Source organism: Streptomyces sp. MZ04, assembly GCF_004684775.1.
Taxonomy (GTDB): Bacteria; Actinomycetota; Actinomycetes; order Streptomycetales; family Streptomycetaceae; genus Streptomyces.
Map to the genome: position 1 here is coordinate 1 of NZ_SRIC01000025.1, position 51,872 is coordinate 51,872.

Below are 51,872 nucleotides of genomic sequence, written 5' to 3' on the forward strand. Positions count from 1 at the left end.
GGGCACCCCAGGTGCGTTCCGCCCCGCGCCGGGTCCTTGCCGCCCTCGGCCCCAAGATGCTGGGGCTCGCGGCGGAACGCACCTGGGGTGCCCACCCGTACTTCGTGACCGTCGAGCACACCGCGCTCGCCCGCAAGATCATGGGGCCGGACGCGTTCCTCGGCGTCGAGCAGGCCGTCGTCCTGGACACGGACATCGAGCGGGCCCGTGAAGTGGCCGCCCGGCATGTCGCGAGCTACCTCGACAACGCTCCCCACCAGGCCGTGAACGTACGGCGGATGGGCTTCGGCGACGAGGACACGGTGGGCGGGCCGAGCCGCCGTCTGGTCGACGCGATCGTCGCCTACGGAGACGTCGACGCCCTCCACGCACGCGTGGAGGAGCATTTCGCGGCGGGCGCGGACCACGTCTGCGTACAGGTGCTCACCGGTGAACCGGGCGCGCTGCCGCTGCAGCAGTGGCGCGAGCTGGCCCCCGCGCTCACTGGATGACGCGTACTACCGGATGACGCGTACTACCGGATGACGCGCCCTACTCGTCCTCGTCCTCGTCGTCGAGACGGGCCAGCCACGTCGCGAGGCGCTCGACCGGGACCTCGAAATCCGGGTTGAGGTCCACGAAGGTGCGGAGCTGCTCGGCCAGCCACTCGAAGGTGACCTCCTCCTCGCCGCGCCGCTTCTCCAGTTCCTCGATGCCACGGTCGGTGAAGTACAAGGGGGGGCTCCGCTGGGCTCGAAAACGCTCTGTCTCAGCCAGGATAGGCGTCATTCCCTCGCCCTTGCCCCATGCATGGAGTTAGCCTTCTCCTCCTTGTCATGGGGGAACGGGGGACTTTGTGACGGATGGGATAGCGCAGATTCGGCTCGACGACGGCACCGCCGTCTGGGCGCGCATCACCGAGGCACAGGAAATCGACGGCGGCAGCGGCTACCGGGACACCGGGGTCGGCGACCGCGTCATCGACATGGCCAGCGGACTCAGTGACGTCGTGAGCGGGGTGGTGCGCTCCCTGCGCGCCGGGCTCGCGCCCACCGGCCCCGTCGAGGTCGCGGTGAACTTCGGCATCGAGCTGTCCGCCCAGTCCGGCAAGGTCGTCAGCGTTCTCGCCGACGGCGGCGGCAAGGCGTCCGTGTCCGTGTCGCTGACCTGGACGGAACCCCCGGCCACGGCGACGGGCGCGGAATGAGCGCCTTCCAGCGGATAGTGCGCCCCTCGCTCGCGCGCATCGTGGAGCCCGGCGAGGGGTATGACCAGCACGGTGACCACTACTGGGGTTCGGGGTTCTTTATCGCTCCGGAGTGGCTGCTGACCTGCGCACATGTCGTCGGGAAGGGGGGAGCCGCAGTGTGGCGGAGCGAGCAGGCCGTCGGCGTCGTCTGGCAGGGCGGCACCGCCACGGGCAAGGTCGTCCTTGCCAAGCCCCGCCCTTCGGTCCCCGATGAGAACCGCTCGCGCTGGGAGCTCCCCGACATCGCCCTGGTCCACGTCCCGGACGCGCGCGAGGCACCCTGCGTCTGGCTGAGCGAACGGCCCCCGTCCATCCCCGCCGAGATCAGCCTGCACGGCTGGTCGCGGGAGACCGGTGACCTCGGAGTGCGCGACGGGCTCGGCCAGGCCCAGGCGCACGACACCAGGACACTGCTCCTCACCGGCGTCCTGCCCGTGGCGGGAGTGTCCGGCGGCCCCGTCGTCGACCGGGAGTCCGGAGCCGTCATCGCCGTGGTCAAGGGCGTCGGCCGCAGAGAGGGCGTCGCCGTCCCGGTCACCGCACTGCGCGAGCTGTACGACCTGCCGGGCGGCGACGTACTCCACACGGTCCTGCGGGAACACGACCGCCACCACTTACGGCGCTACCGCGACGGCGGGTCCGACGACTGGACGCGCACCCAGCTCGAGCTGCGCACCCGAGGCATGCCCGGCCTCACCCCGGACCTGCGGGTGCACCTCTACGGCCTGCTCGCCGAACTCCCGCCGCCCAGCGGCCCCGGCGAGGTCCTCGACCTCGTCGACAAGGTCAAGTCCCGTGTGCTGGCGGATGATTACCGCTCGCCCATCGAGCCCGACCCGCGCACCTGGCGCGAGGGGGCCGGTCTGCTGCACGACCTTCCCGACATCCAGGGGAAGGCGAAACCGCGCGAACTCGACCTCGACGCCGTGCTGTTGTACGCCGCGAAGGTCGCCCGGCACACCGCGCTCACCCGCCGCGACACGGCCGCGCCGGACGCGCTGCGTGACCTCGCCGACTGGGTGACGTACCGGTCCGAAATGGCCCGCGCCCCGATCGCCGAGGAGATCGGCCGAGCCCTCGCCCCGATCCTGACCGGCACCGACCTGACCGGCACCGACCTGACCGGCACCGGACTGAACGGCACCGGCCTGACCGGCACCGGCCTGACCGGCACCGACGTCCAGTCCCCGCCGGCCATCACCGTGCGGGAAAGCCGCGGCCAGGCCCGCGCCGACGTACTCGTCGAGGTCGGCGACCCCGACTACGGCGGCCGCTATCCATGGAGCGTCAAGCTGCTGTTCGACGGCCGCGACGTGAGCCCGTTCGACGGCGACGACAGCGGCGTGCCGCGCTCCCTGCTCCGCAAGACCCTGCGCGCACCCCTCGCCGACGCGCTGCGCCATGGCGACAGCGGGGAGAACCTCGCCGCCGTCGAGGCCCTGCTGCCTCGGCAGTTGTTCGACGAACCGCTCGACGCCTGGCGCCTGATACCCGATGGGGCCGACGAGGACGACTACGACGAGTGGGACCCGCCCTACATGCCGCTCGGCCGACGCCGGGTCGTCGTCATACGGGACCGCAGGCGCAACGGAAGAGACGCCATCCCCGAGTGGCGGCGGCTGTGGAACGCCGCTGCCGACGGTCCGCTGGCCGCCGTGCCGCTGCGCGACGAGGCCGCGGTGTCGGGGCACGGCCCGTCCGTGCGCCGCGAGAGCAAGCCCGCGGCGTTCGGCAGACTCATGGGAGCCGAGCGCGGATCGGTGCCGGTCTACTGCGGGCATGTCGAGCACGGCGACGGCTTCGCCGCCATGTCCACGGCGCTCGCCGCCGGACACCCGCTCGCCCTGTGGCGCCGCAACGGCCAGAACCACGACGACTGCCAGGAGTTCCACCACCGGGCCGGGCGGTTTCTGGCCAAAGTGGGCAGCGCCGCCGGACTCCGCGACCGCATCCAGGAACTGCGCGTCCACGCCAGCACCCCGGAACTGGCCGCCGACTCCGGATGGGCCGCCGGGGTTGCCTTTCTGTTCGACCCGCCAGACAGGCCGCCCTACGGCACCGAAGCCATCTCGCCCCCACCCATGGAGTCTTGATGGGCCGTCAAATAATCTTGATGGAGCGTCAAACTCCGGAAGTGGACCGGAATCGGGGTCGGCAGGCCGGGCCCGTCGACGGTAGTGTCATCGTCGCCTGTACCCGCTGCGCGGCCTCACCAGAGCCGGGAGGAGCCCAAGGTGAATGACTGGCGGATCTACCGCGGCGTCGGTGAGCCGCACGACGGTGTGCAGCGGTTACCCGCCCCGCCCCCCTGGCGCGACTTCGCGGCCTCGGGACGGGACGCGGCGCCGGGCACCGACCCGAGCACCGCCCGCAGGCTCGGCTTCCAGCGCACCCTCGTCGAGAACTACGCACCCAGGCCCGCCGAGACGGACGCCGTCAACGCCGCGCTGTATCTGCGCCGCCCGCTCCTGGCGACCGGCAACCCCGGCACCGGAAAGTCGACCCTCGCCTACGCAGTCGCCCACGAGCTGGGCCTCGGCCGGGTGCTTCGCTGGCCCATCGTGAGCCGCTCCACCCTCCGGGACGGGCTCTACCGCTACGACGCCATCGGCCGCCTCCAGGACGTCCAACTGGAGCGCGCCCAGGGCGAGTCGGGGAGTCGGGCGGCCGCCCCCGGCATCGGCTCGTACATCCGGCTCGGACCGCTCGGCACCGCGCTGCTCCCCTCCGACGTACCGCGCGTCCTGCTCATCGACGAGCTCGACAAGAGCGACCTCGACCTCCCCAACGACCTCCTGAACGCCCTGGAGGAGGGCGAGTTCGCGATACCGGAACTCGAGCGCATCGCGGACCGCGAACCGGCCGTCCAGGTGCTCACCGACGACGGCCGCAAGGTGACCGTCACCGGAGGCCGGATCTCCTGCACCACGTTCCCGTTCATCGTGCTCACCTCCAACGGCGAACGGGACTTCCCGGCCCCGCTGCTCAGGCGCTGCGTCCAGCTCGAGCTGGAGCCGCCGGGCGAGGAGCAGCTCAAGTCGATGGTCGAGGCCCATCTCGGCGGCGCGGGCGCCACCGAGGGCCGGGATCTGATCGACCGGTTCCTGGAGCGCGAGCCCGGCGAGATCATCGCCGCCGACCAACTCCTCAACGCCCTCTATCTCACCCAGCACGCCCCGCACACCGAGCGCCTCACCCGGGAGCGGATCGCCACCTTGCTCATGCGGCCACTCGACCGTTCGAGGTGATGACCCGGTGCACCGGATGCATCTGGGAGAGCTCATCGGCAGGCTCCGGGACGGCGGCCTCGACCCCACCGCCGAGGAGGTCGCCGACGCCGTCTGGCTCGCCCAGTGGCTCCCGCACGCCTCCCCGCCCGGCGAGCGGGGCGCCCCGTCGGCCACCGCCCCGCCGCGGCCCGACGACACCCGGGAGCCGGTAGGGGAGAGCGCCGCAGGGGCCGCCGCCGAAGCTCCCGAACCGCCGCCGCGGGCGGCCGCGTCCGCGGACGTGCCCCTGCATCTGCCCGGCGGCACGGCCGACTCCGGCGACGCGGGACCCGGGCTGCCCGTGCGCGCCCCGGCGGCGGCCGCACTGCCGGGACTGCTCGGCCTGCAACAGGCCCTGCGCCCGCTGCGCCGCTACGCCCCGTACCCCGTCCGCCCCGTCGACGGCAGCCTCGACGAGGACGCCACCGCCGAACGCTCCGCCGCGACCGGCCTCCTCATCCCCGTCCTGCGCGCCGCCCGCCGCCGGAGCGTCGACGTCCAGCTGCTCATGGACACCGGGCCCGCGATGGCCGTGTGGGAGCGGATGGTCGAGGAACTGCGCCAGGCCTGCGAGCAGTCGGGCGTCTTCCGCGACGTCCAGGTCCACCAGCTGTACGACAACGGGGACGGCATCCCGCTCGTCGGCACCACCACAGGACCGCACAGCCGCACCCGGCTGCGCACGGCCGACCAGCTCCACGACCCGGCGGGCCGCCGCCTCACCCTGGTCGTCAGCGACTGCGTGGGCCCGTTGTGGCAGAGCGGCGCGGCGCAGCGGCTGCTGCGCTCCTGGCCGGGCGGCTCGCCGATCGCCGTGGTCCAGCCGCTGCCCTCCCGGCTGTGGGCGCGTACGGCACTGCCCGCCGAGCCGGGACTCCTCACGCGTACGCCGCAACCGGGCGGCCGCACAGTCTTCGACCCCGACGACGAGCCGTGGGAGCCGCGGCCCCCGGGCGCCAAGGCGGTCCCCGTACTGCAGCCGACCCCCGAGGCGTTCGCGGCCTGGGCGCGGCTGCTCGCCGGTCAGGGCGGACCGGTGCGCGGCTGGGCGGCCTGGGTGAGCCGGGCGTCCGACGGCTCCGGGGCCCCGCTCGCCCCCGTGCCGCCGGCCGGGCGCAGCGACGACGAACTGCTTCGGGCCTTCAGGGCCACCGCGTCGCCGGGCGCCCTGCGGCTCGCCGTCTGCCTCGCAGCGGCCCCGCTCTCGCTGCCCGTCATGCAGCTGGTCCAGCGCACCATGCTGCCCGACACCGGGCCGATGGAGCTGGCCGAAGTGCTGCTCGGCGGGCTGCTCCGGCAGCTCCCCGGCACCGAGGCCCGCCCCTGCTTCGTCTACCCCGCACGCGTCCAGGAGCTGCTCCTCAGCTCCCTCGACCGGGCCGCCGCCGGACTCGTCCTCAAGCACTGTTCCGCCTATGTGGAACGCCACTTCGACCGCGGCACCCGCAACTTCGCCGCCCTCGCCGCGGCCAGGATCGCCGGGCACGACGAGGAGAACGAGCAGGTCAGGGCCCCGGACGCCGCGTCCGGAGCCGACGAGGACACCCCGGACACGACGACCGCCGGAGTCGAGTCCGAGCTGTTCGCCACGGTCCCCGCGCGCGTCCTGCGCTTCTACCAACCGGACCTCGTGGCCGCCGAGCCCCTCCTGGAGGCCGAGCGGCTCCTCGCCCGCTGGCACGACCAGGCGGACCCTTCCGTGCTGCTCCGGGCGCGTACGCAGGCCGAGGCGGCATTACGCGGCGGCGGGATCACTCAGGACGCCGACAGTGGCGTACGAGCCCGCCTCGTCCTCGGCCGGGTGCTGCGCGCCGAGTCCGGCACGGCCCGCGTGCGCGGGACCGAGCGCCGCCTCACCCTGCTGCACGAGGCCGCGGCCGTACTCGACGAAGCCCTGCGCACGGCCACCGAAGGCAGCGCGGCCCACGCCGACGCCGCGCTCGAACTCGCCGCCGTGCACGACGAGTTGTGGCGAGCCACACAGGACACCCACTTCCTGCAGCGGGCGCTCGCCGCACTGCCCGGCAGCGCCGCTCAGTGGCCCGCGGACCGCCGCCGCGCCCTGCTCCTTCGCCGCGGCCGGCTCCTGTTCGCCGACGGGAACCCGGCCGCCGCCGCCCGCGAACTGCGCCTCGCCTGTGACCTGTTGGACGCCGAGGGCGCCCCCGACAGCGTCCGCTGCCCGGCCCTGCTCGACCTGGCCGAGGCCCTGCGGGTCGTCGACACCCCCGAGGCGACCGCCGCCGTGTTCGCCAGGGCGGAAGAGGCCGCCGGCACGGACCCGGCGCTGCGCCTGCGCTGCCTCTCCGCGCAGGCCGCCTTCCACGAGGCGACCGGCGACCACCAGAACGCCGACCGGGCCTACGAAGCGGCCGCCCGCCTCGCGCCGCCCGACAGTGCCCGCCGCAGCGGACTGCTCACCGTCTGGGGCGAGTCGCTGCTGCGCCGCGCCGCAGCGGACACGGGCGCGGCGATCGTCGACCGCGCCGAGAACGTACTGCGCGAGGCGCTCACCGCGCTGCCGGCGCGCGCCCCCGACCGCGGCAGGCTGCTCGGCCTGGTGGGCAGCGCGCTCGCCCAGCGCTTCCGCCATCTCGGCTTCCTGCCCGACCTGTTCGAGAGCCGCCATCTCCTCGGTCAGGCGATCCGGGGTGCGCGCGACGCGCGGGTCCGGGCCGAGGGGCGGCTCCAACTGGGCCGCGTCATCGTCGAGTTGCGACGCCGCACCGGAACTCCTGTGCTGGCTGAGGCGTTGCAGGCGTACGAGCACGCCGAACAGGAGGCCCGCATCGCGTACGGCCGCGCGCCGGGATCGGTGACGGCGGCGCGTGCGCTGCACGGGCAGGGCGGCGTACTGGAACTGATGGGCCGGTCCGCGGCGGCACGCACCGCGTACCGGTCGGCTGCCGACGAGTGGCGGCAGCTGACCGGTGTGTTGCGTGAAGTGGACTGGCAGGAAGTTGAGTTGACGCGAGCGAGAGCGGCGGCCGTGGACGCGGACGAGCTCGCTCTGCCCGGTGTCGACCGGCTGTCCGCCGAGGACTGGGACCGGGCGTCACCGCCGTGGTGCACCTGGGGAGGGGTGCGGGCAGTGGTCACCGCGTAGCAAGCGGGCGTCTGGCCGGAGTTAAGTCGAACAGGTTTCTGTTTCATCCGCCTCGGGAAGAACCGTCCAGCCGCGACGGCGGTAAGGGACGGGTGCCGTGAGAGAGGAGCTGATGGTGTCGGAGCAGGTGAAATGGGTGACCGGCCCCGAAGGGGGCCCCGGGCGAACTCCGCTCCTGCTCGACCTGGCCCACGTGGACCTGCGGACCTTGCGTGCCATGGACGATCCACGGCTGGCCGAGGCGGTCGAGCGCGTACTCGGTCACTCACGGGATCTCGACGAGTCCTGGTACGGCCCCACCGACCCCGATCCTGTCCACAGAGGCCCCGCCGACCACCAGTTTCCGGCCGGAAGCGGTCGATTGTCGTCCGGTGAGGAAAGGGCGGGGTGACGCTGGCGCCGTTATCCTCCGCGGTCTTCGCAGAGCTGGCCAGGACCAGACCCCTCCCGGCGGGTGCGACGGCACTGAGTGCCGGGCTGCACACCCGCCGCATGGTGCTCTTCAAGGCCCTGCTCGCCCGGGTCGAGCGGATGGATCCCGTCGTACGCCGACGGTTCGACCGGGACTGGAATGTGCTGGAGCAGGCCGAGCGGGCCCGCCCCGCCGCCGTCCGGGGCGTCCTGGACTACCCCATGACCGGCGCCTGGCTCGCCGCGAACCTCGCCGCGCCCGACGGGCCCGCGTTCGAACGGCATCTCACGCACTTCGGCGCCGTCGCCGCCACCGCCGCCGTGCGCGCGGGCCGCCAGGTCACCATGGCCGTCGAGGTTCCCTCGGGCCTGCTCGCGCTGCCGGGGCTCGGGGTGCTGCGCTGCCCGGCGGGCCGGGCACGACTGGAGATCCGGGCCGGCCTGCTGCGGGTGGAGGGCGGCGGAAACCTCGGTGGCACCCTCCTGCACGTTCCGCCGGGGGGCCGGCGGCCGCGCGGCGGTGGCCGTGGCTGGTCCGGGCTGCGCGACCTGCCTGACGACGCCGTTGTCCTCGACGACTTGGACCCCTACCGCGTACCGACCTCCGGCATCGGTCCCGCCGCGCTCCCCGCCGCCGAGCGACGCCACGCGCCGCACCGGTCCTGGGCGGAGCGCTGGCGCGGCGCCCGGCGACTCCTGCTCGCCACCGACCCCGGCCGGGTCGCCGAGATCAGCGCCGTGCTGCGAGCCGTGGTCCCGCTCGGACCCGGTGTCCGCCACGGTGCGCGGCAACCGATGAGCGCCACCATGCGGGCCGCCCCCGGCGCGGTCCTGACCGAACTGCCCGTCAGCGCGGAGGAGATGGCGGAAGTCCTCGTCCACGAGGCACACCACACCAAACTGGCCGCCTTGCAAGAACTCGTACCCCTGTCCGAGCAGGGTCGGGGTGCCGTGCACCGGGTGGGCTGGCGTCCGGACCCCCGCCCTATTGCGGGCGTCCTCCAGGGCGCCTACGCCCATCTGGCGCTCACCGACCTGTGGCGACGGGCAGGCAGCGGCACCGATACGCCCCGGTCGTGGCGGCGCCGGTCCACAGAGCAGTTCGAGGCATACCGCGATCAGGTCGAAAGCGCCTTGTCGATCCTGCTCGAATCCGATGAACTGACCTTTGAAGGACGGGAGTTCGCGCGAGAAATGGGCAGACACCACGCGAGCCTGGGCCGGTGCTCGCGGTTTCTCGGATGACACTGTGTCCACAATTGGTGACATTGGGTACGTGCAGGTGCAGAGGGAGTGCAGATGGCGGATGAACGGCGGTCGGGCGGGTCCGGACGGCGGACCTCGGACCGGGGCGGCGCGGAAGGGCCGGAGCGCTTCTTGGTGGTCTTCCCCGGCTACCACCGGCCGTGGGCCGCTTGGATCGCCCACCGGCTGGAGAGCCACGGTCACCAGGCCGCCCTCCAGCGGTGGGACCCGCAGCGCGAGGAGCCCCTCGAGGACGCGCTCGGAGACCTGTTGCTCGCCCGTGGCCGGGTGCTCCTCGTCCTCAACGACTGGTTCTTCGAACTGGGCCCCCGGCCCGCCAGCGAGTGGAACGACGTCCTGCGCGGCTTCGTGGCGGCCAACGCGGACCGGTTCGCCGCCGTCAACCTGACGAACCGCCCCCTCCTGCCGGCCACCGCCGTCCTCGAACCGGCCGCCCTGTGGGGCCTCGGCGAAGAGGAGGCCGAACAGCGTCTGCTCAGCCGGCTCGGCCTGGAGGTCCGACCCGGCTCCCGCCGGGTCCTCCCCGGCCGCGGCGTCCGCTTCCCCGAGGCCCAGCCCGAGATCTGGGGCGAAGTCCCGCGCCGGAACCCCCGGTTCACCGGTCGCGACGACCTCCTTCTCGAACTGCACCAGCGGCTGACCGACGCGGAACGTGGCAACGCGGCCTGCACCCTCGTCGGCATGTCCGGCATCGGCAAGACCCAGATCGCCGCCGAGTACGCCAACCGCTTCCGCCCCGACTATGACGTGGTCTGGTGGGTCAACTCCGACGACCGCAACATCCAGCGCGACCGGTTCGGTGAACTGGCCGTCGCGCTCGGCCTGAACAGCGGAAACGAGCCGGGCGAACGCATCCGCGCGGTGCGCGACGCGCTGCGGCGCGGTCAGCCGCACTCCCGCTGGCTCGTCATCTTCGACGGCTGGGACGACATGGACGGCGCGAACGTCCTGCTGCCGAACGGCCCCGGCCACGTCCTGATCACCTCGCGCAACCGCGGCTGGGGCGACGACACCGACCTGCTCGACGTGCCCAGCTTCGACCGGCCCGAGTCCACCGGCTATCTGATGCGCCGCGCCCCGCACGTGACCGCGGAACAGGCCGACGAGGTGGCCGCCGAGTTCGGCGACGTCCCCCTTCCGCTCGTGCAGGCCGCCTCCTGGCTGGGTGAATCGGGCATGGAGGCGCCCGAATACCTGCGGATGGTGCGGGAGCGGCGTCTTTCCACCGCCGACGAGCTCTCCACCGGTGACGGCCTGCCCCACTCGTCGCTGACCTCCTGGTCGATACTGATCAACCGGCTGCGCCGCTCCCAGCCGCAGGCCATCGAGGTCCTCAACCTGTGTACGTCCTTCGCCCCCGGCCGCATCCCGCTCGGCCTGATCCGCGCCTACCCGCAGGCCGATCTGCCCGAGGAACTGCGCTGGATGGCCACTGATCTGCCCGCCTGGACCAGGGCCCTGGACACCCTCGTCAACTACTCGGTCCTCAGCCGTGAGAACCGCGGGCCCGCCAACGCCGACATGGGCCCGCACCAGGAGTCCGTGCACATGCACCGGCTCGTCCACGACATCGTCACCAGGCTCACCGACGACGAGGGCCGGGAGACCTACCGCAGGGCCGTGCGCAGGCTGCTCGCCGAAGCGGACCCCGGCAACCCCATGGACAGCAGGAACTGGCCCCGGTACGCGGAGCTGCTGCCTCATCTGGAACCCTCGGGCACCCTCGAGAGCACCAGCGAGAGGGTTCAGCTCGCCGTACTCAACTGTCTGCGCTACTGCCTGAACAGCGGCGAGTTCAAGGCGGGGCTCGAGCTGGCCGAACAGATCCGCCACCGGTGGTCCGGGTTCATGGACCCGCTGGCCCAGCCGATGCTGGACCTGACCAGGCAGGAGGGCAACATCCTGCGTGCCAGCGGCCGCTTCCGGGAGGCGTACGAGCTCGACAAGGGCCAGCTGGAACGGCTGCGCGCCGCGACCCCGCGCAATGAACTGGGCGAACTGCTCACCAACAGCGCCATGGCCGCCAGTCTGCGCCACCTCGGGCAGTACGAGGAGTCCATCGGGCTTCAGACGAAGGTCCTCGAGGAGGCCGGGCGGCTCCTCGGCCCGGACGAGCTGGTCACCCTCAACGCCCGCCACAACCTCGGCGTCAGCCTGCGGCTCCTCGGCCGCTACCAGGAGGCGTACGACCTGGACGTCGAGACCCACTCCCGGCGTGAGAGCGTCCTGCGTGCCCGGCACGTCAGCACCCTCAACTCCGGCAACGCCTGCGCCCACGACCTGCGGCTCCTCGGCCGCTACCGTGACGCGGTGGCCCGCCAGGAATCGGTGCTGCGGCTCTATGTGCAGGTGCTCGGGCCGCAGCACCCGCAGACCCTGAACGCCCGTGCCCAACTGGCGCTCAGCCGACGCCGCGAGGGCGGCTTCCAGCAAGACGTCGGTGCCACGATGGCCAGCCTTCTCGACCAGCTGGTGCAGGTGCACGGCCGCGGCCACTACCGCACACTGTCGTTCATCACGGACTACGGCAACTACCTGCGCGAGCACGGGGATCTGAACCAGGCCCGAGACCTGATCGCCGAGGCGGAGGCCGGCTACCGTGCCCTGCTCGGACCCGCGCACCCCGTCGCCACCGGCATGGTCGCCAACACCGGAATGATCATGCAGGCGGCCGGTGAACGCTCCGAGGCCATGTCGATGTTCGAGTCCGCGCTCGGCGGCCTGACGGCCACGCTCGGCGCCGACCACCCCTGGGTGCTCGGCTGCGCGCTCAATGCCACCGGCGCGCGCAACTTCAACGGACGTATCGTGGAAGCCTCCGAGCTGAGCCGGGAAACCCTGCGGCGGGCCCGTCACACGCTCGGTGACGAGCATCCGCTGACCCTGTCCTGCCAGGTGGCGCTCGCCGCCGACCTGCGGGCGCTGCGGGAGCGGGAGGAGGCCGAGAAGCTGGAGGAGGACGGCCTGCTGGCGCTCACCCGGACGCTCGGCGCCCAGCATCCGCACACCATCTCGGCACGCCAGCGCAACCGCCCGTACTGGGACTTCGAGGCGTACTTGGGCTGAGCGCCCCGAAGCCGGGGAGTGGCGCCCCGTAAGGGGCGCGGGGGTGTGTCGATTTGCGGCTCCGCCGCGTGGGCGCGCCAAGCCCTCACGCACCCGCAGCCAAAAAAGGGCCGGGCCCCGCGGATGAAACTCCGCGGGGCCCGGCCCTCTGCTCACGTCAGCGCGCAGCGCCTACGCCTCGAAGACCTCACTGACAAGCTGCTCCTGCTCCTGCTCATGCCGCTTCTTCGAGCCCACGGCAGGCGACGAGCCATGCGGCCGCGAGATGCGGCGCAGGCGCTCGCCGTGCGGGATGTCCGCGCCGACCGCCAGGTCCAGGTGGTCGATGAGGTTGAGGGCGATGAAGGGCCACGCGCCCTGGTTCGCCGGCTCCTCCTGCGCCCACAGGTATTTCTCGGCGTTCGGGTACTTGGCGATCTCCGCCTGGAGCTCGGCACCCGGCAGCGGGTACAGGCGCTCGATGCGGATGATGGCCGTGTCCGTGACGCCGCGCTTCTGGCGCTCCGACTCGAGGTCGTAGTACAGCTTGCCCGCGCAGAAGACGACCTTGCGGACCGCCGCCGGGTCGACCGACGCGTCGCCGATGACCGGGCGGAAGCCGCCCGTCGTGAACTCCTCCGTCTTCGAGGCCGCCGCCTTCAGGCGCAGCATCGACTTCGGGGTGAAGACCACCAGCGGCTTGTGGTGCGGGTTGTGCACCTGCCACCGCAGGAGGTGGAAGTAGTTCGACGGGAGGGTGGGCATGGCCACCGTCATGTTGTTCTGCGCGCACAGCTGGAGGAAGCGCTCGATGCGGGCGGACGAGTGGTCCGGGCCCTGGCCCTCGTAGCCGTGGGGGAGGAGCAGGGTGACACCCGAGTGCTGGTTCCACTTCTGCTCGGCGGCCGAGATGTACTCGTCCACCACCGTCTGCGCGCCGTTGACGAAGTCGCCGAACTGCGCTTCCCACATGACGAGGGACTCGGGGCGGGCCAGCGAGTAGCCGTACTCGAAGCCCATCACCGCGTACTCGGAGAGCAGCGAGTCGTAGACGTTGTAGCGCGCCTGGTCGTCCGAGAGGTACAGGAGCGGCGTGAAGTCCTCGCCCGTCTCGCGGTCGATGAGCACCGCGTGGCGCTGACCGAACGTGCCTCGGCGCGAGTCCTGGCCCGACAGGCGGACCGGGGTGCCTTCGAGCAGCAGCGAGCCGATGGCGAGGGTCTCGCCCATGCCCCAGTCGATCGTGCCTTCCTCGACCATGGACATGCGGCGCTGCAGCTGCGGCAGCAGACGCGGGTGCACGGTGACCCGGTCGGGGATGTTGACCTGCGACTCGGCGATCCGCTTGACGACCTCCTGGGAGATCGCGGTGTCGAGCTTGACCGGGAACTCGGCCTGCGCGGCGGGCACTTCGGCCTCGGCGGGCTGCGAGATGGCCTCGCGGACCTCGGTGAAGACCTTCTCCAGCTGGCCCTGGAAGTCCTGCAGGGCCTGCTCGGCCTCTTCCAGGGTGATGTCGCCGCGACCGATGAGGGACTCGGTGTAGAGCTTGCGCACCGAGCGCTTCTTGTCGATCAGGTCGTACATCAGCGGCTGCGTGAACGCCGGGTTGTCCGACTCGTTGTGACCGCGGCGGCGGTAGCAGATGAGGTCGATGACGACGTCCTTGTTGAACGCCTGGCGGAACTCGAAGGCCAGGCGGGCGACGCGGACGACAGCCTCGGGGTCGTCGCCGTTCACGTGGAAGATCGGCGCCTCGATCATGCGGGCCACGTCCGTGGCGTACATGGAAGAACGCGACGACTCCGGGGCGGCGGTGAAGCCGACCTGGTTGTTGATGACGATGTGGACCGTGCCGCCCGTGCGGTAGCCGCGCAGCTGCGACATGTTGAGCGTCTCGGCGACCACACCCTGGCCCGCGAAGGCCGCGTCACCGTGCAGGGCGACCGGCAGGACCGTGAAGTCCGTGCCGCCCTTGTTGATGACGTCCTGCTTGGCGCGGGTGATGCCCTCGATGATCGGGTCGACCGTCTCCAGGTGGGACGGGTTCGCCGCGAGCGAGACCTTGATCTGCTCGCCGTCCAGACCGGTGAAGGTGCCCTCGGCGCCCAGGTGGTACTTCACGTCGCCGGAGCCGTGCATGGACTTGGGGTCCATGTTGCCCTCGAACTCGCGGAAGATCTGGGCGTACGACTTGCCCACGATGTTCGCCAGGACGTTCAGGCGGCCGCGGTGGGCCATGCCGATGACGACCTCGTCCAGACGCGACTCGGCGGCGCTGTCGATGACGGCGTCGAGCAGCGGGATGACGGACTCGCCGCCCTCCAGGGAGAAGCGCTTCTGGCCGACGTACTTCGTCTGCAGGAACGTCTCGAAGGCCTCGGCGGCGTTCAGCCGGCGCAGGATGCGCAGCTGCTCCTCGCGCTCGGGCTTCGTGGCGTGCGTGCGCTCGATGCGGTCCTGCAGCCACTTGCGCTGCTTCGGGTCCTGGATGTGCATGAACTCGATGCCGGTGGTGCGGCAGTACGAGTCGCGCAGGACGCCGAGGACGTCGCGCAGCTTCATCATGGACTTGCCGGCGAAGCCGCCGACCGCGAACTCACGCTCGAGGTCCCACAGGGTGAGGCCGTGCTCGGTGATGTCCAGGTCGGGGTGCTTGCGCTGCTTGTACTCCAGCGGGTCCGTGTCGGCCATGACGTGGCCGCGGACGCGGTAGGAGTGGATCAGCTCGAAGACGCGGGCGGCCTTCGTGACGTCGTCGTCGTGCGAGGCGTCGATGTCCTTGAGCCAGCGGACCGGCTCGTAGGGAATGCGCAGCGCCTTGAAGATCTCGTCGTAGAAGTCGCCCTCACCGAGGAGCAGGTTCGCGACGATCCGCAGGAACTCGCCGGAGGCGGCGCCCTGGATGACCCGGTGGTCGTAGGTCGACGTGAGCGTCATGACCTTCGAGATGCCGAGCTTGTTCAGGGTGTCCTGGGAGGTGCCCTGGAACTCCGCGGGGTAGTCCATGGAGCCGACGCCCATGATGACCGACTGGCCGGGCATCAGACGCGGGACCGAGTGGACGGTGCCGAGGCCGCCGGGGTTGGTCAGCGAGACCGTGACGCCGGTGAAGTCGTCCATGCCGAGCTTGCCGTCGCGAGCACGGCGGACGATGTCCTCGTAGGCCTGCCAGAACTCGAAGAAGTTCAGGGTCTCGGCCTTCTTGATGCCCGCGACCACGAGCTGGCGGTCGCCGTTGGGCTTCACCAGGTCGATGGCGAGGCCGAAGTTGATGTGCTCCGGCTTGACCAGGGTCGGCTTGCCGTCCTTCTGGACGAAGGAGTAGTTCATCGACGGCATGGCCTTGATGGCCTGCACCATCGCGTACCCGATGAGGTGCGTGAAGGAGATCTTCCCGCCACGGGCGCGCTTGAGGTGGTTGTTGATGACGATGCGGTTGTCGAAGAGCAGCTTCACCGGGACCGCGCGGACCGACGTCGCCGTCGGAACCTCGATCGAGGCGTTCATGTTCTTCGCGACGGCCGCCGAGGGGCCGCGCAGCGTCACGTATTCGGGACCGGCGGGGGCCTGAGTCGCGGGCGCGGCCTTGGCAGCGGGTGCTGCGGCTGCGGCTGCGGGCTTCGCGACGGCGGGCTTCGCGGCGGGAGCGGCCTGTGCGGTGCCGCTCCCTGCCGGGGCCGCCGCAGCGGGCTTCGCGGCAGGAGCCGCGGGCGCTGCGGGCGTGGCCGGAGCCACGGGTGCCGGGGCCGCCGGAGCGGCGGGTGTGGTGGTGGACGCGGCCCCCGCGGCCGCGTCACCCGCCGGCTTCACCGGGGTGGCGGCGGCGGCCGCCGCTACTCCCGGCTTGTAGTCGGCGAAGAAGTCCCACCAGGCTCGGTCAACCGAATTCGGGTCCTGGAGGTACTGCTGATAGATCTCGTCGACGAGCCACTCATTGGGACCGAAGGCGACGGCAGGGTTCTTGCCCTGACCGTCTTGGTCGGTCGAGATGCTCGAGTTACTGGGGGACTGTGGCGACACGGCGGTAACCGCCCTCTTCCGCTTCACAAGGTGATGGACAGCGGAAATAAAGGCTACGCCTCCCAGGCCGCCAGGTGCAGACCGGGCCCGTCATCCGTCGCGTAAGTCACACTGGATCGGGGGTTTCGGTGATGTAAATGGCGGGAAACAAGCCTGGTTCCGCAACGCCAGATGGCCGCGCGGGGCCTCCCCTGCGCGGCGCCTTCACCCGGGCACGCTTCCGATGCGCCCGCGAATCGCTTCCGCTTCGAACCCTACGTCAACTTCACACTTCGGGCAGGCCCGGAAGGGTGACCTGGATGCGGCAGCCACGAGGGGATTCGGCCACACCGATGTGCCCGCCGTGCAGATCGACCGCCCAGCGCGCGATGGCGAGGCCGAGGCCCGTGCCGCCGTCGCTGCCGGGGCCCTGGGCGGGGGCGCCCGCGTGGCTGCCCCGGTTGAAGCGCTCGAAGACCCGGTGCCACTCCGACTCCGGGATGCCGGGACCCTCGTCCAGGACCTCCAGGTCCAGGGACTCGGGGTAGGGGCCGCGCCGGGCACGCACGGTGACGCGGCCGTGCGGCGGGCTGTGCTTGACCGCGTTGTCGATGAGATTGGCCACGACCTGGTGAAGCCGCTCGGCGTCCGCGTGCGCGGTCAGCTCGGGCGGGGTCACGTCCAGGTGCAGATGGACGTCCGTACGCGTGTGGCTGCCGGATCCCGAGGCGATGCCCGCGCGGGCGGAGGCCACCATGTTGGCCTCCTTCAGGACGCCCGACAGATAGGGCCACACCTCGAAGCGGCGGGCCTTCAGCGGGACGACGCCGTTGTCCAGGCGGGACAGGTCGAGCAGCGTCTCGACGAGGCGTCCGAGGCGCTCCGTCTGCTTCAGCGCCGTACGCATGGTCTCCGGGTCGGCGGCGGAGACCCCGTCCACGACGTTCTCCAGGACCGCGCGCAGGGCCGCGATGGGCGTGCGCAGCTCGTGCGAGACGTTGGCGACCAGCTCCTTGCGCTGCTGGTCCTGGGCCTCCAGGTCGTCCGCCATGCGGTTGATCGTGGTGGCCACGTCGCCCAGCTCGTCGCGCCGGTCGGCGCCGCGTGCCCGCCGGGTGTAGTCGCCGTGCGAGACGGCGCGTGCCACCGCGTTCATCTCGTCGAGCGGCGCGGTGAGGCTGTGTGCCACGAACTGCGTGATGAGCAGCGTGGCGATCACCGAGAAGACGGTGATGAAGCGCAGCTCGGTCTCCGTCTCCATCGCCACCATCAGCAGACCGGTGGTGATGAAGACCGAGACGACCACCAGGGTGCCGAGCTTGGTCTTGATGGAGAACGGCCGCAGCCCTCCGAAAGGCCTGGTCATCAGCTGCCCGGCCTCACGGGGTCGGGGTCTCCAGCGCGTACCCGACGCCGTGCACCGTGCGGATCCGCTCGGCGCCGATCTTCCGGCGCAGCGCCTTGATGTGGCTGTCGACGGTCCGGGTGCCCGACGCGTCCGCCCAGTCCCACACCTCGGCGAGCAGCTGCTCGCGGGAGAGGACCGCACGCGGGGTGTTGGCCAGGCAGACCAGGAGGTCGAACTCCGTCGGCGTCAGGTGGACGTCCTCGGAGCGGACTCTGACGCGCCGCTGGGCGTGGTCGATCTCCAGCTCGCCGAGGCGCAGGATGCCGCTGCGCGGCGTGGTCGCGGCGAGCGCGGCCCGCTCGACCCTGCGCAGCAGGACGTGCACCCGGGCCGCGAGCTCCCGCATCGAGAACGGCTTGGTCATGTAGTCGTCGGCGCCGACGCCGAGCCCGACCAGCATGTCCGTCTCGTCGTCGCGCGCCGTCAGCATGAGCACCGGAACCGGCCGCTGGGCCTGCACCCGACGGCACACTTCAAGCCCGTCGAAGCCCGGCAGCATGATGTCCAGGATCAGCAGATCCGGCTGCCAGGCCTGTGCGGTGTCGACCGCCGCGGGACCGTCTCCCGCCGTTTGCACAACGAAACCCTCGGCACGAAGCCGGGCGGCGATGGCGTCGACGATCGTCGGGTCGTCCTCGACCACCAGAACCCGGCGCTGGGCGCCTGGCATTGCCGCCGTCGCACCGTTGTGGGAGGTGTGTGTCTGCTCCATCGCCCGCCCCTGACACTGATCGCTTGTGTTCGGTCAGCAGGGTACGGGTCGCGAAGGCACCTCGGCTACGCAGCCCTGACGCCGAGATGAACCACGTCGGGTACGCCTCGGGCAACGGCGATCTCTTCCGTCCGTACCGACTGGAATCCGGCATTCCGTAGAGCGAAGTCGAAAGCGGACGAGGGCTGGGCGGACCACACGGCGAGTACTCCACCGGGATTGAGCCGGGCCTGACAGGCCGCCAGACCGGCTGGCGAGTAGAGGGAGTTGTTGTCCTCCGTCACCGTCCAGTCGGGGCCGTTGTCGATGTCCAGGCAGAGTGCGTCGTACGAGTCCGGGGAGTTGGAGACGTACGCGACGAGGTCCGTGCGCAGGATCCGGGTCCGGGGATCGGCGAGCGCGGCCCCGGAGAGTTCGGTCAGCGGCCCCTCGCGGTGCCAGTCGATGATGGCCTGCTCGCGCTCCACCACGGCGATGTCTCCCCAGCGCGGGTCCGCGGCCGCGTGGGCGAGCGAGAAGCCGACGCCGAGTCCCCCGATGAGGACGCTCGGCCGGGGGCGGTCGTCGAGGGCGTCCAGGGCCGCGTCGATCAGGAGGCGCTCCGAGCGGCCGTCCGAAGTGTCCATGAGGAAGCACCCGTTGGCGATGATCTGCAGCAGTTCACCGTGGCGCCGCAGCACGACTTCGCCGTACGGGCCCTCACGCCGGTCGATGACGACGGGGGCGATGGTGTGGTTGCGCATGGCGGCCAGCGTATGGGGGACGGGCAGGGCGACGGGGTCGGTCGGGGGCGGACGTGTTTCGACCCTGTGAGGTTCATGTGATTCGTGTCTCACGTGGCGCCGGTCATAGACAGTGCCCGAAAGATCGGCATTGGGTGGACGCGACGGAAGGAGCGCCGCACCGTGAACCGGAGTTCGACGGCTGTCCCCGCGGCACCCGAGGAGACCGCCCGCCCCGCACTGGACGGCATCCCGGGACAAAGGGGACCCGGACCGGCCGCTTCAGGCAGGCGGGCGTCCGAGCCCGACGGCCTCGGTACGGCACGGGAGGCCCCGACCCACCCCGCGTCCTCCTGGCGCAGGCTGCGCCCCTGGCGGCTGCTCCCGACCCCCACCGGTACGCCCTTCACCTTCGGTTACGCCGTCGTGCTGACCCTGACGTCGCTCCTCGCCCAGTACGCCGACCCCGGCCTCGTCTCGTCCCTGCACCAGGGGTCGAGCACGGACGTCGCGCACCTCACGCAGACGCCGCTGCTCGTGCTCCTCGCGAGCGCACTGTGGATCGCGGGCGGCATCGCGTCGCCGTACGCGATCGGCTTCCTGCTCGTCCTGACCGGCCTGGAGCGCCGCGTCGGAGCGCTGCGCACCGCGGGGGTCTTCCTGCTCGGGCATGTCGTCGCCACCCTGGCGACCGAGGTCCCGGTCGGCTTCTCGGTCCTCGTGGGCCATCTGCCGGAAAGCTCCCTGCACCGGCTCGACTACGGCATCAGCTTCGGCGTCGCGGCGAGCATCGGCGCGCTGGCCGGCCTCTTCAGGCCGTGGCTGCGGTGGCTGGTGCTTGTCGCCTTCGGCGGGATGCTGGTGGACGACCTGGTGGCGTTCACGGACCCCCTGACGAACTGGGGCCACCTGATGGCCCTGCTGATCGGTGTGGCGACGTGGCCGATGGTGCGGCGGTGGCGCCACCGGGTTTGATGAGCAGCCTTGCCCAGGCCCGGTGCGGTACGCGTCTGCGGGTGCGTCTCGGTTGCGACCAGCCACGAGGCACCCGCAGAAGAACACCGCACCCCCCGAAGGAGCTCCCCGCCGCCGGAGCGAGAACCTCCGCTAAACGGCCACCGCCTCCACCACCGACGGGAACGCCCTGGTCGGCAGGATCCGCGTCAGTTCCAGGCCCGCCCCGGCGAGGAGTTCCGTGAACTCCGATGCCGTCCGCTCCTGGCCGTCCACGATCGCCGCCATCGCCACGTCGAGCACCTTGCCGAGGTGCGGATCGTTCCCCGTGGGCAGCACCGAGTCGACGATCAGGACGCGTGCGCCCGGCGCCATCGCGGCGCGGCAGTTGCGCAGGATGCGCAGGCAGGCGTCGTCCGGCCAGTCGTGCAGGACGTGTTTGAGTACGTAGATGTCGCCGCCCTCCGGGACCCCGGCGAAGAAGTCGCCGCTCTCCGCCCGCCAGCGGCCCTTCAGCTCGTCGTCGCCCAGGACGTGACGGCTCACGGCCGGCGCCTGGTCGAGGAGGACACCCGTCAGCGCGGGGTGCCGGCGCAGGATGGTCCGCAGGAGACCGCCGCGCCCGCCGCCCACGTCCACCACGGTGCCGCGCTCCGGGAACGGGTACGTCTCGGCGACCACCTCGTCGACCGGCGCCGAGAGTGCCCGCATGCCGTCGTCGAACAGTTCCCGCAGGCCGGGATCGGTCGCCAGGTGCGCGAAGAACGGCTGCCCGAAGATCCGCTCGAAGGACGGACCCGCCTTGCGCACCGTCTCCTCCAGGCCCGCCGACGTCCGCTGGAACGTCTCGTCGGTCAGCATCAGCACCAGTGCGTGCTGGGAGTACGGGGCGTCCGTGCGCAGCGCGTCCGCGACCGGCGTCAGATGGAACGCGCCCGCCTCGTCCTCGCGGAAGATGCCGCGGGTGGCGAGGTAGCGCAGGACGCGGCGTAAGTGCCCCGCGTCGGTGTCGGTCAGGAGTGCCAGGTCCTGCGGGGTGCGCGGCGCGGACGCCAGGTGGTCGGCTATCCGGCAGCTCGCCGCCGTGCGCAGCGCCGCCGAGAAGAGGTGTCCCAGGGCGTGCTCGGTCAGCAGGCCTGCGAAGTCGGTGTCCAAGTCGGCCTCGTGCTCGCCCGTGACGTTCTCCGGTGTCTCCACGTGGGTCCCTTCCGAAGGGATCGAAGTGACGGTCTGAACGATCGAAGTTCCTACGGTCCCAGCGATCGCTGACAGCGAACAGACCCCCGGGAACAATCAAGGACTCACGAGCATTGAGTCGGTAAAGCTCAACTTGAATGCCGAAGGGGAGATCATGGCTTCGACGTCCACACCGCTCACTCTGCCCGTGCTGCCGCTCGACGACGAGGTTGTCCTGCCCGGCATGGTCGTTCCGTTCGACCTGTCCGACACCGATGTACGAGCCGCGGTGGAGGCCGCCCAGGCGGCGGCCCGCTCCAGTGGCAGTGGAAGCAAGCCGCAGGTCCTTCTTGTTCCGCGGATCGACGGGACGTACGCGGCGACCGGTGTCCTCGGCACCGTCGAGCAGGTCGGGCGGCTCTCCGACGGCGACCCCGGCGCGCTGATCCGCGGCCGCGGCCGGGTGCGCATCGGCGCCGGGACGACCGGGCCGGGTGCGGCGCTCTGGGTGGAGGGGCTCAACGTCGACGAGAGCGTGCCGGAGCCGCTTCCTGGTGCCGTCGCCGAGCTGGTCAAGGAGTACAAGGCACTCGCCACCAGCTGGCTGAAGAAGCGCGGGGCCTGGCAGGTCGTGGACCGCGTCCAGCAGATCGAGGACGTCTCCGCCCTCGCGGACAACTCCGGATACTCGCCCTTCCTCTCCACCGCGCAGAAGATCGAGCTCCTGGAGACCGACGACCCGACGGCCCGTCTGAAGCTCGCCACCGAGCAGCTGCGGGAGCACCTCGCCGAGCAGGACGTCGCCGAGTCCATCGCCAAGGACGTACAGGAAGGCGTCGACAAGCAGCAGCGCGAGTTCCTGCTGCGGCGCCAGCTGGACGCCGTACGCAAGGAGCTGCGCGAGCTCAACGGCGACAGCTTGGACTCGGCTGAGGAGTCCGACGACTACCGCACCCGCGTCGAGGCCGCGGATCTGCCCGGACACGTCCGCGAGGCGGCCCTCAAGGAAGTCGACAAGCTGGAGCGGTCCAGCGACCAGTCGCCCGAGGGATCCTGGATCAGGACCTGGCTCGACACCGTCCTCGAACTCCCCTGGAACGAGCGGACCGAGGACGAGTACGACATCAAGGGCGCCCAGAACGTCCTGGACGCCGAGCACGCGGGCCTGCAGGACGTGAAGGAGCGCATCACCGAGTACCTCGCGGTGCGCAAGCGACGCTCCGACCGCGGCCTCGGCGTCGTCGGCGGCCGTCGCGGCGGCGCCGTGCTCGCCCTCGTCGGCCCGCCCGGCGTCGGCAAGACCTCGCTCGGCGAGTCCGTCGCGCACGCCATGGGCCGCAAGTTCGTGCGGGTCGCGCTCGGCGGCGTACGCGATGAAGCGGAGATCCGCGGACACCGACGTACGTACGTGGGGGCGCTGCCCGGACGGATCGTGCGGGCCATCAAGGAGGCCGGGTCCATGAACCCGGTCGTGCTGCTCGACGAGATCGACAAGGTCGGCTCCGACTTCCGGGGCGACCCGGCCGCCGCCCTCCTCGAAGTCCTCGACCCGGCGCAGAACCACACCTTCCGGGACCACTACCTGGAGGTGGAGCTCGACCTGAGCGACGTCGTCTTCCTCGCCACGGCCAACGTCCTGGAAGCCATCCCGGAGGCCCTGCTCGACCGCATGGAGCTGGTCAGGCTCGACGGGTACACCGAGGACGAGAAGGTCGTCATCGCCCGCGACCACCTGCTCCCGCGCCAGCTGGAGCGGGCGGGTCTGGAGAAGGAGGAAGCCGCCCTCGACGAGAGCGCGCTGCGCAAGCTCGCCGGTGAGTACACGCGCGAGGCGGGCGTACGCAACCTGGAGCGGTCCATCGCGCGGCTGCTCCGCAAGGTCGCGGCGCAGCACGAACTGGGCGACAGGGAGCTGCCGTTCACCGTCACCGATGAGGACCTGCGGGCCCTGATCGGGCGGCCGCACCATGTGCCCGAGTCCGCGCAGGACCCGGCCGAGCGGCGCACCGCGGTGCCGGGTGTCGCGACCGGGCTCGCGGTCACCGGAGCGGGCGGTGACGTGCTCTTCGTGGAGGCGTCGCTCGCCGATCCGGAGACCGGGGCATCGGGGCTCACGCTCACCGGTCAGCTCGGCGACGTCATGAAGGAGTCGGCACAGATCGCGCTCTCCTTCCTGCGCTCGCACGGTGCCGAACTGGAGCTGCCCGTCGGCGACTTGAAGGAGCGGGGCGTGCACGTCCACTTCCCGGCGGGCGCGGTGCCCAAGGACGGGCCGAGCGCGGGCGTCACGCTGACGACCGCACTCGCCTCGCTGCTCAGCGGGCGCCTGGTCCGTACGGACGTGGCCATGACCGGCGAGGTCTCGCTGACCGGCCGGGTGCTTCCGATCGGCGGCGTCAAGCAGAAGCTGCTCGCCGCGCACCGCGCCGGGATCACCACGGTGATCATCCCGAAGCGGAACGAGGCGGACCTCGACGACGTCCCGGCCGAGATCCTGGAGAAGCTGGACGTCCGACCCGTGACGGACGTCCGCCAGGTGCTCGAACTGGCCCTGACCGAGGCCGAGGTGAGGGTTCCGGCCGCCGCGTGACGGAGGAGGCCGGATGAGGAAAGGCCCGGGGCCCCGCGAGGGGTCCCGGGCCCGCTCACGTCCTGAGCGCTCAGCCGTTGGCGAGCGCCACCACCCTGTCGAGGGCGCCGTTGAACTTGTTGTGGTCCCCGACCGTCGGGCCCGTCGACGTGTACTGCCACATCGTGTAGAAGCCCCAGCCGGCCGGGAGTTCACCCGGCGCGCTGTCGTAACGGGCGATCCACAGCGGGTTGTTGACGGCGAAGCCGCCGTAGTTGCCGGTGCACTGCTTCCACCAGCTGGTGGCCGTGTAGATCACCGCGTGCCGCCCCGTGCGGGCCTTGTACTGGTTCAGGAAGTCCCGGATCCAGGTGACCATCGCGGTCTGGGACTTGCCGAAGCAGGCCGCCCCATACGGATTCCACTCGATGTCGAGCGCGCCCGGCAGCGTCTTGCCGTCGCGCGACCAGCCGCCGCCGTTGTCCACGAAGTAGTTGGCCTGGGTGGCGCCGCTCGTGGTGTCGGGCGTCGCGAAGTGGTAGGCGCCCCTGATCATGCCCACGTTGTACGAACCGTTGTACTGCTGGGCGAAGTAGGGGTTCTTGTAGTACGTGCCTTCCGTGGCCTTGACGTAGGCCCACTTCACGCCGCTGTTCCAGAGGGTCGACCAGGCGACGTTGCCTTGGTGACTGCTGACGTCGACGCCTTCGGTCTGTACGGCGTCGCCACTGGGCGGCAGGCTGCCCTGACCGTCGTGTTCGATGACGCCCTGGCCCATGCGGGCGGAGCCGCGGGGCGGGACGTCATCGCCGCCGGCGGCCTGTGCGGCGCCGGGCAGGGTGATGAGGAGGGAGAGGGCGGAGAGGACTGAGAGCAGGATTCCGGCCGCTGACCAGCGTGAGCGGCGGGGCGTTCCGGGTCTGTGCACGGGCATGTGCGTGCCTCCGAAGGCCTCGGTTGAGCTCTATGGAGCTCGTGGGGGGACCTGTCGACATGTCATGGTGTGAACATGTCATCAACGACGCTACGCACGTAGACCCGTGGCTGGGAAGGGGGCCTGGACGCTGCCGTTGGTCTACTCCTGCGGCGGTGTCCGCGGCGGTGTCCGCGGCACGGCGCGGCGCGGCCGTACGAAATACTGGCCGAGCTGCGGCAATGGGCGGGCGCGCTCGCCGGTCCCGCCGTGGCGGCCGCCGTGCGGGGCGGAGACCTTCACGATCCGGAAAGAAGCGGGCCATGAGTGCTGACGTGCACGAGAGCGGTGTCGACCAGGAGTTCCTCTCCTTGGAGCGGGAGTTGACCCTGCTCCTTCGCCGGGCGCGCGCCTCGTCCGGTGAGATGGCCCGCCAGGTCCATCCGGACCTGGAGCCCGCGGCGTACGGGCTTCTCGTCTGCCTCGACGACTCCGGTCCGCAGCGCGCCACGGATCTCGCCGCCTACATCGGCGTGGGCAAGGCGACGATGAGCCGCCAGCTGCGGGCCCTGGAGGAGCTGGGCCTGGTGGCACGGGAGCCGGATCCCGCGGATGGGCGGGCGTGGCTTGTTCACCTCACCGAGGAGGGCGGCGCCCGGTTCCGTACGGTGCGTGCGGGGCGGCGGGAGCGGTATGTGCGGCAGCTCGCGGGGTGGGACCGGGCGGAGGTCGCCGAGCTCGCCCGGCTGTTGCGTCAGCTCAACGCTTCCGCTGAGGGGTAGCGGGATTCGGCGGGGGAGCTTCGGGCTCTGTGGGGTGCGCTCTCTCCTGCGGATACGTCGTGGCTTGTCGCGCCCGCGCGGCGGAGCCGCATATCGATACGGCCCGCGCCCCTGACGGGGCGCCCCCCGCGCCCCTGTCTCAGAATTCCGCGTACACCGCCGCCGCGTCGTCGTGGCTCTTTCCCCGGGGGAACGCCTTGCCCTGCGGGTCCGCACGCTCCAGTTCCCTGACCCGGTCCACCAGCCGCTGCGGGCCCTCCTTGCGGAGCAGGTCGAAGCACTCCTGCCAGCTGCCCTCGCGGAACGTCTCGACCCAGCGGCCCACGCCGTCCGTCAGGGCCGCCACCGCCGTCACCTCTGCCCGTGGCCAGGTGCCGGTGACCGCCCGTGCCGCCGCCGCCGGGTCGGCCGCCGCCGTGAAGAAGCCGCCCTCCGCGTTGCGCAGGGCCTCGACCGCGGCGCCGTACTCGCGGCCCGCGGCCTCCCGTTCGGCCGAGCCGTGCGGCAGTGCGCGGACCGCGTCGCGCATCTCGCGGATCGCCGGCGGCAGCTGGGCGAGGCGCTCGTCGAGGACCGCCGTGACCCGGCCGTCGGGGGCCGCTGCCAGGAGCGCGGAGTCGGAGAGGACCAGGTGCTCGACCCGCTCGTCGTCCCAACGCACCAGAACCACCGTGGCCTGAGGCGTGCGCGGGTGAGAAAGGTCACAGGTTTGACGATGTGTGCCCGCGGTGCGCTCGATCGCCGCCGCGAGGATCTCAACGAGCGTCATATCCCGCCGTGAAACGGACAGTTCGCCCAGCGCGCCGCCGAGTCGCGCCGTGAACCAGGGGACGGAATGCAGGCAGCCGTCGTCTCCGGCGGGCGGAGTCACCCCGTCGAGGAGGACGAGTGAACCGCCTTGTCCGGATGCGGGAAGCATGACCGCGGCATAGTCCTCATTGGGGCGGGTGGGGTCGCCGGGCTCGGTGGTGAGTTCGCTGCGCATTCAGCCAGTCTGCACGAGGCCTTCACAAGGTCACCAACGGGTCGCACATGGCCGTGGATTGGCCCGGACCAGCAGGTCAAGCGCCGGATTTCAGTCGGAATGATCGCCTCCGGCGGTGTGTGGCCGCGCATCCTGCCAAAGCCTGCGGGCGACGTCCAACCGGCGCACCGTGGCCGGGTCTTTTGCTTCAACTCGGGACTTGCTCGCCAACTCCCCGCCGATGTTCACTCCTTCGGGTGGCCAGGCAGGCGATGCGCGACCGCCACTCATCGGCACTGAAAGGGTCAGGAGCCGTACCGGGGGCGCGGGCGTTGACGGATCGTCACCCGGCCCATGGGCAGACGAAAAACAAGAATGCGAGCACCGGTGCAGAAGATGCGGCCTCGGCGCAAAGGCAAGCAGACGGCCTCTGACGGGGCCACGCCGGGCGCGACCACCCCTACGGAGCAGGCGCGCGAGCGCTCGCCCGAGCCCACGGCGGGAGAGCCCGCGGCGAGCGAGCCCACCCCCGGTGCGACGGTTCCTGACGGCGCGAAGGCCGCCGACGGGAGCGCCGCGCAACCCCCCGTGCAGCCTGCGCAGCCCGTGAAACCCGCGCAGTCCGGGACGCCCGCGAAGCCCGTCAACTCCAAGCCCACCGCCCGCGTACGCAATCGGCTCATCGTCGCCGTCGCCGTCGTGGCCGCCGCCATCGCCGGGGCCGGAGCGCCGGCCATCGTGGCCGCCTCCGGGCAACTGAGCGACGCCCAGGAGCTGGTGACCCTCGCGGAGCGCACCCAGCAGGCCGTCTCGCTGAGCCACTCCCTCGCCGACGAGCGCGACGAGATCACCTCGTACGTCGCCGCGGGCCGCCCGAAGGGGGGCAAGGGGCTCTCCGAGAGCCGCAGCGCCCGCGTCGACCGCCAGATCGACGAGTTGCGCTCGGCGGACGCCCCCGCCGGTCTGCGCCGCGACCTCGCCGACATCGCCGCCGTACGCAGAGCGGCGCTCACCGGCAAGAGCAGTGCTCTCGAAGCGCACACGGCGTACTCGGACGTCATCACCGAACTGCACGCCCTGACCCGCGAACTCGCCGAGCAGACACCGCCCCGCGCGGGCTCCGGCGCCTACGCGCTCGCCGACCTCGACCACGCCGTGGAGCAGGCCGCCGGCGCCCGCGGCCTGCTCCTCGCCGCCCTCGCCGTCCCCCGCACCACGGAGACGAACACCACCGTCGACCCGGTCACCGGCCTGCCCACCACGGTGGTCGACGAGTCCTCCGCCGGCGTCAAGACCCGCAACGCGCTGACCGCCGCCGCCCAGCGCGCCGACGTCCGCGAGCAGGCCGCCATCGCGGACTTCCGCGACACGGCCGCGGAAGGCGCCCGCGCGACCTACGACTCGACGGTCACGGGCAGCGAGGTCACGACGGCCGAGAAGTACCTCTCCCGGCTCACCGACCAGCCCACGCTCTCCACCGCCGAGCTCCGCTACGACACCAGGAAGATCGACGCCGCGCTCTCCGCCCGCATCGAGATGATGCGCGGCGCCGAGTCCTCGCTCACCGTCAAGCGCACCAAGGGCCTCGCCCAGCTGCGCGACGACGACGTCACGGCCCTGGAGATCCGGTTCGCGCTCATCGGCGTCACGCTGCTCGTCGCCGTCGGCGTCACCATGGCGATGGCCCGCACGCTGACCCGCCCGCTCGCCGTCCTGCGCCTGGGCTCCGCCCGTCTCGCCACCGAGCCCGCGCCGCAGGAACCCATCCGCTTCACCGGCCGCGACGACGAGTTCGCCCAGGTCGTACGGTCCGTCAACGCGCTGCACGGCCACGCGGCCGCCCTCACCGAGCGGCTGACCACCCTCGAAGCGGACCGCAAGCACCTCATCGGGCAGCGCACGTCCATGGCCGACGAGCGCGCGAAGCTCCGCGCCGAACTGGCCGAGGCCTCCGCCCACCTGGAGCGGGTGCGGCAGTCCATCCACGGCACGTTCGTGAACCTCGCCCTGCGCACCCTCGGCCTGGTCGAGCGCCAGCTCGCCGTCATCGAGAACCTCGAGGACCGCGAGCAGGACCCCGACCGCCTCGCCACGCTCTTCAAGCTCGACCACTTCGCCACGGTCATGCGCCGCCACAGCGAGAACCTCCTGGTCCTCGCCGGTGCCGAGCACGGCCACCAGCACCCGGGCCCGGTCCCGCTCGTCGACGTCGTACGCGCCGCCGTCTCCGAGATCGAGCGGTACGAGCGGGTGCGCATCGCCACGCTGCCGCCGCACGCGCATGTCGCGGGCTTCGCCGCGGACGACATCAGCCACCTGGTCGCCGAGCTGCTCGAGAACGCGACGTCGTTCTCGCCGCCGGACGCCTCCGTCGAGGTCTCCGGATGGCTCCTGGAGAGCGGCGAGGTCATGCTCTCCGTGCAGGACGAGGGCATAGGGGTCACCCCGGACCGGATGACGGAGCTCAACTCCCGTCTCACGGACTTCCGTCCCGACGACGCGTACGACCAGGAGAGCGGGGACGGGCTCGGGCTCGGTCTGTACGTCGTGGCGCGGCTCGCCGCGCGGCACGGGGCGCGGGTTCGCTTGCGCGAGCAGAAGCAGGGTGGTGTCGCCGCTGTTGTCGTGCTGCCCAAGTCGATCCTCGCGGCGGCGCCGGCTGTCGCCGCGCCGCCGGTGGGGGTTCCCGTCGCCGGGGCGGCGCCCGCGGTCCATCTCCCGGGCTCGGAGGCCGAAGCCAACTCCAATGTGCTGCCGGGGCGTTCTTCCTCTGCTGCCGATCCGCTGATCGCCGCCGCGGAGGTGGCTGTTCAGGAGGCCGAGACCACTCTGGAGCTTGCCCCTCCGGTGGTGGAGGAGCCGGATCCTGAGCCGGACCCCGAGCCGGACCCCGAGCCGGACCCCGAGCCCGAGCCGGACCCCGAGCCGGACCCCGAGCCCGAGCCGGAGCCCGAGCCGGACCCCGAGCCCGAGCCGGAGCCGGAACAAGCGGAAGCCCCCGCCCCCGCCGGACCCAAGTGGGAGCGCGTCACCGACAAGGGACTCCCCAAGCGCACGCCCAAGATCACCGCGCCCGAGCCCACCGTGCCCAAGGCGCGCAGCGGCTCCGTCGACGCCGAAGCCCTGCGCAAGCGTCTCGGCGGCTTCCACCAGGGAGCGATCAGCGGCCGTCGCGACGTGGAGGCCGAGCTGAACGAACGCGCCGAGCCGAACGAACGTAGCGAACAGTCCGAAAACGTGGGGGATTCAGTCGAGGAGGCAAGTAGTTGACTGCGCCCATGCGCTCGCCCAGTTCGTCCTCCGGTGGCACCGCCGCCGGGTTCGGCCTGAGCAGCGAAGCCCGCAACCTGCACTGGCTGCTGACGAATCTCGTCGAGGAGGTGCAAGGCCTGCTCTCGGTCGCGGTGGTCTCCTCCGACGGGCTGCTCCTCCTCTCCTCCGACCCCGCGCGGAACAACGAGGCGGCGGTGGACAACAGTTCGGGCCCCAAGGGGTCGAGCGCCGACCTCGCCACGATCGTCTCCGGAGTCGGTTCGCTCTGTATCGGCGCCGCCAAGCTGATGGACGCCGGCGGGGTCAAACAGACCGTCGTCGCGATGGAGGAGGGCAGCCTCTTCGTCATGTCGATCAGCGACGGCTCGCTGCTCGGCGTGCACGCGACCCCGGACTGCGACATGAGCGTCGTCGCCTACCACATGGCGCTCTTCGTCGGCCGTGCCGGGCATGTCCTCACCCCCGAACTCCGCAGTGAGCTGCGCCAGTCGATGGAGAGCGTCCGATGAGCAGTAAGCCCGGCAAGTTGCCCCAGCGGGGCGCCGAACGCAAACCCGCCCGAGTACGCCCGTACTCGCTCACCGGCGGCCGTACCCGCTTCGGCCACGTCCTGCTGGTCGAGACGTTCGTCGCGGCCCTCGAAGCCCCCGAGGAGCGCCGCGAACTGCCGCAGGGCAACCTCTCCACCCGCGTCATGCCGGAGCTGCGGGCCATCGTCGAGATCTGCCGCCGTATGCGTACGGTCGCGGAGATCGCCGCGCTCCTGAAGATGCCGCTGGGCGTGGTCCGCGTACTGCTCAGCGACCTCGCAGACCAGGGAAAGATCCGCGTGTACGGAACGGGCCACGGCCCGGGACAGCCGGACCGCGCACTGCTGGAAAGGGTGCTCAGTGGCCTCCGCCGTCTCTGACCTCCGTCACCCGGGCCCGGACCCGGACGAGAACCTCCAAGCCTGGCAGACGGACCGCACCCGTGCCCCGATCGCGACGAAGATCGTGGTGGCGGGCGGCTTCGGCGTCGGCAAGACGACCCTGGTCACCGCGGTCTCCGAGATCACGCCCCTCCAGACGGAGGCGCTGATGACGCGGGCGAGCGAGGACACCGACGACCTCACGTCGACCCCGGACAAGACCACGACCACGGTCGCCATGGACTTCGGCCGGATCACGCTCGACGACGACCTGGTGCTCTACCTCTTCGGTACGCCGGGGCAGCAGCGCTTCTGGTTCATGTGGGACGACCTGGTGCGCGGCGCGATCGGCGCGGTGGTCCTCGCCGACACCCGCCGTCTGCCCGACTGCTTCCCGGCGCTCGACTACTTCGAGAGCTGCGGGCTCCCGTACATAGTGGCCGTCAACCACTTCGACGGCACGGAGGAGTTCGAGCCCGCGGACGTCCGTGAGGCGCTGACGATCCCGCCGCACATACCGGTGCTGGTCATGGACGCGAGGCAGCGGATCTCGGTGATCGAGTCGCTCCTCGCGCTGGTCGGCCACGCCCTTGAGGCAAGCCCCGAATAACCCCCCTCAACTCTTCTTTTTCTGTTTTTAGTCAGTACGTAGGAGACGCAGCCGTATGCGGAAGATACTCGTCGTCGGAGCCGGTCAGGCCGGGCTCCAGATCGCCCTCGGACTCCAGTCGCAGGGGTACGAGGTCACCCTGATGTCCAACCGCACGGCGGACGAGGTCCGGTCCGGCCGGGTCATGTCCACGCAGTGCATGTTCCACACCGCGCTGCAGCATGAGCGCGACATACAGGCCAACTTCTGGGAGTCCCAGGCCCCGAAGATCGAGGGCCTCGGCGTCTCGGTCGCCGGTCCTGACTCCTCCCGGGTCATCGACTGGGTCGGCAAGCTGGACGGGTACGCCCAGTCCGTCGACCAGCGCGTGAAGATGGCGGGCTGGATGGAGACGTTCGCGCAGCGCGGCGGCCAGCTGGTCATCCACGGCGCGGCGGTCTCGGACCTCGACTACTTCTCGCGCACGTACGACCTGGTCCTGGTCTCGGCGGGCAAGGGCGAACTGGTCTCGATGTTCGAGCGCGACGCCTCCCGCTCTCCGTACGACGCCCCGCAGCGGGCCCTCGCGGTCGCGTACGTCCACGGGGTGGGCCCGCGCCCCGAGCACCCCGAGTTCGACGCGGTGCGCTGCAACCTGGTGCCGGGCGTCGGCGAACTCTTCGTCATGCCGACGCTGACGACCTCCGGGCGCGCGGACATCCTCTTCTGGGAGGGCGTCCCGGGCGGCCCGCTGGACGTCTTCCAGGGCGTCAAGGACCCCTCCGAGCACCTGGCGCTGACCCTCGAACTCCTCGAGAAGTTCACGCCGTGGGAGTACGCGCGGGCGACGAAGGTCGAACTGACGGACGCGGGCGGCACGTTGGCGGGCCGCTACGCCCCCACGGTCCGCAAGCCGATCGGCCGGCTGCCCGGCGGCGGCCTGGTCCTCGGCGTCGCCGACGTGGTCGTGGCCAACGACCCGATCACGGGCCAGGGTTCCAACTCGGCGTCCAAGTGCGCCGCTTCGTACCTCGCCTCGATCATCGAGAACGGCGAGAAGGAGTTCGACGAGGCGTGGATGCAGTCGACGTTCGACCGCTACTGGGAGACGGCGCAGCACGTCACCAAGTGGACGAACGCGATGCTTTCCCCGCCGCCGGAGCACGTCCTGAACCTGATCGGCGCGGCAGGCCAGTTGCAGCCGGCCGCGGACCGCTTCGCCAACGGCTTCAACGACCCGGCGGACTTCGAGAACTTCTTCTACGAGCCCGAGAAGACGGGGGCCTACCTCGCCTCGCTGACGGGGGAGTAGCCCGTGTCGTCCCCCGCCGTGGCGCCCTTCGGCAGCTTCGGCGGGGTGTAGTCCCGCATCGCCTTCGAGCCGGGGTCCGGGCGGACCGCGCCCAGGACGGGGTTCGAGGCGATGGGGGAGACCTTCACCTTTGAACCCGGGCGCGGGGCCTGGACGATCATGCCGTCGCCCAGGTACATGGCGACATGCGTCGCTTTGGGGAAGTAGACGATCAGGTCGCCGGGGCGGAGTTCCCGAAGCGGGACGTGCGGGAGTTCCGCCCACTGCTCCTGCGACGTACGCGGGATCTCCTTGCCTGCCGCCGCCCATGCCTCTGACGTCAGTCCCGAGCAGTCGTACGTCTCGGGGCCCTCCGCGCCCCACTCGTACGGTTTGCCGATCTGGCGGACCGCGTAGTCGAGCGCCGAGTTCCCCTTCCGCGATGGCGTTGCCGCCGAAGGGCCGCTCAAGGCTCCGGACTCCAGGAACTTGCGCTGGGCCTCGGCCGTCCCCGACTCCTCCGCCTTTGCCAGCTCCGCCAGCTGCTCGGGGCTCAGCGAGGCGAGGAGTTCCTCCACCTCCTTGAGCTGGGCCTGGACCGTGTCCCTGGCCTTCTTCTGGCGTGCGGCCAGGGCGACTTGGGTCGCAAGGGCGCGCTGCGCCGTCGCCGCGAGGCCCGCCGCCTTCTTCTCGCCCCCGGCCAGCCGCCGCACCGCCGCCGCCCGTTCCGCCGCGACCCGGCCGATCACATGGCCCTGGTCCAGCGCCTGCTGCGGATTGCGGGCGAGGAGGAGGCGTACGTAGGGGGAGAACTGCGAGGTGCCTGTGCCCTGGTACTGCTGCCGGGCGAAGCGTCCCGCGTCGCCCCTGCTGTCGTGCACCGACGTCCGTGCCTTGGTCAGGTCGCGGTTGAGGCGGGTGACCTCGGTGCGCTGTTCCTTGAGCTTCTCCTCGGTCGCGTTGTACTTCTCCGTGGCCTCCTCCGCCTTCTGGTAGAGGTCCTGAAGGTCCGTCAGGAGTTCGGAGACGGGGCGCTCGCCCGTGTCGTCCGGACCCGGGGCGGCGTGCGCCGGGGGTGTCGCGGTCAGTAGTGCCCCGACCGCCGTTCCCGTACAGACCCACCGCAGCAGCCTGCCTGACATGCCATCACCTCCGGTGCGGTGACGGCTCGTCCGCCCCGCACCGCGAGCATCGACCTGTCCGGTGGGGTCCGCCTCCGGGCGGTGGGCGGGTTGGCGCAATGGGGTCACTCGTCCAGGGAGCCGCGGCGCGGCGCCCTTGCTCGCCCGCTCCGAGCTATTCCTCGGGCTTGCGCTCCGGCTTCGACCACGGCCACTTCAGACCCGACCCGGCCGTGTCGCCCTCGGGGTCGTACTCGTACTTCCAGCCGGGATGCAGCCCGAGCCGCTTCCCCGCGGCCTTGGCGACCCGCCGGTACACGAGCACGGTCGGCTCGCCGCCCGCCTCGTCCGGGACCGGGACGCGGTACACCTTGGGCGGGTGGCCGGTGGGGCCGAGCAGGATGGGCAGGACGCGGCCGTCCAGGGGGCCACCGACGAAGGTGGTGTCTTCGCTCTTCACCCGGCCAGTGTCACAGCAGGTGCGCCGCGTCGCTCACCACGGGCAGCACGCGCCGCGCGAGCGACCCGGCGGGGCCCTCGGCGGTCTCCAGGGCGAGCGCGCTCCGCACCGCCTCCGCGGTCTGCGGGTCACGGCCCGCCGCGGCCACGAGCACCGCCATGAACTGTTCCACGAGCCAGTCCCGCAGCTCGTCCAGCGGCGGCTGCTTCTCCTCGTCGAGCCAGATCAGCGACGCCGCCTCGACCGAGGTGATCCACATCCGTACGGTCATCCGCAGGCGCGGACCGGAGGCTCCCACGACCTCCAGGTGGGCGAGTATGTGCTCGGCGGCCGCCCTGCGCACCCCGTCCACGATGGCCGTCGTACGCGAGGTCTCCACGACGCTGCCGCCCTGGAGCAGCGCGCTGAACCCCGCGTCGTGCTGGTCGACGAAGGCGAGGTAGCGGTCGAGCGCGTTGCCCAGGCGCCGGGTGAGGGGGCCGTCCGGCGGCTCGGCGAAGCACTGCTCGAGCTCGTCGGCCGCGGAGCGCAGCACCGCTTCGTACAACTGCTGCTTGCCGCCCGGGAAGTAGCGGTAGACGAGCGGCCGGGACACCCCGGCCGCCTCCGCCACGTCGTCGAGGGAGACCTCGTCGGGCGCGTGCACGGCGAAGAGGGAGAGGGCGGCCTCGAGCAGCTGCCGCCGCCGCTCCTCGACGCTGAGGCGCCGGTACGCGCGGGTGGGAGCAGGCGAGGTCATGCCCCGCAGCGTATCCGCCCTTTCGAACAAGCGCCCCGGAACAGCGTCAGGCAAGCCGACTCAGGCAAGCAGCCCCGAGCTCTTCCACAGCCGACGCCCCGCACCCCGCAGCACCCCGATGTCGTCCAGGAAGTCGGTCAGGCGCTTGGCCCCCGTCTGCATGACCTCGCGGCGGTGGCCGCTCGCCTTCACCTGGGCCATGGCCTCGCGCTTGTCCAGGCCGACGTTCGTATAGACCTCGGGGTTGATGAAGGCCACGGAGAAGATCCGGGCGAACTCGCCCGAGGTGAGGCGGGTGAACTCCTGGGACCAGCGAGGGGCGGTCACCATCTGGCGGCGCAGCTCCTCGCGGGCGTACCGCACATGGCGGGCCTCCTCCACGACGTGGATCCGTGTGACACCGCGGACGAGGGTCTGGACGCGCTCGTCCGGGAACGTGAGGCGCTGCATCCAGTCCAGGATCTCCTCGCCGAGCAGCGTCGCCGTGAACGATCCCGGCGTCGTCGAGATCGTCTTGAAGAGCCGCCCGAGGTTCCGGTGCACGGTGCTGACCGGGTAGTACGGGGTGTCGCCGCGGCTGATGAGGCGCGCGAACATCTTCGAGTGCCGGCACTCGTCCTCGATCTCCGTGAGGGCGTAGCGGACGTGCGCGCTCGTGGCCGGCTTGTCGTAGATGTGGCGTACGAGGAGCTGCATCAGGATCAGTTCGAACCAGATGCCCAGCGAGGCGAGCGCCGCCGCCTCGTGCTGGGAGAGCGCGATGCGCTGCTCCTCGCTCATCCGCCGCCATATCGGGGTGTCGTACAAGGACACCAGCTCCGGCGGCCAGAACCACTTGCCCTCCTCGAAGGGCGCCGCCCAGTCCAGTTCCTTGTCGGGGTCGAAGGAGTGCTTGGCGGAGGATTCGAGCAGCCGCTCGGCCACCTGCTCCCGGTCCTTGAGCAGACCCAGCGCGTCCCGCAGTCCTTCGAGTGCCGCGTCCTCCGTCATGGTCGTCATGCCTGTGTCCCTGTCTCGTCGTCGTCTCGCGTCACAGTTACCGGCGGTCACGTCTTATGAGACTGCCTGTCAGCAAGCCCGTCAATCCCTTGCGCACGACTTGTTGACCCGGCGTCAGCGGCCGTGTGAGCCTGCAAAGCGGGGACGAGTGCAAGGCGCCACGAGGTTTGTCCAAGGCCATCCCTAGGAGTCGTCAGTGTCCACGTACGAGCTGTACACGCATCCCCCAGGCGACACCGTCTGGCAGATACCGGCGAACGGCGCGGCCCGCTTCAGCTGGGAGTACGACGAAGGCCGCGAGCGTCTCCTCGCCCTCTACCAGAAGGGCAAGGACAAGCAGTGGGACGGCGCCAAGCGCATCGCCTGGGACCTGGAGGTCGACCCGCTCGACCCGCTCGGCACCCCCGACGAGTCGATGTCGCTGTACGGCACCCGGCACTGGGACAAGATGACCGAGCGCGACCGGGGCGAGCTGCGCAAGCACTACGCCTCCTGGCAGTTCAGCCAGTTCCTGCACGGCGAACAGGGCGCGATGGTGTGCGCGGCCCGCATCGTGGAGTCCGTCCCCGACCTGGACGCGAAGTTCTACTCCGCGACCCAGACCATGGACGAGGCGCGGCACGCGGAGATCTACGGCCGCTTCCTGCACGAGAAGATCGGGATGCTCTATCCCATCAACGACAACCTCAAGGCGCTCCTCGGCGACACCCTGCGCGACTCCCGCTGGGACATGCCCTACCTCGGCATGCAGGTCCTCATCGAGGGCCTCGCGCTCGCCGCGTTCGGCATGATCCGCGACACCACGGACAAGCCCCTGCCGAAGCAGATCCTGGCGTACGTGATGCAGGACGAGGCCCGGCACGTCGCCTTCGGGCGGATGGCCCTGCGCGACTACTACAAGCAGCTCACCGACGCCGAACGCCGCGAGCGCGAGGACTTCGTCATCGAGGGCTGCTACTTGATGCGGGACCGGCTGCGCGGAGTCGAGGTCCTGGAGAACTTCGGCATCCCCAAGGCGGAGGCCGAGGAATGCAGCGAGAACTCCGAATTCCTCGCCCTCTTCCGGCAGTTGCTGTTCAGCCGCATCGTGCCCTGCGTCAAGGACATCGGCCTGTGGGGCAAGCGCCTGCAGGAGGCGTATGTCGACATGGGCGTCTTCGAGATGGGCAACGCCAACCTCGACCAGCTGATGGCGCAGGACGAGGAGATCGCGGAGAAGCTCGACGCGGAACGCTTCGCGGCCGAGGAGGGCGAGCGGGTGGCGGAGGTGGCGGACGCGATCGCGTCCGGTGAGGCGGGCTAACCCCCGAGGACCGCCTCCATCACGGCCTTCGCGATCGGCGCCGCGCTGCCGCCCCCGCTGATGTCCCCACGGTCCGCCGCCGCGTCCTCCACCACCACCGCGACCGCCACCGAGGGCTCCGCCCGGTCCTGCTTCTGGGCCCAGGAGATGAACCAGGCGTACGGCGTACCGGAGTTGTCGATCCCGTGCTGGGCCGTGCCCGTCTTGCCGCCGACCGTCGCGTCGGGGATCGCCGCGTTCGTGCCGGTGCCCTCCTCGACGACGTCGGTCATCAGCTCCCGCAGCTGCATCGCCGTTGCGGGGTTCATCGCCCGGTGGAGGGTCTCGGTGCCGTGGGTGTCCACCACGTCGCCGTCGTCGGTGGTCGTCCGGTCCACCAGATAGGGGGACTCGACCGAGCCGCCGTTGGCCACCGCCGCCGAGACCATCGCCATCTGCAGCGGCGTGGCCCGCGTGTCGTACTGGCCGATGGCGGAGAGCGCGAGCTGCGCCTGGTCCATGGACGTGTCGAAGTTGCTGGCGGCGACGGAGGAGGGGATCTTCAGGCCGGTGTCGTTGAAGCCGAAGTTCCGCGCCGTGCCCACCATGTCGGCCAGGCCCGTGTCCGCCCCCAGCTTGGCGAAGACGGTGTTGCAGGACCACGCGAAGGCGTACCGCAGGGTCGCGTTCGTGCAGCCCTCGACCTCGTTCGTCAGCTCCGTGGTGGTGCCGGGCAGCGTGTAGGGGCTGGGGGACTTGGTGGCGGCGTCCAGGTCCGTGACCGTGCCCGCGTCCAGGGCCGCCGCTGCCGTCACCACCTTGAACGTCGAACCGGGCGGATACGTCTGGCGGATCGCGCGGTTCAGCATCGGCTTGTCGGCGCTGCTGTTCAGCGCCGCCCAGGACTTCGCCACCGACGAGGTGGTGCCGGAGAGCCGCTCGGGATCGTACGAAGGAGTGCTGACCAGGGCGAGGATCTTCCCGGTGGACGGCTCGATCGCGGCGACCGCGCCCTTCTTCCCGCCGAGTCCGGCGTACGCGGCCTGCTGCGCGGCGGCCCTGATCGTCGTCTGCACCTTGCCGCCGGGGTTCTGGTCGCGGCTGATGTCGTTCCAGAAGGGGAGCGGGGCGAGCATCGGGTCGGTGCCGGAGAGGATGTCGTCCTCGGCGTTCTCCAGGAACGTCGTGCCGTAGACCTGCGAGGCGAAGCCGGTCACCGGCGCGTACAACGGGCCGTTCCTGTACGTCCGTTCATAGCGCAGCTGCTCCCCGGTGTCCTTGGAGCCGGTGACCGTGCGGCCGTCGACCATGATGTCGCCGCGCGGCTGGCCGAACCGGGTGATGGCCTGGCGGCGGTTGGCGGGGTTCTCGTCCAGGGAGTCGGACTGCACGATCTGGACCCGCGTCGCGTTCACGAGCAGGGCGATGAGCAGCAGCGCGCAGAACGCGGCGGCATGGCGGATGTACCGGGTCACGAGGGCTCCTGGGGGAGGGGCTGGCTGCGTGCCGAGTCGCTGACCCGGATGAGCAGCGCCACGATGATCCAGTTGGTGACGACCGACGAGCCGCCCTGCGCGAGGAAGGGCATCGCCATGCCGGTGAGCGGGATGAGGCCGGTCACGCCGCCCGCGATCACGAACACCTGGAGCGCGATGATCGAGGCGAGCCCCACCGCGAGCAGCCGCCCGAAGGCGTCCCGCAGGGCGAGCCCGGCCCGGAAGCCGCGCTCCACCAGAAGGGCGTAGAGCAGGAAGATCGCGGTGAGTCCCGTGAGGCCGAGCTCCTCGCCCGCCGTCGCCAGGATGAAGTCGGACTTCGCGGCGAAGCCGATGAGGATGGAGTGCCCGTCCCCGAGCCCGGTGCCGAGCATCCCGCCGGCCGCGAACGCGAAGAGGGACTGGGAGAGTTGGTTCGGCCCCTCGCCCGCGTCGATGGAGGCGAAGGGGTGCAGCCAGTCCTCGACGCGGCTGTGCACGTGGGGTTCGAGCGAGCCGACCGCGAACGCGCCGACCCCCGCGAGCAGCAGGCCGACCGCGATCCAGCCGGTGCGCCCGGTCGCCACGTACAGCAGGATCACGAAGAGCCCGAAGAAGAGCAGCGAGGTCCCGAGGTCCCGTTCGAGGACAAGCACCCCGACGCTGAGCAGCCAGATCGCGACGATCGGCCCGAGCACCCGGCCGGTCGGCAGCTGGAGCCGCTTCAGCTTCCAGACGGTACGGCCGGTGTAGGCAAGGGCGTTGCGGTTGGCGGCCAGATAGCTGGCGAAGAAGATCGCGAGCAGGATCTTCGCGAACTCGCCGGGCTGGATGGAGAATCCGCCGATCCTGATCCAGATCCGGGCGCCGTTCACGGCCGGGAAGAAGATCGGCACGATCATCAGGATCAGCGCCGTGACGACGGAGATGTACGCGTACCGCTGGAGCACGCGGTGGTCGCGCAGGAAGACGACGACGCCGATGAAGAGCGCTACGCCGACCGTGGACCAGACGAGTTGGGTGAGCGCCGCCTCGTCGCCCGGCGTCTCCAGGTCGAGCCGGTAGATGAGCACCAGGCCAAGGCCGTTGAGCAGCACGGCGATCGGAAGCAGCAGCGGATCGGCGTACGGCGCGCGCAGGCGCACCGCGAGATGGGCGAGGAGCGCGAGCACCCCGAGCCCGGCGCCGTAACCGGCGGCGCCGGGCGGGACGGTGCCGTTCTTGGCGAGCCCGACATCGCAGTAGCCGTAGACCGAAAGCAGGACGGCCACGACGATCAGGGCGAGTTCGGTGCCACGGCGCCGGGGGACGCGAACAGCGGGTACGGAGGGTGGTGCCGAGCCCACTGTTGTTCCGGTCATGCCCGGAACGTAGCAAGCGATAGGCCCCAATGTCCGTTTATGTCATCGTGCCCTTGCGATACGTCAGCACCAGCGGGGGGATGGCCCGATGTCCTTGATGTAGCGGGCGGAGCCCCAGGCCCAGGTGCCGTCGGTGAGCAGATACCAGCGGTTGTTGTGGTGCCCCTTGTCGCCGGTCGTCTTGCAGAAGATGTGCACGATCGCGCCGTACGGCTCGCTGCGGATCACCTCACTCCCACGCATGGGGGCGGTGCGGAGCAGCAGCCCCGACTTGGCCGTGACCCGGCCCTTGTAGAGGTGCGGGTGGTTGTTGTTGGCGCCGTCGGCCGCGACGGCGGGGCCGGTGACGGTGAGTGCGGCGAGCGCGCCGCCGGCCGCGAGTATGCCGAGCCGGGTGAGGGTGGCGGTGGGCCGAAGGGACATGGGGCCTCCTCTAGCGATGGGGTGGGACCAGAGCGACGCATAGGCCGCAATTCACACTAAAAGTGGCACGGTGCGCGCGCAAAAGGTCACGCGGCGTCAATCCGCCCGTCAGGCCGTCCCGTCGGCACCCTTGGCGCCGGTCGCGGCGGACTCCTCGTACGGCAGTGTCAGCGTCGCCACCGCACCGCCGTCCGCCGCGTTCGCGAAGGTGAGGCTCGCGCCGAGGACCGCCGCCTGCCCCAGGGCGATCGTCAGACCGAGCCCGTGCCCCTTGCTCGTGCCCTCCGTGCGGAACCGCTGCGGCCCGTGTTCCACCAGGTAGTCGGGGTAACCGTCGCCGTGATCGCGCACCGAGACGACCGGCCCGTCGACGGTCACGACGACGGGCTGCCGGCCGTACTTGCCGGCGTTGGACAGCAGGTTTCCGAGCACCCGCTCCAGGCGCCGACGGTCGGTCAGCACACAGACATCGCGTACGACGACGAGCTCGGCCCCGAGCCCGGAACCCCGCACGGCACGCTCGGCCAGTGGGGCGAGATGGTGGTCGTCCAGCTCGACCCGCTCGCTCTTCGCGTCGAGCCGGGAGATCTCCAGGAGGTCCTCGGTGAGGGTGCGAAGGGCGGCCACCCGGTCGCGCACCAGCTCGGTGGGCCGGCCGGGCGGCAGCAGCTCGGCCGCCGCGTGCAGACCGGTCAGCGGGGTGCGCAGCTCGTGCGCGACATCCGCGGTGAACCGCTGCTCGCTCTGCAGCTTGCCCTGCAGCGAGGACGCCATCGTGTCGAGGGCGCCGGCGACCGCCGCCACCTCGTCCTGATGCCGCTGCGGCTCCTGCGTCCGGGGATCGTGCACCCGGGCGTCCAGGTCGCCCGCGCTGATCCGGCGCGCCACCGTCGCGGTCTGGTGCAGGCGCCGCGTCACGCGCGTCACGGCGAACGCGCCGACCAGGAGCGTCGCCCCGATCGCGAGCACCGACGAGCCGAGGATCGCCCGGTCGAGCCCGTCGATGGTGCGGACGCCCTGGGCGTAGTCGACCTCGACGGCGATGGCACGGCCGCCGTTCGCGGGTCCCGCGGCCCACATGGTCGGCCGGGAGTCGAGCAGACCGACCATCGTCGCCCGCTCGCCGCCGACCGCGAGCTCACGCAGCCGCGCGGGCAGACCGGGCGGGTCGACGCCCGCGCCGGGTCCCATCCGGTCGCCCGCCTCGTACGCCTTGGTGACGTCCTCGAGCCGGGTGAGGGCGCGCTCGCGGGCCTGGCCCACGGTCTGGTTGGTCACCGAGACATGGACGAGCGCGCCGAGCAGCGCGGCGAGCGCGCAGCACATGACGGCGATGAAGAGCGCGGCCTTCCAGGTGAGGGTCGCCGTCCAGGCGGGAAGCCGCGGCCCGCGCGGCTGCGCGTGACTCATGCGCTGTCGCTCGGGGACGGCGTGGGGGCGGGATTCTGCGTCGGCGCTTCCGTCGGCTTGCTCGTCGGCTTCTGCATCGGCTTCTTGGGGCGCTTCGTCGACGGGGCGTTTGCGGACCGCACGATCTCGTCGCTCGTCGGCAGCATCGTCTTCTGGTGGGAGTCCCAGGACCAGACGGTGCGGTATTCGTACCCCGGCTGGCTGGAGACGGCACGGATGATCACGTCATGGCCGGCCAGCTCGACACCGAGCACCGCGTCGCCCGTCTCCATGATCTGGGTCAACTGCCGCTTCTCCAGGGCGTAGGCGCGGATGTCCAGATTCTCGTCGTGCCCCTTGACCAACCGGATGCCGACGATGAGGTCGTCCTTCCCGTCCCCGGTGAGATCGCGGTAGTAGGCCTTGAGCACGGGGCAGTCGTCGCTGCCGTGACCGCAGGTCCGGAGCTTGGCGAGGGTCTGCTTGTAGATGTCGTCGGAGCGGCTGTAGAGCCCCGGATTGGTGTCGAAGTCGGTCCGGGCGACGGTGACCGGATCGACCTTGCGCAGATCTCCGTCCGGTACGTCGACGCCCTTGACCGGCACGCTCTCTATGACGCCGTAGTCCTCGGCGGGCGCCGACGGGGGCGGCAGCTTCGGCCACAGGTGGGTGGGGCCGTCGGCGGTGGGCGTCGGTCCCGCGCTGCGCAGGTCGCCGGGGTCGCCGCAGCCGCCGGCCAGCAGGACGGCGGACAGGGTGAGGGCGGCGACGAGCGCGAGACGGCTCCGGTTCACTGCACTCCTGACTCCTGCTTGCCTGAGCTACGGTGCGAGATCGGCGTAGAGGATGATGTTGTCGGTGCGGTGACCGTCCTTGATGGGCCCGCCACACGTCAACAGTCGCAGCCCGGGCCGGTCGGTCGCCCGGTACACCTTATGGGTGGGGAAGTTCTCTTTGTCCACCTGCTGAATCCCCCGCACCTTGAATGTCGCGGTGCTGCCGTCGGCCCGCGGCGCCTCGATCGCGTCCTCCATTCTGACCTTGGCCACATCCTTCATCAGCGCGGGCCCGCGCCTTCCTGCGGTGGCGTGGGGACTCCTCCGACGTTAAATGTCAGCCATTGCGGCGATTCCGCGGCTATGTAACGGCGGCCCATAGATACGCGGAGATACGCGGGGTGCACCCCCACGTATTGCCCAAGGCGCGCCCGACTGCTCCCATGGTCAAGGGGTGATGGCATGACAGGACTGCGCGTCATACCGGCCTGGCGCCACGGCCAGGAAAGGCTGTACGTCCGCCTCGCGGACGGCGCGAACGTGGCCTGGTACGACAGGGACTCGGCCCGCGTGAACCTGCTGAGCGAGGACCGCAGGGATGACGTCCTGCGGGTCCTCGCCCCGTTCCTGACCGGCGGCTATTCGGTCGGCCCGCCACCCGTGCCGACCCCGTCCGAACTGGCCCGCCTCGCGCTCCACCCGGACGACGACCTCGCCCCGAACCGTCCGGGCGAGGCCCTCCTGATCGCCCTGGACCGCGACCCGGCGCCCGCCCGCAGGCTGCGCGCCGACCCGCGACGCCGGGCGCTCGCAGCCGAGCAGGCCGTCGGCGAGGTGCTTGACGGCCTCGAGGGCGCGGGCTGGCACACCCTGCACTCGGTCCCGCTGCCCGGCGGCGCCCGCATCCACCATCTGGTGATCGGCCCCGGCGGTCTCTTCGGCATCCGTACGCTCGCGGCCCGCAAGCAGCGGGTGCGGATCGCCGACCCGCTGGTCACGGTCGGCCGCGGGGACCCGCTGCCGGTCCTGCGGGAGCTGCGCGCCGACGTGGACCGGGCGTCCTTCGCGCTGACGGCCGAGATCCGCCCGGTGCTCGCCGTCTCCGGTGCGGCGGACCTCGCCCTGGCCGAGCCGCCGCGCGGGGTGCGGATCGTGCGCGACGAGGAGATCTCCTCGCTCGCGGGCACCGGCGGCGTACTGAAACCGGCCGATGTGGCGGCGCTGCACGCGATGGCACGCGACCGCCACACCTGGCTGCGGGTCTAACGCCTCACAGGTTGTCCCCCCAACCGCCCTGGATCATGGTCTGGAACGCCCAGGCGCCGCCCCGCCTCACCAGGATGTCGGCGTACCGCAGCTGCTGCGTCTCGCCGTTCGCGGTCATGACCGAGTCGGTGAAGACCACGGCCATGGCGGGGGAGAGGAAGACGGGCGTGCGCGTGGACTCGAAGGTGATGTCCTCGCTCCCGTCGCCCATCACCTGCGTCATGGTCGCCACGAACTGTTCCCGGTCCCACTGCGCGGAGCGCCCGTCGCCCGCGGAGTCGTCGCTGACCAGGTTGAGCGGGAAGACGGCCAGATCGGCCATGCGCTCCACATCGCGCTTGGCGCTGTGCGCGTCGTACTCGGCGAACCAGGCGGTCAGGCTCGCACGGTCCTCGTCGGTCGGGACGTATCCGGTCGCGGGAAGAAGGGTCACGCGTTCTCCTCATCAAGTAATCAAGCTTGACTACGCACGAAGGAAGATATGCTCGACGCGCTCGCTAGTCAAACTTGATTAGCTGTGACGTGAGTCACTTTCGATGTCGGCTGGTGTCAGCCACCGGCGTCGGTCAACGGAACCGGACCACCGCCGTCGTCGCGTGCCGGGTCGTGTTCTGCCGGACCTCCACCGTGACGGGCGGGCCGGACGGCAGCGCGGCATAGGTGACCTCGCCGATCCCGATGGCGGTCGCCGTCCCCTCGCCCTTCGCCTCGGGCAGCGCGGCCGCGGCCGCCACCTGCAGCGTGGGCGCCAGCGGCGAGGACACCACGGGAGTGCCGTCCCCCGGCAGGACGAGCACCAGCGCGTGCGGCCGGGCCCGGCTCCCGGTGAAGCCGATGACGACCGCGTCCCGGGTGTCGCTGTGCCGCAGCTTCAGCCACGCCCGCGCGCCGCCCCGGTAGGCCCCGTCGAGCCGCTTGATCACCAGGCCTTCGACGCCGGTGGCGGTCAGGGTCTCGTACCAGCTCAGGGCGAGCTCGCGGTCGGTCGTCATGGGCACGGGCTGCAGGGGCGGGCCGAGCGGTCCGACGATCCGTACGAGGCGTGCGCGCCGTTCCTCGTACGGCAGGGCGCGGCAGTCCTCGCCGTCCTCGGCGAGCAGATCGAAGGCGGCGTACGAAGCGGGGAGCTCGCGCGCGAGCAGGGCGGCACGCCCGCGGGTGGCGTTGGCGCGCTGCTGCACGGCCCCGAAGTCGATGCCCTCGTCGCCCCAGACGACGACCTCGCCGTCGAGCACGGTCCCCGCGGGCAGCCGTCGTGCGGCCTCGGCGAGATCGGGGAACGAGGTGGTGACCAGGCGGCCCGACCGGGCCTGCAGCATCACCCGGCGGCGCTCGGCGATGACGACGAGCCGATGCCCGTCGAACTTGGGCTCGAAGGCCCAGCCGGACCCCTCGGGCAGCGAGGTGACGGACTCGGCGAGGGCGACCTTGACCGGAAGGCTGATCATGCGGGACCCGATCGGGGGAGCGGCCGGGCGCGGTTCGCGTTGATGAGCGGGCCCAGCAGATCCCCGTACCGCTGGAGGCGGGGCGCGATGTCCGCCGCACGGAAGACGAGCTGCTCCGGGGTGCCGCACTCCTCGACTTCCTCCCAGGTCACCGGGGTGGAGACGGTCGGCTCCTGGCGGGCGCGCAGGGTGTACGGGGTGGCGGTCGTCTTGGCCGCGGCGTTCTGGCTGAAGTCGACGAAGACCTTGCCGGGGCGCAGGTTCCTGGCCATCCGGTGGACGACCAGGGCGGGCAGCGCGCGCTCGGCGTCCTTGGCGAGTCCCTTCGCGTACGCGGTGACGTCATCGGACGGCGTCGGCTCCAGCGGGCAGAGCAGGTGCAGCCCCTTGGAGCCCGAGGTCTTCGCGTACACGTAGAGCCCGTCGTCCCGCAGCCGGTCCCGCAGCCAGAGACCGGCCCGGCAGCACTCGACGACGGTGGCGGGCGCGCCGGGATCCAGGTCGAGGACCAGCCGGTCGGCCATCGCAGGGGCGTCCGCCTGCCACTGCGGCGTGTGGAACTCCGTGACGAGGTTGGCGGCCCACATGAGGGTGGCGAGGTCGTTGACGACGATCTGCCGGGCGTTCCCGTCCGAGCGCGGCACGTCGGCGGTGCGCACCCAGGACGGGGTGCCCGGCGGCACGTTCTTGGCGAAGAAGCGCTGGCCGTCCGGGCCGTCCGGGAAGCGGAGGAAGGAGACCGGGCGGTTGTAGAGGTGGGCGAGGAGGGAGCCCGCCGTGCTGGCGTAGTAGTGCAGCATCTCGCCCTTGGTGAAGCCCGTGGCCGGGTACAGCACCTTCTCCAGATTGCTGAGGGCCAGCCGCCGCCCCTCCACCTCGGTGATCGGCGTCATACGATGAGAGTCGCATAAATCGCACCAAATCACCCAAAAGCAATGAATCACTGCGGGATCTCAGAACGCGCGTCACATGCCGACGCTGTGGCCTGCAGCTCTGCTCATTCTCACGCCGATGGCCATGCTTCTGTCTCAGGAGCGTGGCCATGTCCGGCCTCGGGGAGCAATGGAACAGTGGTGGGCGTTAAGCATTGACCGACGTCATGGACGCCGTTGACGGCGGGCGTTCCCGCCGGTTGCCCGTGCTTGTCCGGTTCGGCGTCGGCGAAGGCGCGGTATCCGCCGAGTCCGCCGGGCGCAAGGTCTTCGGCCTCGCCGCCGCAGGCGTCCGTCTCGCTTGACCTCTTGCGCGTCAGTCCGGCAGCCAGTGCAGCTCGTGCGCCAGGGTTTTGGCGACGGCACGGATGCGGCGGTGTAGCGGCGACTGCTCGCGTGGCAGGACCAGGTGGATCGTCAGGCTGGGCGCGCCCCGCAGTGGTCGCCAGGTGAGACCGGCCGGTTGTACCGTGACCGCGGCTTCTCCGGCCGGGGCGAGGGTGACCCCGTCGCGCAGGTCGCGCTGAGACATGTCGAAAGAGACTGCGGGCGTGTGGAATCGGGGGTGTGGTCGGGTGTCTCGGAACAGTGCGGACAGCTGATCGTGGATCACGGGGTTGGTCGCACGGTCCGGGAGTCGCAGCGGATACGCGGCCGCGTCGGCGATCTCGATCTCCGGGTGTTCGGCCAGCGGATGGTGCTGCGCCAGCTGGACCCCGATGCACATACGCCGCAGCAGGAACCGGCGTACGCCACGGCCCGGCTGTTCACCGCGGGTGATCCCGGCATCGATGCGGCCGTCGGCGACCGCGGGAGAGATCTCCGGTGTCGCCATCGGGACCGCGCCGACCTCGAGTCCGCTGTTGCCGCGAATCAGCCTGTCCACCAGGGCCGGCACCGTCTCGGCCCCGGCGCTGAGGCTGTATCCGATGCGCAGCGTGCCCAGTTCACCGGCCGCCGCGCTCCGGGCGGTGTCCCATGCCCGGTCCAGCGCCGCCAGCGCGGGCGGCGCGGACTCCGCCAAAGCCGCACCGGCCGTGGTCAATACGACGCTACGCGTGTTGCGGACCAGCAGGGCCGTACCGAGTTCCGCCTCCAATCGGCGCATCCGGGCGCTGAGCGCGGGCTGTGCGATACCGATCCGTGCGGCCGCGCGGGTGAAGTTCAACTCCTGCGCCAGCACCAGGAAGTACCGCAGGCTCACCGTATCCGGCGCCACGTGCCCCCCCTGCCGATTGATAACAATCCGTTCTGAGTCTATCCCGTACCGGTCTTTCCCTCGACCGCAGATCAGGCCCTAACCTGCGCATATGACGATTCAAGTGACCGCAGTACCCGTCGCCGGGATCGATCGATCTGAGTGTCAATTCGAAGTCGGACGTGTCCGGCCCAACACAGGAGGTTTCCATGTCTAAGGGCTACTGGGTCAGTGTCTACCCCGCCATTTCCGGCCCTGAGAAGCTGACTGCCTACGACAAGCTGGCCGGTCCGGCTGTCCAGGCCGGGGGCGGGCGCGTCCTGTCCCGGATCCCGTCCCATGGCGGTCGAGTCGTCGCCCACGAGGCCGGAATCACGCAACGCGTCGTTCTGATCGAGTTCGACAGCTTTGAACAGGCCGTCGCGGCATACGAGAGCGAGGCATACCAGAAGGCGCTGGTGGCCCTCCCTGACGGCTACGAGCGCGACTTCCGCATCATCGACGGCATCGACTGACCGGCGGGCCCAGCCATCGCTGAGCATCCGTCACCTGATACGCACACGGTGCTGAACGACGACTCACCAGACGAGTTCGAAGCCGTGCCCCGCGTCCCACGCTGGTGGTGATCTTCCCGATCTTGTGGCTGTTGTATTCGGTGAACCACATGTTGCCGTCCGGACCAGGGGTGATACCGGGGGTGATGTCGAAGGGCTTGGCGCCGCCGGTGGGCACCTCCTGTGCCACTTGAGGAAGTGCAGGTCGTCCAGGATCAGCAGCCTCACCTCGCAGGACAGCACGCAGTCCAGGGCTTGCAAGCCGAGCTGGGCGGGCGTGGGCGCCGAGTAGCTCAGGACGGAAGACCCAGTCGCGCCGGAAGCCGGCCAGGTGGCCCCGCCGTGGTCTTCATCAGGAACGGCCGGGCCACGATGCCGTGCACGAGCGGGTCGAAATCGGCGAAGAGAAGCCTTGCCAGTTCCAGCCGCGACTCGTAGATCACGGGCTCACGCATGGTCGCTGACCAGTAGCTTCCGGAATAGCGCTGCTGTCCTCGGCGCCATCGGAACGTCCGCCACGGAGTCGCCGACTTCAGCGCGTCGACGGACACTGTTGTCCACGACAGGTCCTCCACGAGCTTGCCGTCGGGAAAGCGAACGCTGACTTCTACGGCGGGATCGTCCACGACGCACCCCCAGCTCGGGCAGTACCTGCAAACCACACGATCCCAGCCCTGACGAATCGGGCAGGCAGAACCGACCTGCATCGCCTGAAAGAGTGAGTCCTCTGAACAGCGATTCTCGGCAAGTCACCCCATGTGGCCTCGCTGTGCTGTCGGCGCCGAGAAATATGGCGCCGGTTCTGAGAACCCACAACCACCCGAAAGTACTCCTCGGCTGAGAGGTGCCAGACGTGCGATCCATATGGAACGGTGCGATCTCCTTCGGTCTTGTCAGCATCCCGATCAAGCTCGTGAACGCCACCGAGAGCCACTCGGTCTCCTTCCGGCAGATCCATGTGGAGGACGGGGGCCGGATCCGCTACCGCAAGGTGTGCGAGCTGGAGGAGAAGGAGGTGACGTCCGCCGAGATCGGCAAGGCCTACGAGGAGGCGGACGGGTCGATGGTCCCGATCACCGACGAGGATCTGGCCGCCCTGCCGATCCCGACCGCCAAGACGATCGAGATCGTCGCCTTCGTCCCGGCGGACCGGATCGACCCGCTCCAGATGGACGCGGCGTACTACTTGTCGGCGAACGGGGTGCCCGCCGCCAAGCCGTACACGCTGCTGCGGGAGGCGCTGAAGCGCAGCCAGAAGGTGGCGATCGCCAAGTACGCGCTGCGGGGGCGGGAGCGGCTCGGGATGCTGCGGGTGGTGGACGACGTCATCGCGATGCACGGTCTGCTGTGGCCGGACGAGATCCGGGCCCCCGAGGGCGTGGCACCCGACACCGAGGTCAAGGTCCGTGACGCGGAACTCGACCTGGCGGACGCCCTGATGGACACGCTCGGCGAGGTCGACATGTCGTCCCTCCACGACGACTACCGCGCGGCGGTGGAGGAACTCATCGCCGCCAAGGCGGAGGGAAAGATCCCGACGGAGCCGGCGGCCGCCGCCGCGGGTGGCGGCAAGGTCATCGACCTGATGGCCGCGCTGGAGAGCAGTGTGAAGGCGGCGCGGAGTGCGCGGGGCGAGGGGGAGAAGGAGGGGAAGGAGGCCGAGGTGACGCCGCTGTCCTCCCGCCGGAAACGGGCTCCGGCCGCGCCCAAGCAGGTGGGCGGGAAGAAGTCGACGTCGACGGCGAAGAGGACCGCGAAGAAGACGGCCGCCAAGTCCACGGTGAAGAAGTCGACGGTGAAGAAGTCGACGGCGAAGAAGTCGACGTCCACGGCTGCGTCTGCGTCTGCGAAGAAGTCCGCGGCCAAGAAGGCCGCACCGAAGAAGCGGGCCTCGGCGTAGGGCCGGTGATGCCGCCGTTTCATCAGATGGACGCGATGTTCTCGAGCCCTCCTGGAGATATCGGAACACCTCTGAGTACCTCGCCTGGCGCCCCCAGGCTCGCCAGGAACCCGTACCCCGGCAACCCTGGAGGAATGACCCAGGACAAGCAGACCGGATATCGGCCCGTGGTCTTCCGTGACCGCTCGGCGGGGTACGCCTTTCTCACCCGGTCGACCGCGTCGAGCGACCAGACGATCGAGTGGGACGACGGCGAGACGTATCCGCTGGTGGAGGTGGAGATCTCGGCGGAGAGCCACCCGTTCTACACGGGCCGGGCCCGGGTCGTGGACTCCGAGGGCCAGGTGGCGAAGTTCGAGCGGCGCTTCGGGGACGGCGCATGACCGATCTGCAGGAGCTGGCGGCCGAGGCGTACGTCTACGGCTTTCCGATGGTGTCCAACCTCGACGAGGTCGACCGCTTCACCCGCAAGGGCATGGCCTCGGTGGCGCCCGCCCCCTTCAACGAGTTCAGCCATGGCGGCAAGCTCGCCGGGCCGAGCGACAGCTTCGTGACCGTCAACAACGACACCCTCTACTCCCTGGCGCAGATCGACCTGTCCGGCGGGCCGCTGCTGCTCACCGTGCCGGACACCGCCGGGCGTTACTACGTCCTGCAGTTCGTGGACGCCTGGACCAACAACTTCGCGTACGTGGGACGCCGCGCGACCGGCACCGGGGCGGCGAGTTTCCTGCTCACGCCGCCCGGCTGGGACGAGCTCGTGCCGGCGGGCGCCACCCGGATCTCCGTGCCGACGATGGTGGCGACGATCGTCGGACGCTGGGCCTGCGCGGGCCCGGACGACGTGGCGGCGGTGCGGGAACTCCAGGAGGACACGCTCCTCGAGCCGTACTGGACGGCGTCCGGCGAGCCCCTGGGTCTTCCGACCCACGCGTACACCCCGGACGGCGATCCGGAGCTGCTGTTCTTCGAGAAGCTGCGGGCGCGGATGGCGGCCTTTCCACCCGCGGCGCCTGAGGTGGCGTATCAGCAACGCTTCGCCCCGCTCGGCCTGCTCGACCCGCAGAGTCCGTACGGTCAGGCCGCGCCCGAGCTGGTCGAGGCGCTGCGCGCGGGATTCGCCGCAGGCAAGGAGCGGGTCGAGCACGCCACGACCCATGGCGGGGACCATGGCGGGGACCATGCCGGGTCCTCCGAGCAGAACGGCTGGCAGCTGGCGTACCACGCCTTCGACTACAACGCCGACCACTTCGAGGTCGGCACGCTCAAGGATCCCCAATGGATCTGCAGGGACCGGGAGTTGGCGCACACCATGCGCGCGGCGGCGGCACGGGCCGACCTCTGGGGCAATCACGGGTACGAAGCGGCGCACGCGATGACGTGGAACGACGACGAGGGCGAGCCACTGGACGGCTCACGCTCCTACACGCTGCGGTTCGAGAAGGTGCCGCCGGTAGACGCATTCTGGTCGGTAACGATGTACGACGTACCGGACTACCACCTGGTCGAAAACCCCGTCGACCGGTACTCGATCGGCGACCGCACCCCAGGTCTTGCGTACGGCGACGACGGCTCGCTCACGCTCCGCCTCCAGGCGCGTCGCCCCGCCGACGACAAGACGGCCGCCAACTGGCTGCCCACGCCCGAGGGCCCCTTCCGCCCGGTGGTGCGGATGTACACGCCGCGGGCGGCGGTCTTCGACGGGACGTACCAACTGCCGCCGGTACGCCGCGACCGGGAGGGCGGGGCCGTTTCCTAGCCGCTCCTGGTCGTTGCCCTGGTTGCCCTGGTTGCCCTGACGTCCAGGGCCGGCGCGATGACGGCGAAGGCCCGGTCGGTCAGCACGGTGGCGTCCTCCGCACCGTCGCTGTCGCTCCACCGCTGCAGCACGGTGTCGAAGGCGGTCAGGGCGACCCCCGCGGCCAGCCGCGGACGCAGGTCGGTGGCGGGGCCGGTGGC

The 51,872-nt window shown here is 70.8% G+C and carries 45 protein-coding genes and 3 pseudogenes; 23 read left to right on the forward strand and 25 right to left on the reverse strand.

Going from position 1 to position 51,872, the window contains the following annotated elements; genetic code table 11:
* Positions 1-491: pseudogene (locus E2651_RS08560) on the forward strand (LLM class F420-dependent oxidoreductase); the annotation flags it as partial.
* Positions 492-531: 40 nt separating this feature from the next.
* Here E2651_RS08560 and E2651_RS08565 read toward each other — a convergent pair.
* Positions 532-714, reverse strand: coding sequence for a DUF6104 family protein (locus E2651_RS08565; protein WP_003961784.1), 183 nt, complete (start codon positions 712-714; stop codon positions 532-534).
* A gap of 121 nt (positions 715-835) precedes the next feature.
* On the opposite strand from E2651_RS08565, the gene E2651_RS08570 reads away from it, so the two are divergent.
* The 7 genes from E2651_RS08570 (at position 836) to fxsT (ending at position 12,346) form a co-directional block, all read left to right on the forward strand.
* Positions 836-1,186, forward strand: coding sequence for a CU044_2847 family protein (locus E2651_RS08570; protein ID WP_245238677.1), 351 nt, complete (start codon positions 836-838; stop codon positions 1,184-1,186).
* Complete coding sequence (locus E2651_RS08575; RefSeq protein ID WP_135330429.1) at positions 1,183-3,321, forward strand: trypsin-like peptidase domain-containing protein; 2,139 nt, start codon at positions 1,183-1,185, stop codon at positions 3,319-3,321. The genes E2651_RS08570 and E2651_RS08575 overlap by 4 nt, the downstream gene beginning before the upstream one ends.
* A gap of 141 nt (positions 3,322-3,462) precedes the next feature.
* The gene (locus tag E2651_RS08580) at positions 3,463-4,476 is read left to right on the forward strand and encodes a MoxR family ATPase (RefSeq protein WP_135330430.1); all 1,014 of its coding nucleotides are present in this window, start codon (positions 3,463-3,465) and stop codon (positions 4,474-4,476) included.
* Positions 4,477-4,492: 16 nt separating this feature from the next.
* A complete protein-coding gene (locus tag E2651_RS08585) occupies positions 4,493-7,603 on the forward strand; it encodes an SAV_2336 N-terminal domain-related protein (protein ID WP_245238685.1) in 3,111 nt (1,036 codons plus the stop codon).
* A 97-nt stretch (positions 7,604-7,700) separates the two neighbouring features.
* The gene (locus E2651_RS45155) at positions 7,701-7,994 is read left to right on the forward strand and encodes a hypothetical protein (RefSeq protein ID WP_245238678.1); all 294 of its coding nucleotides are present in this window, start codon (positions 7,701-7,703) and stop codon (positions 7,992-7,994) included.
* A 101-nt stretch (positions 7,995-8,095) separates the two neighbouring features.
* The gene (locus E2651_RS08590; RefSeq protein WP_245238680.1) at positions 8,096-9,259 is read left to right on the forward strand and encodes an HEXXH motif-containing putative peptide modification protein; all 1,164 of its coding nucleotides are present in this window, start codon (positions 8,096-8,098) and stop codon (positions 9,257-9,259) included.
* Between the two features lie 54 nt (positions 9,260-9,313).
* Positions 9,314-12,346, forward strand: coding sequence for an FxSxx-COOH system tetratricopeptide repeat protein (gene fxsT, locus E2651_RS08595; protein ID WP_135330432.1), 3,033 nt, complete (start codon positions 9,314-9,316; stop codon positions 12,344-12,346).
* Positions 12,347-12,517: 171 nt separating this feature from the next.
* Here the strand turns inward: fxsT and E2651_RS08600 are convergent, their stop codons facing one another.
* The 4 genes from E2651_RS08600 to E2651_RS08615 form a co-directional block, all read right to left on the reverse strand.
* The gene (locus tag E2651_RS08600; protein WP_135330433.1) at positions 12,518-16,348 is read right to left on the reverse strand and encodes a multifunctional oxoglutarate decarboxylase/oxoglutarate dehydrogenase thiamine pyrophosphate-binding subunit/dihydrolipoyllysine-residue succinyltransferase subunit; all 3,831 of its coding nucleotides are present in this window, start codon (positions 16,346-16,348) and stop codon (positions 12,518-12,520) included.
* A gap of 265 nt (positions 16,349-16,613) precedes the next feature.
* On the reverse strand, positions 16,614-17,693 hold the full coding sequence (locus E2651_RS08605; protein WP_135330434.1) for a HAMP domain-containing sensor histidine kinase: 1,080 nt from the start codon (positions 17,691-17,693) through the stop codon (positions 16,614-16,616).
* 13 nt (positions 17,694-17,706) lie between these two features.
* Positions 17,707-18,447 (reverse strand): response regulator transcription factor, encoded by a 741-nt coding sequence (locus E2651_RS08610; RefSeq protein WP_135330435.1) that lies wholly within the window; start codon positions 18,445-18,447, stop codon positions 17,707-17,709.
* Positions 18,448-18,512: 65 nt separating this feature from the next.
* Positions 18,513-19,190 (reverse strand): spermidine synthase, encoded by a 678-nt coding sequence (locus E2651_RS08615; protein WP_135330436.1) that lies wholly within the window; start codon positions 19,188-19,190, stop codon positions 18,513-18,515.
* 162 nt (positions 19,191-19,352) lie between these two features.
* On the opposite strand from E2651_RS08615, the gene E2651_RS08620 reads away from it, so the two are divergent.
* Entirely contained in the window at positions 19,353-20,144 is a 792-nt protein-coding gene (locus E2651_RS08620; protein ID WP_245238681.1) for a rhomboid-like protein, read from the forward strand.
* 132 nt (positions 20,145-20,276) lie between these two features.
* Here E2651_RS08620 and E2651_RS08625 read toward each other — a convergent pair whose 3' ends face one another.
* On the reverse strand, positions 20,277-21,320 hold the full coding sequence (locus E2651_RS08625; RefSeq protein ID WP_245238683.1) for a methyltransferase: 1,044 nt from the start codon (positions 21,318-21,320) through the stop codon (positions 20,277-20,279).
* A gap of 154 nt (positions 21,321-21,474) precedes the next feature.
* Here E2651_RS08625 and lon point away from each other — a divergent pair, with 154 nt between their 5' ends.
* Positions 21,475-23,889 carry an endopeptidase La gene (lon, locus tag E2651_RS08630; protein ID WP_135330437.1) on the forward strand — a complete coding sequence of 805 codons (2,415 nt, stop codon included), beginning with the start codon at positions 21,475-21,477 and terminating at the stop codon, positions 23,887-23,889.
* A 70-nt stretch (positions 23,890-23,959) separates the two neighbouring features.
* Here lon and E2651_RS08635 read toward each other — a convergent pair whose 3' ends face one another.
* Positions 23,960-24,802 carry a lysozyme gene (locus E2651_RS08635; RefSeq protein ID WP_135330438.1) on the reverse strand — a complete coding sequence of 281 codons (843 nt, stop codon included), beginning with the start codon at positions 24,800-24,802 and terminating at the stop codon, positions 23,960-23,962.
* A gap of 141 nt (positions 24,803-24,943) precedes the next feature.
* Positions 24,944-25,084, reverse strand: a complete 141-nt coding sequence (locus E2651_RS43860) for a hypothetical protein (RefSeq protein ID WP_167828740.1) — start codon at positions 25,082-25,084, stop codon at positions 24,944-24,946.
* Between the two features lie 20 nt (positions 25,085-25,104).
* On the opposite strand from E2651_RS43860, the gene E2651_RS08640 reads away from it, so the two are divergent.
* Complete coding sequence (locus E2651_RS08640) at positions 25,105-25,563, forward strand: MarR family transcriptional regulator (protein ID WP_135330439.1); 459 nt, start codon at positions 25,105-25,107, stop codon at positions 25,561-25,563.
* Between the two features lie 139 nt (positions 25,564-25,702).
* On the opposite strand, the gene E2651_RS08645 is transcribed toward E2651_RS08640, so the two are convergent.
* A complete protein-coding gene (locus tag E2651_RS08645) occupies positions 25,703-26,548 on the reverse strand; it encodes a protein phosphatase 2C domain-containing protein (RefSeq protein WP_135330440.1) in 846 nt (281 codons plus the stop codon).
* Between the two features lie 375 nt (positions 26,549-26,923).
* On the opposite strand from E2651_RS08645, the gene E2651_RS08650 reads away from it, so the two are divergent.
* From E2651_RS08650 to E2651_RS08670, 5 genes are read left to right on the forward strand one after another with little or no spacing between them, the layout of a single operon-like run.
* A complete protein-coding gene (locus E2651_RS08650; RefSeq protein ID WP_135330467.1) occupies positions 26,924-29,797 on the forward strand; it encodes a nitrate- and nitrite sensing domain-containing protein in 2,874 nt (957 codons plus the stop codon).
* 8 nt (positions 29,798-29,805) lie between these two features.
* Complete coding sequence (locus E2651_RS08655) at positions 29,806-30,309, forward strand: roadblock/LC7 domain-containing protein (RefSeq protein ID WP_135330441.1); 504 nt, start codon at positions 29,806-29,808, stop codon at positions 30,307-30,309.
* On the forward strand, positions 30,306-30,710 hold the full coding sequence (locus tag E2651_RS08660; protein ID WP_135330442.1) for a DUF742 domain-containing protein: 405 nt from the start codon (positions 30,306-30,308) through the stop codon (positions 30,708-30,710). Before E2651_RS08655 ends, E2651_RS08660 begins: the two co-directional genes overlap by 4 nt.
* Complete coding sequence (locus tag E2651_RS08665) at positions 30,691-31,320, forward strand: ATP/GTP-binding protein (RefSeq protein WP_135330443.1); 630 nt, start codon at positions 30,691-30,693, stop codon at positions 31,318-31,320. The genes E2651_RS08660 and E2651_RS08665 overlap by 20 nt, the downstream gene beginning before the upstream one ends.
* A 55-nt stretch (positions 31,321-31,375) precedes the next feature.
* On the forward strand, positions 31,376-32,611 hold the full coding sequence (locus E2651_RS08670; protein ID WP_135330444.1) for a styrene monooxygenase/indole monooxygenase family protein: 1,236 nt from the start codon (positions 31,376-31,378) through the stop codon (positions 32,609-32,611).
* Here the strand turns inward: E2651_RS08670 and E2651_RS08675 are convergent.
* From E2651_RS08675 to E2651_RS08690, 4 genes are all read right to left on the reverse strand, one after another.
* Positions 32,584-33,732, reverse strand: a complete 1,149-nt coding sequence (locus E2651_RS08675) for a C40 family peptidase (protein ID WP_135330445.1) — start codon at positions 33,730-33,732, stop codon at positions 32,584-32,586. The two genes, E2651_RS08670 and E2651_RS08675, sit on opposite strands and share 28 nt — an antisense overlap.
* Positions 33,733-33,886: 154 nt before the next feature.
* Positions 33,887-34,171: a hypothetical protein gene (locus tag E2651_RS08680; protein WP_135330446.1), complete on the reverse strand. Its 285-nt coding sequence runs from the start codon at positions 34,169-34,171 to the stop codon at positions 33,887-33,889.
* Between the two features lie 10 nt (positions 34,172-34,181).
* A complete protein-coding gene (locus tag E2651_RS08685; RefSeq protein WP_135330447.1) occupies positions 34,182-34,910 on the reverse strand; it encodes a TetR/AcrR family transcriptional regulator in 729 nt (242 codons plus the stop codon).
* 60 nt (positions 34,911-34,970) lie between these two features.
* Positions 34,971-35,909 (reverse strand): diiron oxygenase, encoded by a 939-nt coding sequence (locus E2651_RS08690; protein WP_135330448.1) that lies wholly within the window; start codon positions 35,907-35,909, stop codon positions 34,971-34,973.
* A 196-nt stretch (positions 35,910-36,105) separates the two neighbouring features.
* Here E2651_RS08690 and E2651_RS08695 point away from each other — a divergent pair, with 196 nt between their 5' ends.
* Positions 36,106-37,212, forward strand: a complete 1,107-nt coding sequence (locus E2651_RS08695; RefSeq protein WP_135330449.1) for a ferritin-like domain-containing protein — start codon at positions 36,106-36,108, stop codon at positions 37,210-37,212.
* Here the strand turns inward: E2651_RS08695 and E2651_RS08700 are convergent.
* From E2651_RS08700 to E2651_RS08725, 6 genes and pseudogenes are all read right to left on the reverse strand, one after another.
* Positions 37,209-38,666 (reverse strand): penicillin-binding transpeptidase domain-containing protein, encoded by a 1,458-nt coding sequence (locus E2651_RS08700; RefSeq protein WP_135330450.1) that lies wholly within the window; start codon positions 38,664-38,666, stop codon positions 37,209-37,211. The genes E2651_RS08695 and E2651_RS08700 overlap by 4 nt on opposite strands.
* Positions 38,663-40,027, reverse strand: coding sequence for an FtsW/RodA/SpoVE family cell cycle protein (locus E2651_RS08705; protein ID WP_135330451.1), 1,365 nt, complete (start codon positions 40,025-40,027; stop codon positions 38,663-38,665). Before E2651_RS08705 ends, E2651_RS08700 begins: the two co-directional genes overlap by 4 nt.
* 63 nt (positions 40,028-40,090) lie before the next feature.
* The gene (locus E2651_RS08710; RefSeq protein WP_135330452.1) at positions 40,091-40,450 is read right to left on the reverse strand and encodes an SH3 domain-containing protein; all 360 of its coding nucleotides are present in this window, start codon (positions 40,448-40,450) and stop codon (positions 40,091-40,093) included.
* 108 nt (positions 40,451-40,558) lie between these two features.
* Positions 40,559-41,860, reverse strand: coding sequence for a HAMP domain-containing sensor histidine kinase (locus E2651_RS08715; RefSeq protein ID WP_135330453.1), 1,302 nt, complete (start codon positions 41,858-41,860; stop codon positions 40,559-40,561).
* Positions 41,857-42,633, reverse strand: coding sequence for a hypothetical protein (locus E2651_RS08720; RefSeq protein ID WP_135330454.1), 777 nt, complete (start codon positions 42,631-42,633; stop codon positions 41,857-41,859). The genes E2651_RS08715 and E2651_RS08720 overlap by 4 nt, the downstream gene beginning before the upstream one ends.
* Before the next feature lie 27 nt (positions 42,634-42,660).
* A pseudogene (locus E2651_RS08725) lies at positions 42,661-42,909 on the reverse strand (sortase); the annotation flags it as partial.
* Positions 42,910-43,077: 168 nt separating this feature from the next.
* Between E2651_RS08725 and E2651_RS08730 the strand changes: the two are divergent.
* Positions 43,078-43,881, forward strand: coding sequence for a nuclease-related domain-containing protein (locus E2651_RS08730; protein WP_135330455.1), 804 nt, complete (start codon positions 43,078-43,080; stop codon positions 43,879-43,881).
* 4 nt (positions 43,882-43,885) lie between these two features.
* On the opposite strand, the gene E2651_RS08735 is transcribed toward E2651_RS08730, so the two are convergent.
* The 3 genes from E2651_RS08735 to ligD all read right to left on the reverse strand — a co-directional run bounded on the left by E2651_RS08735 (position 43,886) and on the right by ligD (position 46,222).
* Positions 43,886-44,314 carry a DUF4440 domain-containing protein gene (locus E2651_RS08735; protein ID WP_135330456.1) on the reverse strand — a complete coding sequence of 143 codons (429 nt, stop codon included), beginning with the start codon at positions 44,312-44,314 and terminating at the stop codon, positions 43,886-43,888.
* A gap of 133 nt (positions 44,315-44,447) precedes the next feature.
* Entirely contained in the window at positions 44,448-45,329 is an 882-nt protein-coding gene (locus E2651_RS08740; protein WP_135330457.1) for an RNA ligase family protein, read from the reverse strand.
* Positions 45,326-46,222, reverse strand: a complete 897-nt coding sequence (ligD, locus tag E2651_RS08745; protein WP_135330458.1) for a non-homologous end-joining DNA ligase — start codon at positions 46,220-46,222, stop codon at positions 45,326-45,328. Before ligD ends, E2651_RS08740 begins: the two co-directional genes overlap by 4 nt.
* A 206-nt stretch (positions 46,223-46,428) precedes the next feature.
* Here ligD and E2651_RS43865 point away from each other — a divergent pair, with 206 nt between their 5' ends.
* Positions 46,429-46,566: a hypothetical protein gene (locus E2651_RS43865; protein ID WP_167828741.1), complete on the forward strand. Its 138-nt coding sequence runs from the start codon at positions 46,429-46,431 to the stop codon at positions 46,564-46,566.
* Between the two features lie 11 nt (positions 46,567-46,577).
* Here the strand turns inward: E2651_RS43865 and E2651_RS08750 are convergent, their stop codons facing one another.
* Positions 46,578-47,480, reverse strand: a complete 903-nt coding sequence (locus E2651_RS08750) for a LysR family transcriptional regulator (protein ID WP_135330459.1) — start codon at positions 47,478-47,480, stop codon at positions 46,578-46,580.
* A 188-nt stretch (positions 47,481-47,668) separates the two neighbouring features.
* Between E2651_RS08750 and E2651_RS08755 the strand changes: the two genes are divergently transcribed.
* On the forward strand, positions 47,669-47,974 hold the full coding sequence (locus E2651_RS08755; RefSeq protein ID WP_135330460.1) for a DUF1330 domain-containing protein: 306 nt from the start codon (positions 47,669-47,671) through the stop codon (positions 47,972-47,974).
* 332 nt (positions 47,975-48,306) lie between these two features.
* On the opposite strand, the gene E2651_RS45160 is transcribed toward E2651_RS08755, so the two are convergent.
* The gene (locus tag E2651_RS45160) at positions 48,307-48,639 is read right to left on the reverse strand and encodes a hypothetical protein (RefSeq protein WP_245238684.1); all 333 of its coding nucleotides are present in this window, start codon (positions 48,637-48,639) and stop codon (positions 48,307-48,309) included.
* Positions 48,640-48,866: 227 nt separating this feature from the next.
* Here E2651_RS45160 and E2651_RS08770 point away from each other — a divergent pair, with 227 nt between their 5' ends.
* The 3 genes from E2651_RS08770 to E2651_RS08780 all read left to right on the forward strand — a co-directional run bounded on the left by E2651_RS08770 (position 48,867) and on the right by E2651_RS08780 (position 51,672).
* Positions 48,867-49,913: a Ku protein gene (locus E2651_RS08770; protein ID WP_135330461.1), complete on the forward strand. Its 1,047-nt coding sequence runs from the start codon at positions 48,867-48,869 to the stop codon at positions 49,911-49,913.
* Between the two features lie 134 nt (positions 49,914-50,047).
* Positions 50,048-50,296, forward strand: coding sequence for a type B 50S ribosomal protein L31 (locus tag E2651_RS08775; RefSeq protein WP_135330462.1), 249 nt, complete (start codon positions 50,048-50,050; stop codon positions 50,294-50,296).
* Complete coding sequence (locus E2651_RS08780; RefSeq protein ID WP_135330463.1) at positions 50,293-51,672, forward strand: DUF1254 domain-containing protein; 1,380 nt, start codon at positions 50,293-50,295, stop codon at positions 51,670-51,672. The genes E2651_RS08775 and E2651_RS08780 overlap by 4 nt, the downstream gene beginning before the upstream one ends.
* Here E2651_RS08780 and E2651_RS08785 read toward each other — a convergent pair.
* Positions 51,669-51,872, reverse strand: a pseudogene (locus E2651_RS08785) (hypothetical protein); the annotation flags it as partial. The gene E2651_RS08780 and the pseudogene E2651_RS08785 overlap by 4 nt on opposite strands.

What these genes read in the sequence shown, in the direction of transcription:
- E2651_RS08575 (WP_135330429.1), top strand. Translation starts at nt 1,183, where the DNA reads ATGAGCGCCTTCCAGCGGATAGTGCGCCCCTCGCTCGCGCGCATCGTG.
- E2651_RS08585 (WP_245238685.1), top strand. Translation starts at nt 4,493, where the DNA reads ATGCATCTGGGAGAGCTCATCGGCAGGCTCCGGGACGGCGGCCTCGAC.
- E2651_RS08590 (WP_245238680.1), top strand. Translation starts at nt 8,096, where the DNA reads ATGGTGCTCTTCAAGGCCCTGCTCGCCCGGGTCGAGCGGATGGATCCC.
- fxsT (WP_135330432.1), top strand. Translation starts at nt 9,314, where the DNA reads ATGGCGGATGAACGGCGGTCGGGCGGGTCCGGACGGCGGACCTCGGAC.
- E2651_RS08605 (WP_135330434.1), bottom strand. Translation starts at nt 17,693, where the DNA reads ATGACCAGGCCTTTCGGAGGGCTGCGGCCGTTCTCCATCAAGACCAAG.
- E2651_RS08610 (WP_135330435.1), bottom strand. Translation starts at nt 18,447, where the DNA reads ATGGAGCAGACACACACCTCCCACAACGGTGCGACGGCGGCAATGCCA.
- E2651_RS08615 (WP_135330436.1), bottom strand. Translation starts at nt 19,190, where the DNA reads ATGCGCAACCACACCATCGCCCCCGTCGTCATCGACCGGCGTGAGGGC.
- lon (WP_135330437.1), top strand. Translation starts at nt 21,475, where the DNA reads ATGGCTTCGACGTCCACACCGCTCACTCTGCCCGTGCTGCCGCTCGAC.
- E2651_RS08635 (WP_135330438.1), bottom strand. Translation starts at nt 24,802, where the DNA reads ATGCCCGTGCACAGACCCGGAACGCCCCGCCGCTCACGCTGGTCAGCG.
- E2651_RS08640 (WP_135330439.1), top strand. Translation starts at nt 25,105, where the DNA reads ATGAGTGCTGACGTGCACGAGAGCGGTGTCGACCAGGAGTTCCTCTCC.
- E2651_RS08645 (WP_135330440.1), bottom strand. Translation starts at nt 26,548, where the DNA reads ATGCGCAGCGAACTCACCACCGAGCCCGGCGACCCCACCCGCCCCAAT.
- E2651_RS08650 (WP_135330467.1), top strand. Translation starts at nt 26,924, where the DNA reads ATGCGGCCTCGGCGCAAAGGCAAGCAGACGGCCTCTGACGGGGCCACG.
- E2651_RS08655 (WP_135330441.1), top strand. Translation starts at nt 29,806, where the DNA reads ATGCGCTCGCCCAGTTCGTCCTCCGGTGGCACCGCCGCCGGGTTCGGC.
- E2651_RS08660 (WP_135330442.1), top strand. Translation starts at nt 30,306, where the DNA reads ATGAGCAGTAAGCCCGGCAAGTTGCCCCAGCGGGGCGCCGAACGCAAA.
- E2651_RS08670 (WP_135330444.1), top strand. Translation starts at nt 31,376, where the DNA reads ATGCGGAAGATACTCGTCGTCGGAGCCGGTCAGGCCGGGCTCCAGATC.
- E2651_RS08675 (WP_135330445.1), bottom strand. Translation starts at nt 33,732, where the DNA reads ATGTCAGGCAGGCTGCTGCGGTGGGTCTGTACGGGAACGGCGGTCGGG.
- E2651_RS08685 (WP_135330447.1), bottom strand. Translation starts at nt 34,910, where the DNA reads ATGACCTCGCCTGCTCCCACCCGCGCGTACCGGCGCCTCAGCGTCGAG.
- E2651_RS08690 (WP_135330448.1), bottom strand. Translation starts at nt 35,909, where the DNA reads ATGACGACCATGACGGAGGACGCGGCACTCGAAGGACTGCGGGACGCG.
- E2651_RS08705 (WP_135330451.1), bottom strand. Translation starts at nt 40,027, where the DNA reads ATGACCGGAACAACAGTGGGCTCGGCACCACCCTCCGTACCCGCTGTT.
- E2651_RS08710 (WP_135330452.1), bottom strand. Translation starts at nt 40,450, where the DNA reads ATGTCCCTTCGGCCCACCGCCACCCTCACCCGGCTCGGCATACTCGCG.
- E2651_RS08715 (WP_135330453.1), bottom strand. Translation starts at nt 41,860, where the DNA reads ATGAGTCACGCGCAGCCGCGCGGGCCGCGGCTTCCCGCCTGGACGGCG.
- E2651_RS08730 (WP_135330455.1), top strand. Translation starts at nt 43,078, where the DNA reads ATGACAGGACTGCGCGTCATACCGGCCTGGCGCCACGGCCAGGAAAGG.
- E2651_RS08740 (WP_135330457.1), bottom strand. Translation starts at nt 45,329, where the DNA reads ATGATCAGCCTTCCGGTCAAGGTCGCCCTCGCCGAGTCCGTCACCTCG.
- ligD (WP_135330458.1), bottom strand. Translation starts at nt 46,222, where the DNA reads ATGACGCCGATCACCGAGGTGGAGGGGCGGCGGCTGGCCCTCAGCAAT.
- E2651_RS43865 (WP_167828741.1), top strand. Translation starts at nt 46,429, where the DNA reads ATGGACGCCGTTGACGGCGGGCGTTCCCGCCGGTTGCCCGTGCTTGTC.
- E2651_RS08755 (WP_135330460.1), top strand. Translation starts at nt 47,669, where the DNA reads ATGTCTAAGGGCTACTGGGTCAGTGTCTACCCCGCCATTTCCGGCCCT.
- E2651_RS08775 (WP_135330462.1), top strand. Translation starts at nt 50,048, where the DNA reads ATGACCCAGGACAAGCAGACCGGATATCGGCCCGTGGTCTTCCGTGAC.
- E2651_RS08780 (WP_135330463.1), top strand. Translation starts at nt 50,293, where the DNA reads ATGACCGATCTGCAGGAGCTGGCGGCCGAGGCGTACGTCTACGGCTTT.